This window comes from Brevibacillus sp. FIR094, from assembly GCF_050477165.1.
GTDB lineage: Bacteria > Bacillota > Bacilli > Brevibacillales > Brevibacillaceae > Brevibacillus.
In genome coordinates this window covers 1-57,671 of the sequence record NZ_JBEAES010000030.1, presented here as the reverse complement: position 1 = coordinate 57,671, position 57,671 = coordinate 1, and the positions used below count along the sequence as shown (strand labels likewise).

Annotated in this window: 47 protein-coding genes and 1 pseudogene (1 of these 48 running past the window's edge); 19 read left to right on the top strand and 29 right to left on the bottom strand. The window is 47.9% G+C overall.

Annotated features, from left to right (window positions below):
* A pseudogene (locus ACQ5DJ_RS22705) lies at positions 1 to 263 on the bottom strand (response regulator transcription factor); it reaches 438 nt to the left of the window's first position.
* A 196-nt stretch (positions 264 to 459) separates the two neighbouring features.
* Here ACQ5DJ_RS22705 and ACQ5DJ_RS22700 point away from each other — a divergent pair.
* From ACQ5DJ_RS22700 to ACQ5DJ_RS22690, 3 genes are read left to right on the top strand one after another with little or no spacing between them, the layout of a single operon-like run.
* Complete coding sequence (locus ACQ5DJ_RS22700; protein ID WP_429844429.1) at positions 460 to 1,245, top strand: transporter substrate-binding domain-containing protein; 786 nt, start codon at positions 460 to 462, stop codon at positions 1,243 to 1,245.
* Between the two features lie 50 nt (positions 1,246 to 1,295).
* On the top strand, positions 1,296 to 1,949 hold the full coding sequence (locus ACQ5DJ_RS22695; RefSeq protein ID WP_409176369.1) for an amino acid ABC transporter permease: 654 nt from the start codon (positions 1,296 to 1,298) through the stop codon (positions 1,947 to 1,949).
* A complete protein-coding gene (locus ACQ5DJ_RS22690; protein ID WP_429844428.1) occupies positions 1,946 to 2,668 on the top strand; it encodes an amino acid ABC transporter ATP-binding protein in 723 nt (240 codons plus the stop codon). Before ACQ5DJ_RS22695 ends, ACQ5DJ_RS22690 begins: the two co-directional genes overlap by 4 nt.
* Positions 2,669 to 2,731: 63 nt before the next feature.
* Here the strand turns inward: ACQ5DJ_RS22690 and ACQ5DJ_RS22685 are convergent, their stop codons facing one another.
* The 14 genes from ACQ5DJ_RS22685 to ACQ5DJ_RS22620 form a co-directional block, all read right to left on the bottom strand.
* Complete coding sequence (locus tag ACQ5DJ_RS22685) at positions 2,732 to 4,423, bottom strand: amylo-alpha-1,6-glucosidase (RefSeq protein ID WP_429844427.1); 1,692 nt, start codon at positions 4,421 to 4,423, stop codon at positions 2,732 to 2,734.
* Positions 4,413 to 5,069, bottom strand: a complete 657-nt coding sequence (locus tag ACQ5DJ_RS22680; RefSeq protein WP_429844426.1) for a YesL family protein — start codon at positions 5,067 to 5,069, stop codon at positions 4,413 to 4,415. Before ACQ5DJ_RS22680 ends, ACQ5DJ_RS22685 begins: the two co-directional genes overlap by 11 nt.
* 28 nt (positions 5,070 to 5,097) lie before the next feature.
* On the bottom strand, positions 5,098 to 5,907 hold the full coding sequence (locus ACQ5DJ_RS22675) for a carbohydrate ABC transporter permease (RefSeq protein WP_429844440.1): 810 nt from the start codon (positions 5,905 to 5,907) through the stop codon (positions 5,098 to 5,100).
* Positions 5,907 to 6,827, bottom strand: coding sequence for a carbohydrate ABC transporter permease (locus ACQ5DJ_RS22670; protein ID WP_429844439.1), 921 nt, complete (start codon positions 6,825 to 6,827; stop codon positions 5,907 to 5,909). Before ACQ5DJ_RS22670 ends, ACQ5DJ_RS22675 begins: the two co-directional genes overlap by 1 nt.
* 57 nt (positions 6,828 to 6,884) lie before the next feature.
* Complete coding sequence (locus ACQ5DJ_RS22665) at positions 6,885 to 8,183, bottom strand: ABC transporter substrate-binding protein (protein WP_429844425.1); 1,299 nt, start codon at positions 8,181 to 8,183, stop codon at positions 6,885 to 6,887.
* A gap of 118 nt (positions 8,184 to 8,301) precedes the next feature.
* The gene (locus ACQ5DJ_RS22660; RefSeq protein WP_429844424.1) at positions 8,302 to 9,498 is read right to left on the bottom strand and encodes a response regulator transcription factor; all 1,197 of its coding nucleotides are present in this window, start codon (positions 9,496 to 9,498) and stop codon (positions 8,302 to 8,304) included.
* Positions 9,470 to 11,206, bottom strand: coding sequence for a cache domain-containing sensor histidine kinase (locus ACQ5DJ_RS22655; RefSeq protein WP_429844423.1), 1,737 nt, complete (start codon positions 11,204 to 11,206; stop codon positions 9,470 to 9,472). The genes ACQ5DJ_RS22660 and ACQ5DJ_RS22655 overlap by 29 nt, the downstream gene beginning before the upstream one ends.
* Before the next feature lie 96 nt (positions 11,207 to 11,302).
* Positions 11,303 to 14,398 carry a beta-galactosidase subunit alpha gene (gene ebgA / locus ACQ5DJ_RS22650; protein WP_429844422.1) on the bottom strand — a complete coding sequence of 1,032 codons (3,096 nt, stop codon included), beginning with the start codon at positions 14,396 to 14,398 and terminating at the stop codon, positions 11,303 to 11,305.
* Positions 14,399 to 14,416: 18 nt separating this feature from the next.
* Entirely contained in the window at positions 14,417 to 15,415 is a 999-nt protein-coding gene (locus tag ACQ5DJ_RS22645) for an ROK family protein (RefSeq protein ID WP_429844421.1), read from the bottom strand.
* 28 nt (positions 15,416 to 15,443) lie between these two features.
* Complete coding sequence (locus ACQ5DJ_RS22640; protein ID WP_429844420.1) at positions 15,444 to 16,388, bottom strand: 1-phosphofructokinase family hexose kinase; 945 nt, start codon at positions 16,386 to 16,388, stop codon at positions 15,444 to 15,446.
* Between the two features lies 1 nt (position 16,389).
* On the bottom strand, positions 16,390 to 17,481 hold the full coding sequence (locus ACQ5DJ_RS22635; RefSeq protein WP_429844419.1) for a bifunctional phosphoglucose/phosphomannose isomerase: 1,092 nt from the start codon (positions 17,479 to 17,481) through the stop codon (positions 16,390 to 16,392).
* 28 nt (positions 17,482 to 17,509) lie between these two features.
* A complete protein-coding gene (fba, locus tag ACQ5DJ_RS22630; protein ID WP_429844418.1) occupies positions 17,510 to 18,373 on the bottom strand; it encodes a class II fructose-1,6-bisphosphate aldolase in 864 nt (287 codons plus the stop codon).
* A gap of 34 nt (positions 18,374 to 18,407) precedes the next feature.
* Positions 18,408 to 19,193, bottom strand: a complete 786-nt coding sequence (locus ACQ5DJ_RS22625) for a DeoR/GlpR family DNA-binding transcription regulator (protein WP_429844417.1) — start codon at positions 19,191 to 19,193, stop codon at positions 18,408 to 18,410.
* Between the two features lie 185 nt (positions 19,194 to 19,378).
* Positions 19,379 to 20,251 carry a LysR family transcriptional regulator gene (locus ACQ5DJ_RS22620; protein WP_429844416.1) on the bottom strand — a complete coding sequence of 291 codons (873 nt, stop codon included), beginning with the start codon at positions 20,249 to 20,251 and terminating at the stop codon, positions 19,379 to 19,381.
* 149 nt (positions 20,252 to 20,400) lie between these two features.
* Here ACQ5DJ_RS22620 and ACQ5DJ_RS22615 point away from each other — a divergent pair, with 149 nt between their 5' ends.
* The 11 genes from ACQ5DJ_RS22615 (at position 20,401) to ACQ5DJ_RS22565 (ending at position 29,332) form a co-directional block, all read left to right on the top strand.
* Positions 20,401 to 20,991, top strand: a complete 591-nt coding sequence (locus ACQ5DJ_RS22615) for a DJ-1/PfpI family protein (protein WP_429844415.1) — start codon at positions 20,401 to 20,403, stop codon at positions 20,989 to 20,991.
* A 62-nt stretch (positions 20,992 to 21,053) separates the two neighbouring features.
* Positions 21,054 to 21,212 carry a hypothetical protein gene (locus ACQ5DJ_RS22610; RefSeq protein WP_429844414.1) on the top strand — a complete coding sequence of 53 codons (159 nt, stop codon included), beginning with the start codon at positions 21,054 to 21,056 and terminating at the stop codon, positions 21,210 to 21,212.
* Positions 21,213 to 21,405: 193 nt separating this feature from the next.
* Positions 21,406 to 21,849, top strand: coding sequence for a MarR family winged helix-turn-helix transcriptional regulator (locus ACQ5DJ_RS22605; RefSeq protein WP_007720281.1), 444 nt, complete (start codon positions 21,406 to 21,408; stop codon positions 21,847 to 21,849).
* A 50-nt stretch (positions 21,850 to 21,899) separates the two neighbouring features.
* Positions 21,900 to 22,841 (top strand): ring-cleaving dioxygenase, encoded by a 942-nt coding sequence (locus ACQ5DJ_RS22600; protein WP_429844413.1) that lies wholly within the window; start codon positions 21,900 to 21,902, stop codon positions 22,839 to 22,841.
* Positions 22,842 to 22,856: 15 nt separating this feature from the next.
* A complete protein-coding gene (locus ACQ5DJ_RS22595; RefSeq protein WP_429844412.1) occupies positions 22,857 to 23,915 on the top strand; it encodes an LLM class flavin-dependent oxidoreductase in 1,059 nt (352 codons plus the stop codon).
* Between the two features lie 20 nt (positions 23,916 to 23,935).
* Complete coding sequence (locus ACQ5DJ_RS22590) at positions 23,936 to 24,502, top strand: NADPH-dependent FMN reductase (RefSeq protein WP_429844411.1); 567 nt, start codon at positions 23,936 to 23,938, stop codon at positions 24,500 to 24,502.
* Between the two features lie 62 nt (positions 24,503 to 24,564).
* Positions 24,565 to 25,209 (top strand): hydrolase, encoded by a 645-nt coding sequence (locus ACQ5DJ_RS22585; RefSeq protein ID WP_429844410.1) that lies wholly within the window; start codon positions 24,565 to 24,567, stop codon positions 25,207 to 25,209.
* Positions 25,210 to 25,661: 452 nt separating this feature from the next.
* Positions 25,662 to 26,549: a TIGR01777 family oxidoreductase gene (locus ACQ5DJ_RS22580; protein WP_429844409.1), complete on the top strand. Its 888-nt coding sequence runs from the start codon at positions 25,662 to 25,664 to the stop codon at positions 26,547 to 26,549.
* Positions 26,546 to 27,406, top strand: a complete 861-nt coding sequence (locus ACQ5DJ_RS22575) for a helix-turn-helix domain-containing protein (protein ID WP_429844408.1) — start codon at positions 26,546 to 26,548, stop codon at positions 27,404 to 27,406. Before ACQ5DJ_RS22580 ends, ACQ5DJ_RS22575 begins: the two co-directional genes overlap by 4 nt.
* Positions 27,407 to 27,460: 54 nt before the next feature.
* Positions 27,461 to 27,847 (top strand): VOC family protein, encoded by a 387-nt coding sequence (locus ACQ5DJ_RS22570; protein WP_429844407.1) that lies wholly within the window; start codon positions 27,461 to 27,463, stop codon positions 27,845 to 27,847.
* 309 nt (positions 27,848 to 28,156) lie between these two features.
* Positions 28,157 to 29,332, top strand: a complete 1,176-nt coding sequence (locus ACQ5DJ_RS22565) for an esterase-like activity of phytase family protein (RefSeq protein WP_429844406.1) — start codon at positions 28,157 to 28,159, stop codon at positions 29,330 to 29,332.
* Between the two features lie 77 nt (positions 29,333 to 29,409).
* On the opposite strand, the gene ACQ5DJ_RS22560 is transcribed toward ACQ5DJ_RS22565, so the two are convergent.
* Positions 29,410 to 30,885, bottom strand: a complete 1,476-nt coding sequence (locus ACQ5DJ_RS22560) for an RtcB family protein (protein ID WP_429844405.1) — start codon at positions 30,883 to 30,885, stop codon at positions 29,410 to 29,412.
* 389 nt (positions 30,886 to 31,274) lie between these two features.
* The gene (locus tag ACQ5DJ_RS22555) at positions 31,275 to 32,363 is read right to left on the bottom strand and encodes an ankyrin repeat domain-containing protein (protein ID WP_429844404.1); all 1,089 of its coding nucleotides are present in this window, start codon (positions 32,361 to 32,363) and stop codon (positions 31,275 to 31,277) included.
* Positions 32,364 to 32,595: 232 nt separating this feature from the next.
* On the opposite strand from ACQ5DJ_RS22555, the gene ACQ5DJ_RS22550 reads away from it, so the two are divergent.
* Positions 32,596 to 35,709: a S8 family serine peptidase gene (locus tag ACQ5DJ_RS22550; protein ID WP_429844403.1), complete on the top strand. Its 3,114-nt coding sequence runs from the start codon at positions 32,596 to 32,598 to the stop codon at positions 35,707 to 35,709.
* 152 nt (positions 35,710 to 35,861) lie between these two features.
* Here ACQ5DJ_RS22550 and ACQ5DJ_RS22545 read toward each other — a convergent pair whose 3' ends face one another.
* From ACQ5DJ_RS22545 to ACQ5DJ_RS22525, 5 genes are all read right to left on the bottom strand, one after another.
* Complete coding sequence (locus tag ACQ5DJ_RS22545) at positions 35,862 to 37,361, bottom strand: malate:quinone oxidoreductase (protein WP_429844402.1); 1,500 nt, start codon at positions 37,359 to 37,361, stop codon at positions 35,862 to 35,864.
* Between the two features lie 293 nt (positions 37,362 to 37,654).
* On the bottom strand, positions 37,655 to 38,296 hold the full coding sequence (locus tag ACQ5DJ_RS22540; protein WP_429844401.1) for an ABC transporter ATP-binding protein: 642 nt from the start codon (positions 38,294 to 38,296) through the stop codon (positions 37,655 to 37,657).
* A gap of 5 nt (positions 38,297 to 38,301) precedes the next feature.
* Positions 38,302 to 40,593, bottom strand: coding sequence for a DUF1430 domain-containing protein (locus tag ACQ5DJ_RS22535; protein ID WP_429844400.1), 2,292 nt, complete (start codon positions 40,591 to 40,593; stop codon positions 38,302 to 38,304).
* 97 nt (positions 40,594 to 40,690) lie between these two features.
* Positions 40,691 to 41,062: a lactococcin 972 family bacteriocin gene (locus ACQ5DJ_RS22530; protein ID WP_429844399.1), complete on the bottom strand. Its 372-nt coding sequence runs from the start codon at positions 41,060 to 41,062 to the stop codon at positions 40,691 to 40,693.
* 116 nt (positions 41,063 to 41,178) lie between these two features.
* The gene (locus ACQ5DJ_RS22525; RefSeq protein WP_429844398.1) at positions 41,179 to 41,529 is read right to left on the bottom strand and encodes a winged helix-turn-helix domain-containing protein; all 351 of its coding nucleotides are present in this window, start codon (positions 41,527 to 41,529) and stop codon (positions 41,179 to 41,181) included.
* A 314-nt stretch (positions 41,530 to 41,843) separates the two neighbouring features.
* Here ACQ5DJ_RS22525 and ACQ5DJ_RS22520 point away from each other — a divergent pair, with 314 nt between their 5' ends.
* Complete coding sequence (locus ACQ5DJ_RS22520) at positions 41,844 to 42,392, top strand: hypothetical protein (protein ID WP_429844397.1); 549 nt, start codon at positions 41,844 to 41,846, stop codon at positions 42,390 to 42,392.
* A 39-nt stretch (positions 42,393 to 42,431) separates the two neighbouring features.
* On the opposite strand, the gene ACQ5DJ_RS22515 is transcribed toward ACQ5DJ_RS22520, so the two are convergent.
* Positions 42,432 to 42,878: a DMP19 family protein gene (locus ACQ5DJ_RS22515; protein WP_429844396.1), complete on the bottom strand. Its 447-nt coding sequence runs from the start codon at positions 42,876 to 42,878 to the stop codon at positions 42,432 to 42,434.
* Positions 42,879 to 43,033: 155 nt separating this feature from the next.
* On the opposite strand from ACQ5DJ_RS22515, the gene ACQ5DJ_RS22510 reads away from it, so the two are divergent.
* Positions 43,034 to 44,413 carry an SMI1/KNR4 family protein gene (locus ACQ5DJ_RS22510; RefSeq protein ID WP_429844395.1) on the top strand — a complete coding sequence of 460 codons (1,380 nt, stop codon included), beginning with the start codon at positions 43,034 to 43,036 and terminating at the stop codon, positions 44,411 to 44,413.
* A gap of 53 nt (positions 44,414 to 44,466) precedes the next feature.
* Here ACQ5DJ_RS22510 and cysI read toward each other — a convergent pair whose 3' ends face one another.
* From cysI to ACQ5DJ_RS22485, 5 genes are all read right to left on the bottom strand, one after another.
* Positions 44,467 to 46,188: an assimilatory sulfite reductase (NADPH) hemoprotein subunit gene (cysI, locus tag ACQ5DJ_RS22505; RefSeq protein ID WP_429844394.1), complete on the bottom strand. Its 1,722-nt coding sequence runs from the start codon at positions 46,186 to 46,188 to the stop codon at positions 44,467 to 44,469.
* 33 nt (positions 46,189 to 46,221) lie between these two features.
* Positions 46,222 to 48,048, bottom strand: a complete 1,827-nt coding sequence (locus ACQ5DJ_RS22500; RefSeq protein WP_429844393.1) for an assimilatory sulfite reductase (NADPH) flavoprotein subunit — start codon at positions 48,046 to 48,048, stop codon at positions 46,222 to 46,224.
* A gap of 157 nt (positions 48,049 to 48,205) precedes the next feature.
* Entirely contained in the window at positions 48,206 to 51,331 is a 3,126-nt protein-coding gene (locus ACQ5DJ_RS22495) for an ATP-binding protein (RefSeq protein WP_429844392.1), read from the bottom strand.
* Between the two features lie 156 nt (positions 51,332 to 51,487).
* Complete coding sequence (locus tag ACQ5DJ_RS22490) at positions 51,488 to 52,345, bottom strand: class I SAM-dependent methyltransferase (protein ID WP_429844391.1); 858 nt, start codon at positions 52,343 to 52,345, stop codon at positions 51,488 to 51,490.
* A 181-nt stretch (positions 52,346 to 52,526) separates the two neighbouring features.
* On the bottom strand, positions 52,527 to 53,897 hold the full coding sequence (locus ACQ5DJ_RS22485; RefSeq protein ID WP_429844390.1) for an FAD-binding oxidoreductase: 1,371 nt from the start codon (positions 53,895 to 53,897) through the stop codon (positions 52,527 to 52,529).
* 226 nt (positions 53,898 to 54,123) lie between these two features.
* On the opposite strand from ACQ5DJ_RS22485, the gene ACQ5DJ_RS22480 reads away from it, so the two are divergent.
* Both ACQ5DJ_RS22480 and ACQ5DJ_RS22475 read left to right on the top strand, forming a co-directional pair.
* The gene (locus ACQ5DJ_RS22480; protein ID WP_429844389.1) at positions 54,124 to 54,495 is read left to right on the top strand and encodes a hypothetical protein; all 372 of its coding nucleotides are present in this window, start codon (positions 54,124 to 54,126) and stop codon (positions 54,493 to 54,495) included.
* Entirely contained in the window at positions 54,496 to 55,074 is a 579-nt protein-coding gene (locus ACQ5DJ_RS22475; protein ID WP_429844438.1) for a YndJ family transporter, read from the top strand. It abuts the gene before it with no gap.
* A 36-nt stretch (positions 55,075 to 55,110) separates the two neighbouring features.
* Here ACQ5DJ_RS22475 and ACQ5DJ_RS22470 read toward each other — a convergent pair.
* On the bottom strand, positions 55,111 to 57,671 hold a 2,561-nt coding region (locus ACQ5DJ_RS22470), incomplete at its 5' end, for an S-layer homology domain-containing protein (RefSeq protein ID WP_429844388.1).

The following is a 57,671-nucleotide window of genomic DNA, read 5'->3' as shown; positions in this document are numbered from 1 at the left end:
TCCAGATCGGACGTCTTGGCACTCAAAAAGATAATCGGCATATTGTGCTGTTCACGAATGAGCCGGGTGACCTCATAGCCATCCAGCCCAGGCATCATAATATCGAGGATTGCCAAATCAATCGAATGCGTCTGCACAGCTTGGAGTGCTTCCCTTCCATCCGCTGCGATAATTGTGTGGTAACCTTCTTTTTTCACATGCAAGGCAACGAGCTCAGCAATCTCCGCTTCATCGTCGGCGATCAATATGGTGACCTGCTTCATCGTTTTTCCCATCCCTTTTATACATTTGCTACCATTATAGCAGGTATGAAAAAACTTTTCTGTTATCGCACCATGATATGGTTCATACAATTATGTATAATAATTATTTTCAGTTTGTTTTGACTTTACCGACTCTTCTATATTACTATATTCATGTCCATATCATATCTATCATAAATATACTTGGGGGTAATTTATGAAAAAACTAATGCTTGCTGTTGTATCTGGTTTGTTGGCACTTACAGTTAGTGCGTGTGGCACTGGCACGGATAAAGCCGCCTCAACATCTGGGCAATCCGGTGCCAAGAAGTACCTGATTGGTACAGATGCAACTTACCCACCCTTTGAGTTTGTAAAAGACGGAAAATACGTGGGAATTGACATCGACCTGATCAACGCCATCGCCAAAGAAGAGGGCTTTGAGGTAGAAATTAAGCCGATGGACTTCAAAGGAATCATTCCGGCTGTTCAAGCGAAGCAATTGGACGGAGCCATTGCAGGGATCAGCATCACGGATAAGCGCAAAGAAATTTTAGATTTCTCTGAACCTTACTATCAAGCAGGTCTTTCCCTGGTCGTACGTGAGGATAACACAACGATCAATGGAGAGGCAGATTTGGCTGGCAAAACAATCGCTATCAAAAAAGGCACGACTGGCGCGACCTTTGCTGATGAGCTCGGGAAAAAGTACGGAGCGACTGTCAAATACTTCGACGATAGCCCTTCCATGTTCCAAGAGGTTCAGAACGGCAACGCTGATGTGACTATCGAGGACTATCCTGTTATCTCTTATAAAATTGCGGTAGACCCTGCATCCAAGCTAAAAATTGTAGGCGATCGTCTCAATGGTGACCACTACGGCATCGCCGTTTTAAAAGGCAATAAAGAGCTGCAAGACAAACTCAACTCCGGTCTGAAGAAGCTGAAAGAGAATGGAAAATACGATGAAATCATCAACACCTACTTGAGCACCAAAAAATAAAGGCGCGAGACGCGCCTTTTTTTCACCTTAGAAAGAATGGAGTTGTCCAAATGAGCAGTAGTTGGGATGTCATTGTCGATGCGCTTCCTGTCTTGGCCCAAGGCTCTGTGGTCACGTTAAAAATAACGGTCATTTCCCTGTTTTTCGCTCTCTTAATCGGATTGCTTTTTGGCTTGATGAGCACAAGCCGGTCCAAAGTGCTTCGCGGCATTGCAACCGCTTACGTTGACTTTCTTCGCGGCACACCGCTGTTGGTTCAAATCTTCTTTATTTATTTTGGATTACCGCCTGTCCTTGATATCAAAATTCCAGAGACAACCGCAGGTATTCTTGCGCTCAGCCTTAATGCCGGAGCGTACCTGGCTGAAATTTTCCGCGGAGGGATTCTCTCCATCGATAAAGGGCAAATGGAAGCTGCTCGCTCCCTGGGACTCACGCACGGAAAAGCCATGCGCCTGGTTATCTTGCCTCAGGCTGTTCGCCGCATGATTCCTGCTTTCGTCAACCAATTCATCGTGACGCTAAAAGACACCTCGCTCTTAACGGTCATCGGTATCCGTGAACTGATGAACAGTGGTGAGATTATCATTTCTAGCAACTTCCGCTCATTCGAAATTTGGGCTGTAGTAGCAGTCTTCTACTTCCTGATGATATACATCCTCAGTCTGCTATCCCGTTCCCTTGAGAGGAGGTTCGCGAAATGATTCATGTAGAGAATTTGAAAAAGAGCTTTGGCTCGTTGGAAGTCTTAAAAGACATCTCGACTACCATTGAAGAGCGCGAAGTCGTCTGTGTTATCGGTCCCTCCGGATCGGGAAAAAGTACGTTTCTGCGCTGTCTGAACCAGTTGGAAGAAGTGACATCTGGCAAAATCACCATTGAGGGCATGGAGGTTACCTCCCCCAAAGTGGACATTAACAAGCTGCGAGAGCGTGTCGGCATGGTGTTTCAGCGGTTCAATCTCTTCCCGCATCTCACTGTTTTGGAAAACATCATGCTCGCGCCCAAGCACGTCAAAAATTCAGAGCGCCAGCAAAATGAACAAAAGGCTCTGCAACTCCTCAAAAAAGTAGATTTGGCGGACAAGCGAGACGCGTATCCAGATCGGCTGTCAGGCGGTCAACAGCAGCGCGTAGCCATTACCCGTGCGCTCGCCATGGACCCTCATATCATGCTGTTCGACGAGCCTACCTCTGCACTCGACCCGGAAATGGTTGGAGAGGTTCTTCAGGTGATGAAGGATTTGGCCAAAGAAGGAATGACGATGATCGTGGTTACGCATGAGATGGGTTTCGCCCGTGAAGTAGCCGATCGCGTGATTTTCATGGATGGCGGATATATTGTAGAGGAAGGCAAACCTGCCGAGATTTTTGACAATCCTCAGCATGAGAGAACCAAGGCGTTTCTCAGTAAAGTGCTGTAGACAAGCCACGGGCATGATGCGATTTTTCATCCATCATGCCCACTTTTTTTCTATGAAACTACCTTACACATACTCATGCGCCAGCATCAAAAACACGCTGGACGTCCACGTAAAGGCCCGGTCCCTCAGTCCATCACCTGTCAGCGCATCGAAGTTTTCCGCCATGCCACTGCGCGCTGCCATTCGGCAAAAACGTCTGGCAATCTCCTGAGAAAATGCTACTTCGCCTGCTCGCCGCAATCCATCGACCAACAGCATCGTCACAGGTGCCCAGATCGGACCTAGCCAATAGCCATCCGCGCGGTAGAAGGAACTAGTTGGACTCTCCGTAGCCAATCCATTCTCTGTCAAAAACCGCTCCTGCAAGTCCGCAATCAGCTTGTCCCGGATGTCCTGCGGCAGCTTTTCACCAAGCACGAGAGGCATATAGCGAATCAAGCTGTCTCCTTGGGTAGGATGATCGCTGCCGGAGTGAGTCGCGTAGAAATTCTCCCCGTTCCAATGCTTCTCCAGCAGTCGTTGCAACGTCATTTCGGCCTTTTCCTGCCACCTCGCTGTCTCTTCGGGACGTCCCAGTCTCTTCGCCAAATCCGCCAGCACATCCATTTGCAGAATCAAATACGCAGGCAGGTCCGGGCTTTCGATGGGCGCCCCATCGAGGAAAATCGTGCTGTTGTCCCAGCCGCAGTCATAGCCGTGATTATACTGCGGAATCCCGTCCTGATCATCATCACGGTAACGGAACCACCAATCTGTCCAACGACAAAGCGGTTCGTACATCTCTTCTAGCATCTCGTTCGTGATCGCGTCGTTTCGATCCAGCATCCAGCGCAGCGTCCAGCCGTGAATCGGAGGCTTGCAGCAATTCCACAACGCATACCGATCATTGATAAAATCGGGGAAGACACCACTTTCGTCCTGCCTGTCGATAAAGATCATGAGCTGATCCCATGCCAACGGCAAATTTGCTCGCGTCAGTGCCATCGCATTGAAGCAATGATCCCAGCTCCAGATATTCGTCATCCAGTTTTTGGACATGTACATCGCGGATCGTGGCAGATAGCCTTCAGGTCTCACCACACAAGACCAAGTGATATACGCCGCGAGTTCTCGTGCTTCGTTCATGCTTTCGCGATGCTCCGCAGACACGGAGAGTGTCTTTTCCAGCCAATCGTCGTACTCTTTTTTCACCTGCTCCCATCCATCGGCAAAGGCAGGATAGCTGCGTTCCTTCCAGACGGTGTGGAACTCCTCTAGAACGCCTTCCAGCACACCTGTTTCCTCGTCGGGATGAAAGGTTACGCTCACTTGCTGTTCACGCGAAGCCTTCGTAGGGTTGACCACCAGCGCTCCAGCAAGCGGAGTCATTCGCAAACGAATTTCCGTGGAAAAGTGATTGATTTCCCAGCATCCGGCTCCTGCTTGAATCGCATAATCAGCTGCCGTCGATTCCAGCACCAGTCGCAATCCAACGCCTTGACCACGTACCTGCACCAGCTGCGGCTCGCTCATGCACAGCTTCACTTCGCCTTTATCCCCGTAAAGACGCAGCAAGGTTGGCGTAGCCTCCGTCTCAAACGGAATCGCCACGCCATCTGCTACCATTTCTACTCGGAAAATCGCGCCATCGTGGTTGTCACCTCCACGAATATTGCGCAAATACAGCCCTTCTGCTCGCTTGGTGTTACCCAGTCGTGAGAGTACGAGATACGACCCGTATCGGCTAAAAGGAACGATTCCTAAATCAAACTGCATATGTCTCACCTCGAGGTTGCTTCGTCGATCGTTTACGATCGCGCTTTTCCAACAGACGGCTCATTCTGGCGTTCATCCACCAGACAGGCAGACTCGCTCCCAACAAGATCGGCAAAACAGGAATCGCCAGCAAGAGAATCAAGAGAAGAAGCAAGCCGCCCATCGTGACGAACGAATGCAACGGAAAAGCCGCGACCAGCCAAAACGATTGCTTGAGCGTCCTCTTTACGTCTGCATCCTCCCGAACAAGCAGGGAAAATGCGTAGCAAGAGGTAGCCGCATGCAAGAATCCGATCCCCGCAAAAACGGCCGCGATCGAGAGCCCCCACACGGAGCCCAATCGCAGGAAGAACACCACATCGACCCACAGGATTGCCCCCGTTAGCACCATCCCTGCGCCAAGCCATTGGCTCCTCCAGAAGTAGTGGCGAAAAGCATGCCAGAAGGCGGACGGAAGCCCCCGATCGCTCCACTTTCCACTAAGCGTGTCGTGCAGAGCAGCTGTCGCTGGATAGATTCCAAAGACGATGCCTCCTATGAGCGTGCACGCCACCCACATGAGATGCGCTGCCGCCATCCGCAACAAACGCTCACCAAATTGATGAAATGACCATGCCCAGCCTTCCCACTTCGCCCGATTCCCCACGGTGGCTCCCTCCTTACTTGATAGCCTTTTACTTAATAGCAACGCCAGCTGAATTGTCTACGATATATCGTTGTGCGAGGAAAAAGAGGAGTAACGGCGGAAGCGAGATCAGGAACGTTACCGCCATCAGCCCGGTTGCCTCTACTTCATACATCCCTTTAAATTGCGCCAGTCCTAGCGTCAGCGTGTACTGACTTTGGTCATTCAAGAAAATGAGTGGTCCCAAATAATCATTCCATGTACCCAAGATGTTGAAAACACTCACCAAAATCAAAGCAGGCATCATCAACGGCATAATAATCCGGGCGTAAATCTGAAACGAACCAGCACCATCAATACGCGCCGCTTCATCCAACTCACGAGGAATGGTCATAATAAACTGTCGCATGAGGAAAATGTAAAACGCTGACCCAAAGAACGAAGGAACAATCAACGGCTTGAGCGTGTTGATCCAGCCAAGATAGTTAAACTCCATGTACAGCGGGATCATCGTCACTTCCCACGGAATCATCATCGTGGCCAGAACGACCATGAACAGAAAATCTCTTCCTTTAAACGTAAACCGGGCAAAGCCGTACGCGACCAGCGAAGACGAAATCAACTGACCAATTGTCGTCAGGATCGTCACCGTCAACGAGTTTTCCAAATAGAGATTAAATGGCTGCGACATCCACGCATTCCCGAAGTTCTCCCAATGCAGCACATCCGGAATCCATTTGGGTGGATACTGCAAAATCTCATTGTCCGACTTGAGCGCAGTAGAAATCATCCAGTAAAACGGTGCGAGAAACAGGAATGAGAAAAAGATCAAGCTCGCATAAGCGATCGTTTTGCGCATCAAGCTTCTTCCCCTCCCCTGCGGTTGTCGCCCTCGTAGTACACCCATTTGCCGGACGTTTTAAATACGATGAAGGTCAATACCAAAATGATCGCAAACATAAACCAGGAGTTCGCCGAAGCATATCCCATCTTGAAGTATTTGAAGGCGTTGTCATACGCGTACATGGCATAGAAATACGTAGATTGCAACGGTCCGCCTCCTGTGAGCAGGAGAGCTAGACTCAACTGCTGGAACGCACTAATGATCGTCATAATCAGGTTAAACAAAATCGTTGGACTCACCATCGGAAGTGTAATGCGGAAAAACTTTTGTACCGCCCCTGCCCCATCAATCGAAGCCGCCTCATACAAGCTCTCCGGGATGCTTTTGAGCCCCGCCAGGAAAATCAATACCATGGAGCCTTGCCCCCACAAACTCGCGATTACCATGGCAATGAGCGCCCACGTCGTATCGTTTAGCCAATCTGGACCTGTAATCCCAACCAGACTGAGCATATAGTTGAAAATACCGTATTCCCCGTCATATACCCATGCCCAAATCATCGCCAGCGCCACACCTGAAATCACGCTCGGCAAGTAAAATACGGTGCGGAAAAAGCCGCTGCCTTTTACCTTCTGATTCAGCATCATGGCCAAAAACAACGCGATGAACAAATTCAACGGTACAAACAACAACGCAAATTTAATCGTGATCCAGAGCGATTGCCAAAACAATGGATCGTCCGTAAACATATTGACGTAGTTGTCCAAGCCGACAAACGTAACCTCACCAACGACAGGCCAATCAAAAAAGCTCATGACGAGCGAAAACAACATCGGTCCCAGCGTAAAAGCGAGAAAGCCGAGAATCCAAGGCAAGATAAAAAGATAGGGCGTAAGAAACGCCCTTCCCCTGAGTTTTTTCGGTTGAACGGTCATGGCAGGCTGTTTATGTGTCACGACACTTTCTGTATTCAATTCCCTGACCCCCTTCCGTTATTTTAGGAACTTCTGGGAGTCTTTGACTGCCTTGTTCAGTAATTCCTCGGCATTTTGTCCCATCATGATCGCATTGACCGCTGCGGAAAGGTTCCGGTTGATTTCGTTCCAGTGTGGATTCAACAGGAAGGCTGGCGTATCAGTAGATTGCTCCAATGATTTATAGAACGGCGCGTAGAGCGCGTCCTGATCGAGCTTCTTCTCTTGTACGACACTAATACGCACAGGCAAGTCAGATGTACGCATCTTGATCGCATCACTGGAAACGAAGAACTTCAAAAACTCCCAAGCCAGTTCTTTGTTTTTGGAATCCTTGGCGATCGATACAGAGGAGGTTCCAATGACACCCTTACCAGGCTTACCAGGGAATTGCGGCATCACGACCGTACCAAAATCGACATTCGCCTTCTTATATGACTCGAGCGACCATACGCCGTTATCATACATTGCGAGCTTGCCCGCTTTGAACAAGTCGTTCCCGCTCTGCTGGTTTTTACCACCGACGAGCAAAGCGCTCTTATCTTTCGTCAAATCACTGAAGATTTGCAGGGCTTCTGCCGTTTCCTTACTGTTCATGTAGCCTTCGATGGTTTTTCCGTCTGGACTAATGAAGCTGCTGCCGTTGCTCCACACGAACTGCTGCAAATCATACGTATCCGGCTCCGAACGAACAGCGAAGCCGTACTGCTTCTTGTCACGAACGGTCAGCTGTTTGGCAGCCGATTTGAAATCATCCCACGTCCAGTCGTCTGTCGGAAGTGGTACATTTGCTTCGTTAAACAGCTTTTTGTTGTAGAAGACGACCCGCGTCGAGAAGCCCGCTGGGAGACCGAACAATTTTCCATCGAATCGATTATAGTTTAAGAGGCCTTGGTAAAAGTCGTCGATTGCCACTGATGGGTCCTTCTTTACATACTCATCCAATGGCTCGAGCGAGGCGTGGTACGTTGGGAAATCCCACATGTACATGACATCCGGCGGGTTTTTCGCTCCGAATGCCGCTACCAGCTTCTGATCAAAACCATCTGCATATGCCTCGACTTGTACCTTCACACCCGGGTTTTTCTGTTCGAATTGTTTCGCGATATCTTGTTGGATCTTCAGCATTTGGTCCGTATCCCATGTCGCGAAACGCAATGTAACCGTTTCCTTTTTATCAGACGATGCTGGCGTTGTCGTACCTGTGTTACTAGACGTGCCGTCTGATCCTGCTGGCTGGGCTTGTGAACAACCAGCTACGACGGCCAAAAGTAGTGCCATACCAGCTGCCATCCATTTTGACGCAACCTTTTTCATCTGTGATCCCCCCTAGATTTGCCCCTCATTTTTCTTTATTTTAATGAAGGGAAAAAAACGGTGAAACCGCTAACTGTTCGCAATAGTGCGTCAATTTGTTTCCTCTTTTTCTCTTTGGTCAGGTTTGTGCCGTGGAGTGGACGATTGTTCGACTGGACCCCTCCTTTTGTTTGAAACGGTAGTGGCTCGGGGTCATCCCTGTACATTTTTTAAACCATTTGCTAAAGTATTTCGCGTCAGGAAGACCGACTCGCTCCGCTACCTCCTGAATGGACAGAGCTGTTTCATCCAGCATCGCTCGGGCCATTTTTACCCGGCGCTTGTCGACAAACTCGCCGAAGCTCTCGCCCACTCCTTTTTTAAACATCACGCTAAAATGACTGCGGCTTAGTCCCACCTGTGAAGCTACCTCACTGACGGTCAATGGTGTATCCAGACGATCGAGTGCGTAATGAACAGCCTGCTTGATCGGTTCCTGCCACGGGTCTTGAATGACGCCGTACTTGCGCGCCCGCTCCGTGCGCTGATAGAGCATCCGTACCGTCTGAATCCACGGTTCGAGTCCAGCAAACGGGCTTGTTGTCTCCCAGCTCGTCACCTTTCCTGCCAGCTTCCATTCCACGAGCAGGGATTCTACCTGCCTACCAGTACTTGCGGGAGTCAGTAAAAAACGGATATCGCCACATGCAATCCACTCCCATTGGCTGTCCAGCTCCCGTGTAATCCATGCCCGCTCCTGCTCCTCGCAATTTGCACTGCTGCCCATCCCTTCCAAAATCCATACACGCATAGAATCGTTCATCCACGACCAGTGTGATTGCAGGAGGGAGGACAAGCTTTGCTCGAAATCCCGGCTCAAACCAGTCAACCATGCACCGAATTCCCGCTTCCATTCGTCAGGGCGTTCCCTACTTTTATCGTGTCGCGCGCTCTCGCCTGCCAGCTCAGACCGCAGCTTTTCCAACAACGTACCCCATTCCTCATCCTGAAACTCGGTCTTCAACAAATATCCGGACACCCCGAGAGAGATTCCCTGCTGAGCAAAAGCAAAATCGCGGTGACAGCTGAGCAGAAGCATCTTTGTTTGGGGAGCATGCTCCTTCACTCGCCTGCACAGCTCCAACCCATCCATTTCCGGCATGACGATGTCCGTAATCACCAACTCGGGCTGTACTTGCAGGAAAGCCTCCCAGCCTTTCCGACCATTCGGTGCATCCGCTACCACTTCCATCCCGTAGCGACTCCACGGCACCATTGCCTTCAGTCCTCTTCGCACCAGCACTTCGTCATCCACAATCATTACCTTGATGTTCATCAGGAATTTCCTCCCTTTTCGGCCATGTGATTTGAATTGTGGTTCCTTCTCCTCTGACAGATGAAATTTTCATGCCGTGCTCCATACGGAAATGAAGCTTGAACTTCTGATCGACGTTGTACACGCCAAGTCCTCGTTTGCTAGAACGCTCCAGATCAGGATCGAGAAGTTTGGCCAATCGCTCCGGCACAATTCCTGCACCGTCATCTTGCAACAGCAACGTCACAAGCCCTTCTTTTTCACTGACACTGATCCGGATCGTTCCGTGTCCGTCTTCGAATGCGTGGAAAAAGATATTTTCCAAAAGCGGCTGGAGAGTCATTCGCGGGATCAAATATCGACGGCAAGCATTTACTCCCGTCTGTTCAAATTGAAAAACAGGACCGTACCGCAGCTCTTGGATTTGCAGAAAATGCTCGACGGTTTGCAGTTCCTTTTCCAACGGGACAAGCTCCTGCGTAATGTCGAGATTGCCCTCTAGCACTTTGATAAGATGATAGAGCATATTGCCGATTTCATTGGCGCCAGATAATCTTGCCTTCCACTGGATGGAATTGAGTGTATTAAACAACAGATGCGGGTTGATCTGATAGTGAACCGCTCGCAGCTCTGCTTCCTTTTTCAACTGCTCGGTGCGACTCACCTCGGCGATTAGCGTTTGAATACGCCTCACCATTTGGTTGAAGCTCACCCCTAACCGCCCCAACTCGTCTTCCGTGTCTACCTCTGCGCGTGTCTGCAATTCGCCTGTTCCTACCAGCCGCATCGTTTCTTGAAGTCGTTTGATTTTGCCTGTAATCCGTTTGGAAAATAAATACGCCAGAAGAAGTGCCAGCACGGCCGAAAGAATCAGCGCCGCAATAAAAAAGGATTGAATCACTTCCGCAGAGCGGTTCATTTGCTCGTAAGGCAAGCGCACCTGAATCATCCAGTTGTTGGACTCCAGTGGCTTGTTCCAGACGATATCGCTCTCTTGCTGGACGAACGTACCCGCAGTCTGGTAAATCAGCTCGCCATTTTTGGCTGTAATCGTCACATACGCACTCATGTCCTCTTCCAGCTGTTCAAACAACTGAAACAGCTTGCCTGCTTTCATCTCGATCAATATCCGGCTATCCTTCAATACGCCATAACCGCTGAGAACGGGAACGACCAGACCGAGTACCTTTTCTTGATTTCGCAGCTCCGCCTCATCCTGAAATCCGACATAATGCCGTGGTGTGTAAAAACCGATCCATCGCTCCTCATCCAGCTTGGCGGGCAGCCCCTTCCACCACAATTCCCGCATCAGATCCTTTCCATTGATCACATTTTCCCCAAAAAAGTAACCGGAGGGCGTCACGATAAAAATGCCTTTTGTATCAAGGTTGCGGTGCGCCCCCAGGTATCGCTCGAAGTTTTTTTGTTCCAGGAAGCCTGTGTACGTCTTCGGCTGTTCCTCCCGCATGACGACCAATGTCGGGTCTGACACGTACGTATTGATGTCATAAGCCATGTATCTCATTTGACTCAGGTAGTTGTCGATCTGGATTTGCAGCTGCGTAGCGATATACTCGCCTGACTTGCTAAATTGCTCGCGAACGACCATCGATGATTTCCAATACGCCATACTCCCTAGCGTAATCAGCGGAATAATGGCTGCAATCAGCATAAAAGCGAGCAGCTTGGCATGAATGCTTCTGCGCGGAAAGAGCGACCATGACTTCATGTGACAGAACCACCACCGGATTTTGATTAGTTGCACTATTCAATCTTTAAGTAGATTGTACAACGTTTCGGCGATGTCTTCGAGAACAATCAGCGGTTAGTCCCACAAATTCCGCTTAGACAGCTGAACCGGAGAAATCGTATCCTTCGAAAAAGGAGTTAGCCTCATCTGGAAGGAAAACTCCTCTGGACGCAAGGCATGCTGCTCCGATTGCTTAGGTCCGCAGCTATTGCTACCCAGCCCGTTTTGGCGATAATCGAGATGCAGTGTGACATACTCTCTTTTTACGAGATCTGTCGTGTGCTTCGCTTGCTCCAGATCGTCCGTATCATAGCGAAGTGCGCTAAACTCCAAGGTCGGTTGACCCATCGCGAAAAGTCCAATGCCTCGCTGATCCGTGATCGACATCCATTTGACGTCCGTACGATTGCCATTTTCCTGCGGGAACACATATGGCGTGTACAGCTCATCCACGCTCGCGTGATACACCCCGATACGATTGGCTTCCTTGCTGTCGATGTACGCCTCTCCCGGGCCACGACCATACCACGAGACACGCTCCATGTCTTTGGCGACCAATAGCTTCAAGCCGATTCGTGGCAGCATTGCTGGCGGGGTGCCTTTGGGTGTGCCTTGAACATCTACTTGCACTTCGCCATTTCCGAACAAGGTATACGTGTAGCGGCATGCAAATCCCCAGTCGTATACAGGCGGTGCAATCCGTACATCGCAGGTAATGACCACCCGATCTTCTCGCTCCTGCTGGATGTTTACTTGCTCCACCCGATTTTGCAAACGATCCAGGTACACCTTGCGCCACTCTTCCACTACGTACATGTCATTGTCAATCGGAGCACGCCAAAACGTGAGTCGAGGTCCTGCCACCAACAGCTCTTTGCCTGCAAACACCCAACTCGTCGGCACACCGCTCACTTTGTCAAAAACGAACTGAAAATCTGTTCCTGTAAGGGTGATGTCCGTTTTCGTTTCTTTCGTATCTACTCTGCCTAGCACAGGCTGATAGGGAGCCTGTTGGGCAGCGATCACTGGCAAGGCAAATTGTGCCCACGACAGCTCATGTCCTGCCTGTATCCAGCTCTCATCTTGAGCCAGTACAAAGGAGAGCGTCAGCCAGTAGTCGGTTCGATCCTGTACCTGCGCAGGTAAGGTATATGGAACAGCTACAATGGTGCAAGTTCCTGCTACTGTATGTGGCAACGACAGTGTTCCGCTCTGCACCACTTGTCCGTCTGCTGTCACACTCCAAACCATTCTCACGTGCGCAAGCGTGCGGAAATCATAGCGGTTCGTAATAGTGACGAGCCCGCTTTCCAAATCAGTCGCTTCTACGACGATCGGCTCAATCACTTTTTTGTATTCGAGTAATCCAGGGGATGGGGTGCGATCCGGGCGAATCAGGCCGTCGATGACGAAGTTGCCATTCGTCGGGTAGTCCCCGAAGTCTCCCCCGTAGGCATAATACTCTCGCCCATCTGGTGTATATTGGCGCAAGCCGTGATCAATCCATTCCCACACAAAACCACCCTGCAAGCGTTGATATTTGTCAAACACATTGGCGTAGTCGCGCAAGCCACCGGGTCCATTTCCCATGGCATGAGCATACTCGCACATGATATGCGGCTTTTGCAGATGCTCATTTTCACCGTGCTGGATCATTTTTTCAACCGAGGAGTACATGGTGGAAAACACGTCGCATACTTCTGCTTCACGATCCTCCTCGTAATGAATGAGGCGAGTCGGGTCCGCTTGTCGGCACCAAGCAGCCATTGCCCGGAAATTGCAGCCAAAACCGGATTCGTTGCCAAGCGACCACATGATGATCGACGGATGGTTTTTGTCCCGCTCCACCATGCGCTCCATGCGCTCCACGTATGTCTGCTCCCATTCTGGATCATCGCTGAGCTGACTAATGTTGCCCGTTAACTGGAAACCATGTGTCTCCAAATCGGTTTCGTCCATGACATACAATCCGTACTGATCGCACAAATCGTAAAAACGCGGATCGTTCGGGTAATGGGCGGTACGAACGGCGTTGATGTTGAAACGCTTCATCATGAGCACATCTTCACGCATCGTTTCATACGGGACAGCACGCCCCAGATCGGGATGATGATCATGGCGATTCACACCGTTTAGGCGAATCGCTACACCGTTCACGAAGAAGTTGTTTCCTTTTACTTCGACCCGTCGGAAGCCTACGCGAATCGAGATAACTTCTGTCTTTTCGCCCGACTCCTGCTCAATCGCAAGCAGCAGGTGATACAGGTTCGGCTCCTCCGCCGACCATTTTTTCGGCTCCTGCACCGGAAGCTCCAAGGTCACGACCTTTTCTTGTCCGTCTGCCAGCTCGCCTGCTCCGGTGTCGGTCAGCGAAGCGACAAGCGTGTAGGATGGATCCAGTAGCTTTGCGGTCACGCTTACTCCGTCATAGGAAGCTGCGGAACTGTTTTCTACATGGACACGTACCCGCAGCACACCATGGCGGAATTCATCATCCAGATCAGTCACGACTGCCAGATCTCTCACATGCAGCTTCGGTCTGGCAATCAGGGAAACATCCCGGAAAATCCCGCTCAAGTACCACATATCCTGATCCTCAACATACGTACCGTCCGACCATTGGTACACTTGAACAGCCAAGCGATTACTGCCTTCCTGCAACAGCTCTGTTACATCAAACTCAGATGGCAAGCGGCTTCCTTGGCTGTAGCCGACTTCCTTCCCGTTCAACCACACATGAAAAGCGCTGTCGACCCCTTCAAACCGCAGGATCACCTGATGATTTTGCCATGCAGACGCTACGGTAAACTCTCGTAAATAGCAGCCTGTCGGGTTATCTGACGGGACATGCGGCGGATTGACCGGAAACGGATAGTACAAGTCCGTGTAATGCGGTTTTCCGTACCCTTGCAGCTGCCAATGCCCCGGCACCTGAATCCGTGCCCACTCCGTCGCATCATAATCGGCGGCAAAAAAGTTTTCCGGTACACGCAGTGGTGACTCTGCGTAAGCAAACTGCCAATGCCCATTCAACAATTGAAACCACGGTGTTGCGCCTCTTTCATATGTCAGTGCTCCCGATTCTTCCGGGTAAGACAAAAAGTAAGCCCGCGCCGCCAAACGATTTCGCTCTAGCAGCTGATGATTCGCCCAGTCATACCGTTGATGCATCGATGTACACTCCTCTTTTTACAATTTCACGGTTCCTTGCTCCCTGTTCATTGCTTGCAGGGCCAAGGCACCAGCACCGAGCATTCCTGCATCTGCACCCAGCTCGGCCAAAACGATCTTTGTCTGTTGATGAACGACTTCCATGGCGTACCGTTGTACACTCGCTTGTACCGGGGCCAACAATAGCTCCCCAGCACGACAAACGCCACCACCGATCACTACGAGCTGCGGGTTGCACACGTTCACCAGCACAGACAAAGCCCAGCCCGTTACTTCACAAGCTTCGTTCCATGCCCCGATCGCCACCGCATCACCTTGTTCCACTGCCGTAGCCACCTGCTCAGCCGTAATCCGCTCAATCTGTCCATCGCACAGAGTAAACAGAGGAGAGGCTTTTGCTTGCCGCGGATTGGCATCGAGCTCCTTGTCCAAGCGTTCACGGGCCAGTCTCGCAATACCTGTGGCAGATGCGACCGTCTCAACACAACCGAGTTTGCCGCAATTGCATGGAGCAGTAAGCCCTGGGTAACGCACATGACCAATCTCTCCCGCGAATCCGTGACTACCCCGAACGAGCTTGCCTTCGCTTACAATTCCTGCTCCCACCCCCGTACCAAGCGGCACAAAAACGAGGTGACTTACCTCCCGACCCGCACCGAATATGGCTTCTCCGAGCGCAGCTGTCCGTAAATCGTTCTCAAAAAAAAGCTGCAGCTCCACCAGCTTCGCGAGTGGTGTCCGCAAGTCTGCCTGGTGCAATTGAAAGTTGGGTGAGTGAACCGATATCCCATTTTCCGCATCAAAAGGACCAGGAAATCCGATCCCTACTGCCTCTATTTGAACGGGGGATTGATCCCGCAGTTCGTTAATCAGGGCAGCCATTCGCTCGATCAAGATGGGCAAGTTGTTATGAACTTTTGTCTCCTTGGCAGCCCGAAGGAGTATTCGCCCATTCTCGTCCATGACCGCCCCTTTCATTGTCGTACCACCGACATCGAGGCCAATTACATGGCGCATGCTACTCCTCCCTTCTGAACCAGTTATTCTACTCGACTCGCTCCACATGCATCGGTTGACTTCTCAACCTCTGCACATCATCGGGCGCGATCATGCCCGCTCCAAACGACCGTGTATTCGCGGCGCCGCATGCCATCCCCAGCCAAATCGCATCAGGCCAAGCCAAGCCTCGCAGCCTGCCGACTAGGACACCCGCAAGCATGGAATCACCGCAGCCCACTGTATTTTTCACTTCGGTATCCGCTAACGGGATCGCGGAAATACGCCACGTCTCCTTGCCATCGCCAAACCACGCGCCCTCCTCCCCTAACGAGAGAAGGACTCGCTGGGCACCGCGCTCACGCAATTCGCGTATCGCTCTGCAACGTGCATCCTCGCTATCCAGCGAAAATCCGAGAATCGCTTCCGCTTCCGGTCGATTGGGCTTGATGAGCGAGGGTGTTGCTTTCATTCCTTCCAGCAGGGCCTGGCCGCTCGTATCGAGCACGCATGCGGTTCCTTTCCCGGCGATGCCTCGGATGAGCGCAGCGTATGTTTCCGCTGGAACGCCACCTGGCAAGCTTCCGGAAAAAACCATGTACTGTGCCTGATCCGCCAGCTCGATCAAACGCGTTTGCAAGCGAATGATCTCTTCTTCACTGGGTGCAGGTCCTTGCTCAAGAACTTCTGTCACCGTTTTTTCCTGTTCGTCTAGAAAAGCGAGACATAGGCGGGATTCTCCGCTCGTTTCGATAAACGAGGACGTAATCCCCTCACGCTCGCAGCCTTCCGCGATGAACCTCCCGTTGTGACCAGCGACAAAACCGCTTGCGACTACATCCTGCCCCAATGCTTTCGCTACACGCGCTACATTTAGCCCTTTTCCGCCGGGTAAGCTCAGTACATCAGCCGTGCGGTGCAGCTCTCCAGAACGAAAATGCGAGAGACGATACGTCTTATCGATGGCCGCGTTTAGTGTTACCGTTACGAGCATGCTATCTCACCTGCACAGTAACGAGCGGCTGCCCCATTTTTTGTTTGAACAAATTGATCACTTCTACAGGGGTTGGATCGACGCCGCGAATCAGAGCAGCGTACAGCGACACGAAGTCAGCCAAGTACACGATAGAAAACAAACGAGCCATTCGGGACACGCCGTGGGAATGAACCACCCTTACCCCACCAGCGCGCTCACGCAAAATGTCAGCGCTGATCTCTACACGTTGGGTCGTCTTCTCGCTGTCCTCCTGATCGCGGATGAGTGTAAAATGAACGCCCTTTAGCAGTGCAGAAGGCGAATCCCACCCCACAGCTTCGTCGTGGTGAAGGCTCGGAATGGCGTTCCAAAATGCCATCAGCTTGCTGTTTTCCCCGAGCTGATTTTTCCAACGCCATGCAGGAGCATCGAAAAACGGTAGCGTTCCGTACACGACAGGTATCAGTCCATCCATCTCGATGGCGATTTGTTTGGCTTCATTTTTCTCGATCGGAGAGTCCGTTCCGTAGATGTGCTTCCACTTTTCGAACAGGGCAATCGTTTCCTCGACCTCCGCACGCTTGTCGGAAATCAGCCCGAGCTTCGTCAAGATGGCGAGAATCGGCAAGAAAATGTAGCCGAGTACGATCCGCGGCATCATTCCGCCAGGCACAATCAAGCACGCATGATTGTGTTCACGCGCCAGCTCCAATACTTTTCCGCCCGCCGTAATGACAGCGATCTGTGCTCCTTTATCGATGGCCGCTTCGTAGCCGCTGACGACCTCTTCTGTATTTCCAGAGTGGCTAACGACGATGACGAGCGTCTTCGCATCTACAAACGCCGGGATGGTGTAGCCTTGATTTAACTGAAGCGGCACTTGCAGCTCGTCAAACAAATACGACTTGATCAAATTGACGCTCGCTGCTGAACCGCCACCAGTGCCAAGCACCACAATATTTTCAATTTTAACAGAAATATTCGACAAATCTAAAGAATCGGATAATTGTAAACCTGTTTTAAACTGCTCATCATAGCTTTCCGTATCTTGCAGTGCCCGAATCGTATCCAGTTCACGCAGTGCTTTTGTATCATCGAGATTCATACGCATGTAAAATCGTCCCTCTCCCATTTTTTGATTAGCGTCCACTAGCTTTCCCGATACAACCGCACATCTCCATCTTGGCGAGAGCCACTTCTTTGACCGCCTGCTTGGCCTGCTTCATATAGGTGCGTGGGTCATTTTCCTGCGGGTTGTTGTCAAATACGCCCTTGATCGCTTGTGAAAACGCGATACGCAGCTCTGTTGCTACGTTCATTTTTGCCATGCCGAGCTGAACCGCCCGCTTCACCTGCTCCTCGGGAATTCCTGAGCCGCCGTGCAATACAAGCGGGACAGAGACACGACGGGCAATCTCTTCGATGCGAGCAAAATCAATACGCGGCTCCCCCTTGTATATCCCGTGCGCCGTACCAATAGCCGGAGCCAACGTATCCACGCCAGTCAACTCGATAAATCTCTCGCACTCAATCGGATCAGCCAATGCAGCATCTGCATCGTCGACGACGAGATCGTCCTCCACGCCCCCGACCTTACCGAGCTCTGCCTCCACATTGACACCGCGCTCCCTAGCCAGTTCCACCACACGTCGCGTCATCGACGCATTTTCTGCAAAAGGATGCATCGACGCATCGATCATGACCGATGTATAACCCGCCTCAATACATCGCATGATCAGCTCCTCTTCATGACAATGATCCAAATGCAGGGCAATCGGCACCCGGGCCTCTTCAGAGGCTACCCGGGCGATTGCTGCTACGTACTCCGGTCCGAGATGACGGACCGTTCCGACTGTAGTCTGTAAAATGAGCGGTGCGTTTGCTTCGCAAGCCGCCTCCACTACTGCTTGGAGCATTTCCATCGTGTGTACGTTGAATGCCCCCACACAATATCCTTGCTCTCTTGCTGTGCGCAGCATCTGTGTCGATGATACCAACGCCATATCGATCGCCCCATTTCCTTTTTGATCTGGTAGTTTACCTGGTCACGCCCTGCAAGCTCGAGCTCGCTAGCTCCAGGTTGATGCCCAGCTCCGCATACTTACTAACAAGATGCTGCGCCGCCGCATCCGTAATAATCCGATCGACATCGGACACCCCGGCGAACTTCGCCAAATGCGTCTCTCCGAACTTGCTGTGGTCCGCCAGCACATAGACTTTTCTGGCGCGTTCTATCATGACTTGGTTGATTTGCGCTTCTGCCAGATTGAGCGTCGTCAGCCCATTTTCCGGATGAACCCCATCTGCCCCGATAAAGCATTTGAAGACAGAAAGACCTCGCAGATTGTCCGCTGCGACAGAACCAACGAGCGCAAAGGATTTGTGGCGCATCTCTCCACCGATCAAAATGACGTGATGCTTACCTTGACTGTTCAGCTCCATGGCGATGTTGACCGCATTCGTCACGACCGTCAGATCATTCAAGCCGCGCAGCAGCTTGGCGAGCTCCATCATCGTTGTCCCTGCCCCGAGAATAACCGTGTCCCCCGGTTGGATGTGCGACAGCGCCTGATGAGCAATCGCTTGTTTCTCTTGGCTTCTCTCTTCCAGCTTTTCCGTGAAACTGCGCTCCAATGGCAAGAAATTCGTAATCGTCGCGCCCCCGTGAATGCGCGTCAAGAGACCATCGTTTTCGAGCTTAATCAAATCTTTTCGGATTGTTACTTCAGACACATCCAGCGCCAGACTCAATTGGCTGACGGTTACGCTCTGTTCTGCTTTCAATTGTTCGAGGATCTTGCTGTGCCGTTCGGCTGCCAGCATATGACTTCACTTCCTTACGATCATAAATAATATTGTTTCGTTTTGTTTTTGATTCCCTTTCGTTTACTTTCATTTCGATCTTAGCATTGCAGAAAAACGAATGTCAAACAAAGTTATGTAATTTTCCGAAAATAAAAACCAGCCTGCTCTGGTTCTAGACCAAAACAGACTGGTTGGTTGCCTCTTTACCCGATATCCCGACTTTCCAGCATGAAATCAATAAACTTCTTATGCGCCCGTGAAAGCCACTTGTTTTTATGGTAGGCAATTTGCGCATAGAACAGCAGCTCTTCTTCGCACGCTATCATTTTCACCTTTTTCTCCTTCAACAAGGCTTCGACGCTAATATAGGGCATTAAGCTCACGCCTAGCCCGTTCGCCACACTCTGCTTGATCGCTTCCATACTGGAGAATTCCAGGTGGTGCTTCGGCTTGATCTCCCTTTTTTCCAAGAATCGTTGGAAAAACCGCCGCAGAGCACAATCCTCTCCACTGAAAATCATGCATTCCTCGCCAACATCCTCTATTTTTTCAAACGAATGATCACGCCCCCCGATAAAAACCAGCCGTTCGGTAGAGAACTGCTCCACGACCAGATTCGGATCATCGAGCCTTGGCTCCAGCGTGATCACGATATCCAATAGACCTTCATGCAGCTTTTCCCGCAAGCGAATGCAGTCGTCCATCACGAATGAAATATTTACGCCCGGGTAGCTCGCTCTGTACTTGGACAAAATGTCACCCAGCCGATAGATCGTAAGCGTCTCCGAGGCTCCGATGCGCAGCTCGCCTTGCAGTGATTGCTCATTCACCGATATATCCTTGATCTTCGCATACGAAACCAGCAGCTCCTCGACATACGTGTACAGCTCGCGGCCATAGGCGGTCAACTGAATTTTCTTTCCCAGTCGATCAAACAGTGGGACACCCATTCCTTCTTCCAGCTGCTGAATATGGGATGTTATCGTCGCCTGTGAATATTGCAGAGCTTGCGCAGCCTTCGTAAAGCTGTTGAAATCCACGACTGCCTTAAAGGTTTGAAACTGACGAATCTCCATGCCCGCTCCCCCTTGCCCGCATTTTTATTATTAGAAACTCTGAAGATCATCTTCAGAACTTTCATTTTTACTAATAACTAATGATAGCATATGATTCTTGGTAAGTACCGGTACGGCTTGAACGATTCGATCACAGGAGCTGATTTTCGATGAAAAAAGTGTGCTTGTTATTACCGAATGGTTTTGAAGCAGTAGAGGCCAGCGTATTTACAGATGTAATCGGCTGGAACAAGGAAGAGGGCGACGGAACAACGGAGCTGGTAACAGTGGGGACGCGCAAAGAGTTGAAATGCACGTGGAATTTTACCGTAATCCCCGAAATGGTGATAGACGATGCGGATGTAAATGACTTCGATGCACTGGCGCTGCCTGGCGGTTTTGAGCAGGCGGGGTTTTATGAAGATGCCTATCGCGAGGACGTCCTTGCCTTCATTCGCGAATTTGAAAAGCAAGGCAAAGTGATCGCCTCCATCTGTGTCGGCGCACTGCCCCTCGGGAAAAGCGGGATTTTGCAAGGACGAAAAGCAACGACCTACAACCTGAACAACCAGTTGCGACAAAAGCAACTAGCTGCGATGGGTGCCAATGTCATCCCTGACCAATCCATCGTCATCGACAACAATATTATCACCTCGTACAACCCTTCGACCGCTTTTGATGTGGCATTCACCTTGCTGGAGTCGCTGACATCCCGCGAAAACACCGACCATGTGAAACGCTTGATGGGGTTTCTTGTATAACCGAGCGTGAGAATAAGAACGCTTTATCCATCACACCCTACTGGCAAAAGGAGTGGTGAATCATGGAGAAAAAGCGAGGTTCTGCCGAGCACGAGCCTACAGTAGCGCCAAGCATGTACGGTCATGATCCTTTGGAAGAAAAGGCGACGGAAGAAGAAGTGGAAAAAGGGGATTACACAAAGGTAACGCGGCTGTTCCTCGATCGAACGCCGGAAGAGTAAAGACGGGATTTCTCCCGTCTTTTTTTGCTGACTCACCTCACAGTGTAAGGGTGGGGGCTTTATCGATAACTCGACCTTAGAATAGCAACTATACCCCCAATCAAAAGTACAGGAGGCAAATGGATAACAGCTTGCTTTTTTATCAATTGAGTAGTAAAGTGATAATAAGCTCAGCGAAGGGAGGCAAACTAACATGCGTAATAACACCATAGGCTCATTAATCTGGTTACGCTTGATGCGGTTTACCACCCAAAGCAACCAGCTGTCAAATGAGTTCCTCAAACGCTTTGATTTAACAACAGCTCAATTCGATGTCCTGATGCAAATTAGCGTCTACCAGCCTCTCACCCAGTCGGAGTTAGCTGAGAAGGTAACCGTTACACAAGGTGGTATTTCTCGGATGCTCGTAAGACTTGAAAAAGAGGGCTACATTGTACGCAAGCAGGATTGGAAAACGAAAACGATCAGCCTAACCGAAAAAGGGGAGGCCGTTCTGGAACAAGCCTTTCCGGAACAACTAGCGTTTCAGTCGTCATTCTTCGATGAGGTACTGAGTGAAGAAGAACAAAAAACGCTTTACACCCTAATGACTCGCATTCATAAGAATAGCCAAAAAAAAGAATTACCGCCTGTGTAATTTTTTTTACACCATCACTTGATTAGTCAAGTTAAATAAGGAGGACTACCATGTACACGATTCCAGGCCATCACCATGTATCTATGTTAACCAAACACGCTCCATCGAATAATCACTTTTATCAAAACGTATTGGGACTGCGCAGAGTGAAAAAAACCGTCAACCAAGACGATCCGTCGATGTATCACCTGTTTTACGGAGATTTGACAGGTAGTGCCGGAACAGAGTTGTCCTTTTTTGAAATGCCGATGGTAGGAAAAACGGTACGCGGCACGAACGCCATCACTCGAATCGGACTGCTCGTTCCGTCACTGGAGAGCTTGACCCTTTGGAAAAAACGTTTTGAACAACTGAATGTTCACCATAGCGACATTACCAAGTACGCTGGCCGCGATGCCTTACATTTTGAAGACCCGGAAGGCCTGCGAATGATCCTGATCAATAACAACGGCGAAGCAGTTCCAACGAATTGGGCTCCATGGGACGAATCCGTGGTCGAAGAAAAGCATCGCATCTTGGGAATCGGCACGGTTGAGATTACCGTCCGCTTCTTGGACAAATTAGCCGGCCTGTTAACAGACACATTCGGTTACAGCGAAGTATCACGCTCAGAACAAGAAGCCATTTATCAATCCATCCCTGGGAAATCCTTCGGAGAAATTGTCATTAAACAGGAAGAAGGAACCCCCGAAAAGCCGGGGCGAGGAAGTGTTCATCACTTGGCAATTCGCGTGAACAGCGATGAGGAGCTGCAATACTGGGATGACGCCGTTCGAAAACGCGGCTTCCGTTCAACAGGCGTGATCGATCGATTCTACTTCAAGAGCTTGTATTTCCGTGAATCAAACGGCATTTTGTTCGAAATCGCAACAGACGGTCCTGGCTTCACAGCAGATTCAACCGTCGAGGAGCTCGGAAAAGCATTGGACTTACCTCCATTCCTCGAAGAACGCCGTGCAGAAATTGAAGCGAAATTGACACCTATTGACTAAAAGGAGTGAATCAACATGGAACAATATCGTATCGACACCAAGAAGGGACTTGAATTCGGCTTATATTCGATTGGAGACCATGTTCCGAATCCACACATCGGCTCCAAAATTTCTTCTGAACAGCGCATCAAGGAATTAATCGAAGCAAGCAAGCTGGCAGATGAAGCAGGACTTGATGTATTCGCGGTCGGCGAAAGCCACCAAACGCATTTTACGACGCAGGCGCATACCGTCATTCTGGGTGCGATCGCACAAGCTACGAAAAACATTAAAATAGCCAGCTCCGCCACTGTATTGAGCACATCTGATCCGGTCCGCGTGTACGAGGATTTCGCTACCTTGGATCTGATCTCCAATGGTCGGGCAGAAATTGTTGCCGGACGTGGTTCCCGAGTAGGAGCATATAGCCTCCTCGGCTACGATGTGCGCGACTATGAGGAATTGTTTGAAGAAAAAATGGACCTTCTTCTCAAGCTAAATAACGAGGATCGCATTACGTGGGAAGGGCAATTCCGTGCACCGCTACAAAATGCTACGATCTTGCCGCAGCCTTTACAAGGACGTCTTCCGATCTGGCGTGCAGTAGGGGGACCACCTGCAAGCGCAATTAAAGCCGGTCAAGCTGGCGTGCCTATGATGCTGACCACACTCGGAGGTCCTGCCATCAACTTCAAAGGTTCCGTCAATGCTTACCGGGAGGCTGCGAAGCAAAATGGTTTTGACCCAGCGACCTTGCCAGTAGCAACAACGAGTTTGTTTTATACAGCCGACAAAACTTCGGATGCGCTTCGCGAGTTCTATCCGCATCTAAATGGTGGGTTTATCGCATTGCGTGGCGGTGGTTATCCGAAGCAACAGTTTGCACAGTCTGTCGATTATCGTGATGCGTTAATGATTGGAAGCCCTGACGTCATCATCGAAAAAATGCTTTATCAATACGAAATGTACGGACAACAACGCTTCATGGCGCAAATTGACTTTGGCGGCGTGCCTTTCGATAAAATTGCGAAAAACATTGAACTGATCGCAACGAAAATCTTGCCAGAAGTGAAGAAGCATACAACCAAATCCTAACAATAAAAGGAGTGGCACCTATGAAAATCGTCGGAATTGCAGGCTCTAACGTAGGCTCGAAAACAAGAACAGCGATGGATTTGACACTCAAAAAAGCACGGGAAAAATACCCGGATGCAGAAATTACGCTGCTTGACCTGGCCGAGTACAATCTCGTCTTCAGTGACGGCCGGAATTACACGGATTACGAAGGCGACACCAAGTTCGTAACCGAAACTATCATGGGAGCCGACGCGCTTATCATTGGAACACCCACATTCCAAGCATCCATCCCAGCCACATTGAAGAACATTTTTGACCTGTTGCCCGTCAACGCATTCCGGGATAAAGTGGTCAGCGTATTGGTCACGGCAGGCACATCCAAGCACTATCTCATGGCAGAACAACAGTTGAAGCCGATCCTCTCTTATATGAAGGCACATATCGTACCCACTTATGTCTTTATCGAAGAGAAGGACTTCAATCGCAAAGAAATCATCAATGATGATATTCACTTCCGTCTGGAGCGTCTCGTCGAGGATACGGTACTACTCGTCGATGCCTATACACGGATTCGGGAGCAAAAAGATGCGGAGTACGATTTTTAATCGAATTGAATTTATCTCAAATTAAAGAAATTCAACACAAAGACATTTAGGAGGAATTATCCATGACAACGAAAAATCACAATGTAATTAATGTAAACGATGCGGCTCTTTTGTTGATCGACCACCAAAGCGGTTTGTTCCAAACAGTAGGGGATATGGATGTACCAACACTCCGCCGAAACGTAATTGCTCTTGCAAAAGTGGCAAAGCTGCTGAATATCCCGACACTCACAACGGACTCTGTGCCAACTGGCCCGAATGGACCATTGATTCCAGAAATCGCCGAAATCCTGCCAAATAACGTGTATGTACCGCGTAACGGTGAGATCAATACTTGGGATAACCCTAATTTTGTAAAAGCGGTTGAAGCCACTGGCAAGAAGACCCTGATAATTGCAGGCACACTCACCAGCGTTTGCATGGCGTTCCCTACCTTGTCTGCACTGGCAGAAGGCTACAAAGTCTTTACAGTGATTGACGCATCGGGTAACTGGAGCAAAATGGCGACAGATATTACACTGGCTCGCGTCGTGCAAGCAGGAGCCGTTCCTATTGATACACTCGCTGTCATGTCTGAATTGCAAAAAACGTGGAACCGCCCAGATGCCCAAGCGTTCGCAGAAATTTATGCGGAAGTAATGCCAAACTACGGTCTGCTCATCGAAAGCTTCCAAAGAGCGTTTAAAGAAGGCCAGGCAACTAAGTAAAAGCCTATGAAAGAAAAGCTCTCCCCATTTTGGGTGCAGAGCTTTTTTACTTTCGTGCACCCATTGCTCCATACTCAACGTTACTCGCTCACGATTCGATGCTTCCCAATGCCGTCCCAGCTCATTTTTGTACATCGAGAAGTACATCATCATCATTTCTTCTGTCAGATCACGCTGAATATTACCTTCTTGCTTTCCAAGCGCGACAAACTTCCTAAAAAAACGCCTGATTTTTTGCTCATATTCGCTTTCTATTCGTTGCAGCAAACCACTTAGTTCAAAAAAGGGGGGCTCCTGTTAATCGGTAGGCTAATTCCTTTAGTATTTCAACTGTCTGGAAAAACGCTGATGCTCCTTAATTGTTATATGCGCATTACACGTTCTGCCGCCACTTCGCATTATGTTACAATTATTGTAAGAAATACGCATACCGAAGGAAGCGAGTTGATCTTATGAAAAAGAAAGTCATCCTAGCCGGCGGTACTGGCTTTATCGGCAAGTATCTGGCAGACAAATTCAATCAACTTGGCTACGAAGTAATGATCATCGCAAGAACTTCCTCTCATATAGAGTGGGATAATCATGCAAAGATCGTGGAAGCTTTGGAAGATTCCGAGCTGCTCATCAATCTGGCGGGCAAATCCGTCAACTGTCGTTACCATGATAAGAACAAAGAAGAAATCTTGAAATCTCGGACAGAGACCACTCACATACTCGGCAATGCTGTTTTGGCTTGCAAAAACCCGCCTTTGCTCTGGCTCAATTCCAGCACAGCCACCATCTATAGGCATGCGGAGGATCGCCCCATGACAGAAACAAGTGGGGAGATCGGAACTGGCTTTTCCGTTGATGTCGCCAAGGAATGGGAATCTGCCTTCTTTTCCTTTGATTTGCCGCATACGAGACAAGTAGCCTTACGCATGGCGATCGTGTTGGGAGAAAACGGTGGTGTGATCGATCCATATAAAAATCTCGTTCGCTTTGGACTCGGGGGTGTACAAGGGTCTGGCAATCAGCGTTTTAGCTGGATTCATGTCGAAGATATCTTCCAGATCATTCTCTTTTTGAAAGAGCGAACTGACTTAAGCGGCGTATTCAATTGTTCTTCTCCACATCCCGTCACAAATCGTGAGTTCATGCAGCATTTTCGAAACGTCATGAATCGAAGCTTCGGACTACCTTCTCCCAAATGGATGCTGGAAATGGGAGCGATCATGATCGGAACAGAAACAGAGCTGGTGCTGAAAAGTCGCTGGGTCATTCCAGAAAGGCTTGAGCGTGAAGGGTACGCGTTTCGCTTTGCCCATATCGCTAAGACGTTGCAGGATATCTTGAAATGACCGACAAACCTTCCACGAACTATGTTCTCCACGCAAAAAGCAAGCAATTTTACTGGGAAGGGGACGGGCAGCTTTCCATTAAAACATTTCGTAATGGAAGGGCACATTACAAGACGAATAAAGGCTTTTTTGCTGTGGAAGAGGGCAGGTATCTCTTGCTAAACGAAGGGGAGTATACCATTTCTATCGAGGAAGATGAGGAAGTGGAATCGTTTTGCATTTTCTTCAAGCATGGTTTTGGCGAGGAGATTTTACGTACACTCTTGGATGCAACGGACCGCCTTCTCAGTGATCCTTATAAGGAAGCGGCTTCGGTCGGTTTCTTTGAAAAAACCTACCATACGAGCCATTTACTCGCTTCCCAGTTAACGACTTTGAAAGATGGTCTCACTTTCCTTGAGCGGGACTCCATCGGTTATGAAGAACAATTTCACCAGATTATGCGGACCATATTGCTCAGACACATCGATGTAAGAAAAGAAATAGACGCTTTACACGCGCTTCGGCAATCGACGCGCGAAGAGCTATATCGAAGAATCAGTACCGCCCACGATTATATACGGGCTTTTTATGATCAACCAATTAGGCTCGATGAGATCGCACAGATTGCTTGTCTATCTCCCAACCATTTATTGCGAGCGTACGCCCAAGTGTATGGAAAAACGCCCCACCAGCATATTTCGGAATACCGGATACAACGTGCCAAGCAGCTGTTAGCTAAGCTGGACTTTAGTATGACAGACATTGCCTTTGAGCTTGGATTCAGTAGCCCCGTTTCCTTTAGCAAAATGTTTAAACAGCATGTCGGCATTTCTCCTCTGTCATTCAGAAAAAAAGTGATTTTGGATAAGAAATAATCATCGGATTCGTTTATGCTGATAAGGAAACGCGAACAAAAGGGGGACTTTATCATGCAAACGAACCTGATTCAAAAAGTAGGGCAAATCGGCATCCCTGTCAAAAACCTGGAAAAAGCCGTCCATTTTTACAAAGAGCAGCTCGGGCTCCCTCTTTTGTTTCAGACAGGCAATATGGCGTTCTTTGAATGTAACGGACTTCGCCTCATGCTGAGCCTACCGGAAAAAGAGCAATTTGCACACGCCAGCTCCGTCCTTTACTTTCAAGTGGAGGACATTCAAACCGCTTTTGAAGATTTTAAAAAAAGGGACGTCACGTTTATCGACGAGCCACATCTCGTAGCCAAAATGGGGCAAACAGAAACGTGGATGACCTTCTTCAAAGACACCGAAGAGAATACACATGCCTTCGTGAGTGAAGTACAAGGAGAGACCGTTTAAGTTTGAACGGTCTCTTTTTTTATTTTCCCAAAAAACCCGCGACCTTTTTCCCGTTTCTTACGACTAATAGGTGAGCAGTATATTTCGGGGTTTAGGGGAGCCTTTTTGCATGATATAGAGCAACAGATATTGTCCATCCATAAGCAGTACCATTTGGATATTTATCAGTTTCGCAGCATGAATTAATGAATGCGATCAATTCCACTGTACATTCCCTTACACTTCCTTAACATGGAAAGAGTCATTTCTCAATATAAGCATGATAGGATCGTACATGAAACAAGCAGCAGCTTTAAAAGGAGACTTCGTATGAAAAAATTGATGTATACACTAACAGCGTCACTCGTACTTTCGACCCTTTTCGGTTACGCTCAAACTCATGCTTCCGGCATGAATTCAGCTAGTGTCCATAATGATAAAGCACGTTCTGTCGGCAGCCTTTCTTTTATAGGAGAACAAACCATTCCATTTGGCCAGCAGTTTGAAGGAACGACTGTTGGTGGCCTTTCAGGTATTCATTATGATCCCAAGCAAGGACAATGGCTCATCATCAGTGATGATAAGTCTGAGAAAGGACCAGCGAGATTCTACCAGGCAAAGCTAGCCTACGACCATAAGCAATTTCAATCGGTTCAGCTATCAGGGGTAACAATATTAAAGCAACCGGATGGAAGCCCTTATCCAAATCAAAAGCAATTCGCTACGCAAGGGGGAGAAATCCCGGATTTAGAGGACATTGCCGTAGACCCGAGAGACGGAAGCATCTGGTATACCACGGAAGGCAGCCGACCACATGGCATGAATCCATCTGTTAAGCATGCGGCTAGAGATGGGAAGTACCTGTCCTCTTTCCCAGCTTCCAACCTATTCACAATGTCACCTAAAATCGAAATCGGACCTCGCCAAAACCAAACCTTTGAAGGACTGAGCTTTTCTCCGGACGGCTCCTCGCTTTGGGTTGCCATGGAAAACGCTGTCTATCAAGATGGGGGACTCCCTACGGTAAACGCTGGATCGCTCTCGCGTATAACGCAATATGATCGCAATGGAAATAGGAGAGCTCAATATGCCTATCCGGTTGATGCCATCCCCGCAAAGCCGGGTCCCGGTAAGTATGCGGACAATGGCGTAACCAGTATTCTCGCTATCAATGATCATCAACTCTTGCTGACAGAACGTGCAGGTGTTGAAGGAGCAGATGGAACCTTCACCTTCCATGTTCGTGTGTATGAGATTGATACCACTGGTGCTACTGACATTGCCAATCTAGATTTATTGCTCGGAAAGAATATCACTCCGGTAAAAAAGCGTCTGGTCCTGAATTTATCCGAAGCAGGTCTACGCCATATCGATAACATCGAAGGTATCACCTGGGGACCCAAGCTTCCGAACGGACATGACAGTCTCGTTCTGGTTTCAGATGACAACTTCGCCAACACACAAACCACTCAGTTTCTTGCTTTCGAAGTACTGCCTAAGAAGTGAGTAAAGAGCTATAGGAAAAGGGGCTTCCCCGAAAAAGTCATGAAAATGACGGAGGGAAAGCCCCTGCTTCTATTTCCTTATCCTTTCACTGTAGCAATCGGCGCCACCTCAGCCACAATCTCAGCCATCCCATGATCAACATGCGACTGAATCACCGGAGTAATATCTTTATAGGCAAACGGCGCCTCTTTTTTCAGCTCTTCTTCCCATTTCTTCAAAATATCGCTCCGTCCGCGTAAGTCCGCCCGCTTCGGGTCAATTGGATTGATCACACGGAAGTTGGCAAGAAACTCGCGAAACCTGTCATCATCCACTTTCACAGCATCGCCGCGAGAAAGTGCACGACCTGCGCCATGACTTGCGCTATACAAGCTATCCCGATTGCCGAGTCCCGCCAAAATAAAGCTGTGCGAGCCCATGGAACCGGGAATAAACACAGGTTCGCCCGTATACTGAAACGGCGTGCCCATCATTTGTTCGGCCGATTTCGCCGTACACGACCCTTTTCGATGCAAAAATCCGCCCACCTGCTCCAGCTGCTCTTCCCACAAATAATTATGAGGCGCATCGTACAACAGCCTGTGTTCAAAATCGCCCAACACATCGGAAATCGATTTGTACATCATCAGGCCCAGCATCAATCGATTGGCAAATGCAAAGTTCGCCGCATTGTGCAAGAGACTCCAAAACATTTTCCACTGCGGCAGGAAACGCTCCGAAAGAGGCAGTGGATACATGCCGTTATCTGGATGCTTCAAGGAAGTCGGGTACATTTTTTTCAGCATCTCTTTGATCCATGCCCCGCTGTTATATCCAATAGAAACGGAGCCCGTATGAATCATGAGGACGACTTGCCCTTCCTTCAGCCCCCACTGACTGGCGATAGCCCCCTGATGTACTTTTTTGACCACCTGAATCTCAAAAAAATGATTCCCGCCGCCAAGTGAGCCGATTTGTGCATCCCGGGAAAGCTCGGCAGGACCGAGAAAGTCATCGAGACCAATCGTCGATTCTGCGATAAACGACCCCATTTTATTAACATGGCTCAAATCGAGCTCCTGCTGCTTCTCGTTGTAGTAACGCCAAATTCCCTCGCCATTCGCTTCCTTGTGGCTGTCCAGTATGCCGATCAGACCTTCCTTGAACATTTTCTCGCGCATCTGCCTCGTCATGGGAATATTGCGACCCCCTTCGAAAAAAACATGGCGCACATTCCGTTCAATGGCATCCAGATTTGTGCGAATCTGCTCCTCGCACAAATCCGTGACATACAGACGCATCCCGCAGTTAATATCGTTGCCAATCGCTTGCGGCAGCACAAACCCGCGTGTAAACAGCGTCGTGCCTACAGGAATGCCGCTCCCTTTGTGAAAATCGGGTGTAATGGCTACTTCCAAAACCCCACTATTGGGATCGTCAAAATAATCGGGTGAATGCTTTTGCAGCGTCGCAATCGTTTCATTCACCTCTAAAAGTCGATGAAGCTCCTCTACCGCATTGTTTTCCACTTTTACTTCTGGATTGATGAAATATTTAATCGGCGTGTTGCTCAATAGAAGACCACCTTTATTTGTTTGTTTTATAGGAACGTACGTTCTTTGTTTTCCAATAGAAAAAGCTGCTTTCATGCTCATTTCTTCATTCCTGGATGAAAAAATGCGGCACGGAATCGCAGCCTTTACGCTTAGAGCTGTTGTGTTATCACAAGGGCGTTATCCGCAATCTATGGGAAACGGAATTGGCTCACCCTTAAACAACGCGATTGCGTAAAAGGCATACCTATGGAGTTGGATTTTATCGCTGCATGGTTTTGTTTCATGCTTAGTTACGTATGCGAACATGTTTCAATCCTCCTCCTTTCGTTTCTTGCTCACGATCTTACCATTGGATAATTTTTACTGTCAAGCCCTCGAATTATCGAGGGCCCGTGTGATCTTTCCCTTTACATCGAGTCTAATTCGCCTTCCATAAACTTGATCAGATATACTTCCGGCTGCGCGTGGAACTCCGCAAAACTGCACAAATCCGCATACTCCTTATGCTCCTCATCATAGCAGCCTATGCTACCTTTTTTCTTCGGATTCCAAACAATATGCAGATGGGAGTAGTTGTCGATTTCGGCAGACAAACGCAGCAGCTTTTGCCGACCGATTTTCATCTCAATGGCATCAGTCAATGCGAAAAAGTCGATGTACCGGATGTCATACTCATTTTCCGTCAGCTCAAGACGCAGCTCTTCTCCGGTAAGGAAGCCAATCAGTTCTTCGGTCAGTTTATATTTTTGCAGCTCGTACTTCCTGTTCTCCACATCATGCAGCTCGGCAGGTTCCAGCGATTTCAAATACGCAGCTAACACCGCATCTTTATTGCTGACCGCGATGGTATAAGGTCGCTCTCCACCCTTTTCCGCTACCATAACGTCTGCACCGCGTTCAACCAAATACTTGACCATGGCGACATTCCCCAAGCGCGTGGCAACTGTTAATGGGGTCGCTTGATACGGATACACCATATCCGGTTTGTTGTAATTGATGTCCACCCCATGATCGAGCAAGTAGGCCGTGGTCGTAAGGTCATGATCTGACACGGCTTCACGCAATACATCGCCGCCATGCAGTCTTATATCCAGTCCCAGCTCTTGAATGAGCGGGATGTTCTTTTTGTTGCCAAAGTAAGCCTGCGAATAAGCGCCTGAGCGCACCTGATTGAACATATCCAGCTTGGCGCCTTGCGCTGCAACATAACGCACGATCTCTTCTTTGCAATAGCGTACTGCCTTCAAAAAAGCTGGATTATTTTTCACATTTAAATTGACGCCGTGCTCTACCAACAGCTTAACAACTTCTAGCTTCTCCGATATAAGTGCCAGATCCAACGGGCTTATCGTCGTATATTTACTAAGCACGATGCCCTTTTCTATATCCCAGCCTGCCGCAATAGCATTTTGCAAAGCCGGAACATTTTCTTGATAAATATGCATCGCGATTTCTGGCAGCTCTTCGAACCTCCCGATATCTTTCAACTTGATCATCGATTACCCTCTCCTAGCCTATGTCTTATGAAAAATATAAAAAATGATTTGGCAAAAAACAACAAATTATTACATTATCCCTCTTGATTCGATTGAAAACACAGTCAATTTTGTCTATTTTTGACGAATTTGCTCGATAAAAAGTTTTTTCCCAATAAAAGGAGTAGTCTTACGGGAAGAGAAATACTTATGCAAATCGTCTTATACATAATTTTTTAAGGAGAGTGGACCGATGAAGAAGATGCGTACTCTCGCTTCTCTTACGCTTGCAGCATCACTCATGCTGAGTGGCCTTCCTTACAATGCACTGGCAGCGGCGGAGTTTAGCGAACAGGATTGGGAGAAAGTAAACGAATACACCAACGCGGAAGTAGAGCTTGGTTCCGAAATCTCGAAAATATCCCCCCTGCTGAACACCAGTTCCAGCAAAAACGTCAGTGTCATTATTGAGCTGAACAGCGAGCCTTCAATCACAGCTAAACACGAGGAAGGTTCAGAATCTTCCGTTAGATCATTGCGAGCAAAAGTAGAGGAGGAGCAAGAATCTTTCCTCGATGAGGCAAAAGACAACAAGGTCAAACTGAAGGTAAAGCGCAAGTTTGAGCATGTATTCAACGGTATGGAAGTAACAGTATCAGCCGACGAATTAGAAGAGCTGGCTGGATTGCCACAGGTGAAACGCATTTATCAAAATACGTATTATGAGCTTCCCGAAATTGATGCCGTCAGCGAGAAAGCATCGTCCACCAAATGGGATCAGGCCCCGCTCCAACAAATCGGCGTTCTCGATATGTGGAAGGAAGGTCTGACAGGGAAAGGATTGAAGGTCGGCGTCATCGATACGGGTGTCGATTACAAGCACCCTGATCTCAAGGATGCTTATAAAGGCGGATATGACTCCTTCGACAATGACAAAGACCCTTACGAACAAGCGCCAATCCCTGTGGAAGAGGACCGCGATGGAAAAGGATATGAAGGCTCCAGCCATGGAACTCACGTCTCCGGCACCATCGTAGGGCGCGCCAAAAACAGGACCTCAGATGTACAGGTAAAAGGGGTTGCCTACGGTGCAGACCTCTACGTCTACCGCGTATTGGGCCGAGGCGGCGGTAGCTCTGCTCAGGTCATCGACGGTATCGAAAAAGCGGTAAAAGACGGCATGGACGTCATTAACCTGTCGCTTGGCTCCGCTATGGAGAAGGACTCTGACTCCCCAGATGCCATCGCTGTAAATAACGCAGTGCTGTCTGGTGTAATCACTGTCGTATCGGGTGGGAATTCAGCCGACGATGAACGCGGCAGACATTTCTACACGGCGGGATCACCTTCTGGAGCGAGACTGCCGATCACAGTTGCGGCGGTAGACTCCCCTACCGTGCAATATGACGGCTCAGCAACCTCATCCTTCGGAGCCAATTACGAGTTCCCTGTGATGGCATGGCAGGTCAGAAAGGATAACTTCTCCTCCATTATCGGAACCAAAGCGCTGCCAGTCGTCTATGCCAACCTTGGCTCTCGCAGCGATTTTGAAAAGGCAAATGTAAAAGGCAAAGTCGCTCTCGTTTCCCGTGGTTCTCTCGGCTTCACGGAAAAAATCGATAACGCCCGAAAAGCTGGTGCTGTCGCGATCGTGGTCTTTAACGGTAACGACGTCGACGGGGATGGCCAAGCTGACCTGGATATCCGTGATCGCGAGGGCTATGTCAACACGATCCTGGGTGACCAGATCGAAGCAATCCCTACCTTTGACATGAAGGGTCTGGAAGGCCGGACACTGGCAAAAGAGCTGTTGGCTGACCCTGCAAAAGCGAAAACACTGACGTTTACGTTCTCAGGAAACTACCCAAGCACAAATGATCCGGGCGACCGCATCGCCGGATTTAGCTCACGTGGTCCAATCATGGGCGACGATTACAGCATCAAGCCGAATCTGGCTGCGCCAGGTGTAGCCGTACTGTCCAGCTATCCATCTTGGAGCAAGCTCATCCCTAACGCCAAGTACGACAAGGCATACGCCCGTCTAAACGGTACAAGCATGGCGGCTCCACACGTTTCCGGTCTTGCCCTACTGTTGAAACAGGCACATCCGGACTGGACACCTTCCGATATCAAGGCAGCGCTCGCGAACACTTCAAAACCGCTGTATAGCCCAGACGGCTTACTGTACGATGTCTACTCCCAAGGTGCTGGCCGCGTAAACGGCCATGCCGCGTCGAAAACACCTGCTGTTCTGACAACAGTAGAGCAGCTCACCATTTTGGGCGAAGATTTTGAACCGAAGACCATTCCGTATTATGCGGATAACGTTTCCTTTGGCTTGCTGAAGGCTGGTAGCAATACGGTCACGAAAACGCTCCAGCTGAAAAACCTGTCCAAGAAAGAAGTTTCTTACGAAGCAAAAGTGATCATGCATCCGTCCGTCACGACAGATCCGTACAAGCCAGGCTCCAAAACGCCAGATGTCGATGACATCGATGTGGAAATCTCCGATGATTCCATCTCCGCTAAAAAAGGAGATGCGACCACATTTGAGCTCAACCTGTCCGTTGACTCCGATGCAAAAGACGGCGTTTATGAAGGGGAAGTCCTGCTGACAGCGAAAGGCAACCCTGACCTGCGCCTGCCGTTTGCTGTACACGTGGGAGACAAGCGTGAGGAGACCAACTTCGGTTTCGACAATCTGAAGCTGTCCGATACGACGATCACACCTGATGGCGATGGCAATGAGGATTCGTTCACACTCGAAGCCGAGCTGCAAGCCAAAGACGTGAACCAGATCTCTGTTGAAGCATGGAGCATGGATGATAAATACATCGGTACCCTCGCATCCGTGTTCAATAACTACGTGCTGATTGCGCCAGGTCCTATCACCTTCTCTAATCTCGATGGTACCTACTACGATGGTACTCAAGTAGCGAAGAAACTCGATCCAGGCAAATACAAGCTGAAGCTCGTCGGTCGAAGCGTTGACCAAAGCAAGCCGAAGGGTGAGCAGATTGTAAAAGAATACGAGGCTTGGAAATCCTTCATGATTAAGGTATCTGGTAAAAACGCAGTCTTGTCCAAGGTAGTTGAGGAAGCCGAGGAGCAATTCGAGTTTGAGATTGCGAATACCACAGAGCTGGATCAACCAGTGCTTGCCCTGCCGGAAGAGAGCGATGATGTGACTTATCAGGTGACAAAGAGCTCTGATGAGGCGTTTATCGACGAAGAGGGGATTTTGAAGGAGCTGCCTGCCGAAGGTGAAGAGACCGTTACGTTGTACGTGACGATTACTTCTAAGGAAGATGAGTCGGTTACGCGGACTGTAAAGGTGGAAGTGACGTTGGAGGCAGTAGTAGAGTAGTTTGGTATGACGCTTAATAGTTAAAGGAAGGCTCCGCCATGATGTATGGCGGGGCCTTCTTCCTTCATCTCCCCCACTCCTACTCTACGAATTCAAAAAGAACCTTCGATCCAAAAACGGATCAAAGGTTCCAAAAGATTGCTATTAACTAATTAACTAAAAACCAGTTCTTTTTCGCTAAGACCAAGCGCCTCGTCTGTCGAACGTTGAATCTCTTGAAGAAGCTCTTGGTTTTGCAAGAGTGACACGCCATAAGAAGGAATCATTTCTTTGATTTTCGGTTCCCACTCTGCCATACGTTGTGGGAAACATTTTTCTAATACCTCAAGCATAACCTGAACAGCTGTAGAAGCACCTGGAGATGCGCCGAGCAATGCAGCTACGGAGCCATCAGCGGCACTAACCACTTCTGTACCAAATTGAAGGGTACCTTTTCCAGCTGGTGTATCCTTGATAACTTGCACACGTTGACCAGCTACCACGATACCCCAATCCTCGCTTTTCGCGTTCGGAATGAACTCCCGTAGTTCTTCCATGCGCTTTTCATGCGATAACATCACTTGCTCGATCAGGTATTTGGTCAATGCCATTTCTTTTACGCCTGCCGCCAACATCGTGATGACGTTGTTCGGTTTTACAGAAGTGATCAAATCCATATTGGAACCTGTTTTTAAGAACTTTGGCGAGAATCCCGCAAAAGGTCCAAACAGCAAGGATTTTTTGTTGTCGATGTATCTGGTATCCAGATGCGGTACCGACATTGGAGGAGCGCCAACCTTTGCTTTACCGTACACTTTTGCATGGTGCTGCTCTACCACTTCCTGATTTTTACAAACCATGAACAATCCGCTTACCGGGAAACCGCCGATATGTTTGGACTCTGGAATACCGGTTTTTTGGAGCAGATGCAAGCTTCCGCCACCACCGCCGATGAAGACGAATTTGGCAATATGGTCGTCGATGTTACCGGTAGCCATATTGTAGATTTTCAATTTCCACATGCCGTCGCTCGTACGTTTGATATCCTCAACAGCATGGTTGTAGTTAATCTCGACGTCTTTCGTCTTCAGGTAATCAAACAACATACGTGTCAAAGCACCAAAATTGACATCCGTACCAGAGTCGATTTTGGTTGCAGCTATTGGTTCATTCGATGCGCGGCCTTCCATGATGAGTGGAATCCATTCCTTCAGTTTTTCAGGGTCATCGGAGTACTCCATCCCTTGAAATAGAGGATTGTTTGCCAGCGCTTCAAAACGTTTTTTCAAAAAGCTTACATTCGTTTCGCCTTGTACCATACTCATATGAGGTATTGGCATGATAAAGTCTTGCGGATTTTGGATGAGATTGTTTTTTACAAGGTAAGCCCAGAATTGTCTGGACAGCTGAAAATGTTCATTGATTTTAATCGCTTTGCTAATATCTATAGACCCGTCAGCTTTCTCGGATGTATAGTTCAGCTCACAGAGTGCCGCGTGGCCAGTACCCGCATTATTCCATTCGTTAGAGCTTTCTTCGCCTGCTTTTGCGAGTTTCTCAAAAACTTTGATTTCCAACTCCGGTGCCAATTCTTTCAGTAATGCTCCCAGAGTTGCGCTCATGACCCCTGCACCAATCAAAATAACGTCTGTTTTTTGCTGTATGGAGCTCATATTACCCTTCCTTATCTACTGTTTTTGTAAAAAAGAAGTAGTAGCTCCTTGCCCCGTTGCAAGACGCTACGAAAACATCTTACCTTTCACAACTATAACTATATCATAGAAATTATTTATTGATTCAATTATCTATTATAATTAGAGGATTAATAACTATTTAATGTTGGTAAAAATGTAAGAATGCTGTCCACAAAGCCTTAACTCAGCTTTTTGCAAGGGTCCCATTTAGATGAAAAAACCTGAGCCCGGTAGAGGACCGAGCTCAGGTGCGTGGATGAGGCTTATGACATTTACGACAGTTTTATGGTTCTGTCACACGCGTCTGCAACGTATTGATCATGAGTAACGATGATAATCGTTTTGCCATCATCATTGAGTACCTTTAGAAGCTTAACAATTTCGTTTCTATTGTCCATATCCAATGAGCCCGTAGGTTCATCAGCAAGGATGAGGTCGCATGGTTTTAATAAAGTTCTCGCAATCGCTACCCGCTGCTGCTCTCCGCCTGACAAGCCGTATGTTTTTTGCTTAAGCGGTATATTCAAACCCACTTTTTCCAGCGCATGAATTTTTAGCTTTTGCTTGTCCTTTCGCGAGTTTCTTGAATACAGTAACGGAATTTCAAGATTATAGTCCACTGTTGCATCGTCAATTAATGCGTAATTTTGGAACAAGTAACCGATCTTTGTCCGAAGAAGCCTGTTTGCTTGAGCTGAACCAATCCGAGGACTATTTTTTTCAAACAGTTTGACAGTGCCAGCACTCGGTTTTTCTAGCAATCCCATGATATTTAAAACGGTTGTCTTTCCGGAACCGCTTTTCCCGGTAATGGCGAGCATTTCACCCTCATAGACCTTCAAATTAATCTGTTCTAGTACCAAATGGCCTTCATAGCGCTTGCTGACATCCACCAGCTCACATATTGTTTTCATACTGCTCAAACCCCTCCTTTCAGGACTTTCACTTTGTTTTTCCGTTCGATAACGAAGAGTGCAATCACAGATGCCATCAATTCAATTACGAGCACTCCAGCCCCTACTGCAAACACGTTGATGTCAGATGACCCGATTGTCTGATAGATGGATGTCGCCACTGCAAATACACTTGCCGCCTTCTCCAACACACTAGTTGCCAGCCCGTTGTTAATAAAGAAGCAGATGCCGATTTGAATCACCCATGTCGTTAGTAAAAGCCACAAATACTCCTTGTACGTTTTTATAAAACCGGCACCAAATAATCTGCGAACGATAAATCTCCGTTGATATTTGCTGAAGAATACGCTCAAATTCTGGACAACCAGCACTACTAATCCCGCAATCAAACCGATGCTAAGGAACAAAAGCTGGTTCCTCTGCTTTTGCAGATCGTATATTTGCTCGATAGCGTACTGGTCTACGGATATCAGGGTTGTCAGATTGTCATCGAGTTCTAGTCTTTTCATCTCAGGCTCCAGCGCCTTTATCGTCTGCTGACTGTCTCTATTGATCAGCTTCACTTTTAACGGATCACGCCCCCCGCCACCGGTCATCATGTTTGCTTTATCTGCAACAAGACTGTTTTTCTCGGTGATCACTTGGATGATCGGATCTACAATCATGTTGTTTTCTAAGCGAAATACATCGGGGTTGAAGCTGAAAATTTTCTGGTCGTTCGCAATCCAGATGATGGTAAGCTGTTGATTCCTTACGCTGTTGGGAATCCCTACTTTAAACAGGTTTTCATCCGCCTCTATACGATTCTTTCTGATTTTCTTAAAGTAATCTAAAATATCTTTTTCTTTATTACGATATTTTTCAGGTGCAAGTAAAATGAAATCGCTCGTCTCTTCAAAAATTCTCACAGGATTATTTTGAATATCATATACGGGAAATTCTTGCAGATAATTAAGGTTTACGGAAATAGAACGTATTCCGCCAGACTCCCTGTTAAGAATAAGTGATTGTTGCTCATATGCTATCGCGTTGATGTACAAGGCTCCCTTTCGATTGAGTAAAGGGTAAAGGCCTGTCACTTCAGCTACAGTCGTTTTGGGTGAACCTTTCTCTAAATCCTCTGAATCATTCCCAACCTTAACGGGATAGAACACACCATAATCCTTGCTGCGCTCCCAACTCTTCAGATTTTCCTGCTTGATGCGCAATTCATGATACTGACCCCAAATAGATAGGATAACTAAGACCAGAAAGATGGAACAACCGATCTTGAGCAGGGTATTCAACGCAAAAATGACATTCGTTTCTTTGCGGTTTTTAATTACATCGACTACTTTCATTCTAGAAATATAAATGTAGGCAAAGAGTGAAATGGAAGTGACAATGACATAACTAATCAATTGGGAAATAACCACACTTCCGATAAATGGAACAGTTGTGTCCTTAATTAGCAAGGCCGCAAGTACAGAGGCTGTTGCTGCAAGAAGAAAAATAACGGTGATGAATCTCCCTACGACCAGGTACCAGAGATACAAGTTAGACAAGCCATGCATCTTCATAACGCCAATTCGCTTGGATTCGTTAAAAATGTAGTAGATGAGCATGATGATCACGATGATCATTATTACGTACTTGATGTATGTAAAGAAATCTTCCTCGATTTCCATTTCTCCAGAATTGTAAGATTGACCCTTGAAATCTTCGGGAGTAAGCACAGCCTCATGGCCAACCAGTTTTTTGGCAAATATTTTGTTGATGACACGATCAATAAACTCATTGTATTGGTCTTCAGATGCCTCGATAAAGTACTCGCCTGCTACGGGAAGATGTGCATAAACAACCTTAAGAGGCTTTATTTCAAAGAGGGAATTACCACCAAAACTCTTGATGATACCCACCTGATCCTGACTACCGGTATCTATCGTAGATAGAAAGGAGTTACTCTTCTGCGTGTCTTCCGCGGTCAAAAACTTGCCCGTTTTTAAATGAAAGGAATCAAATAACTGGGTGTTGTTTGTCAGCAGCACGTATTTGTGAATTTGAGCCTCGTCATCTATACCGTAATCGATCTGTGTTCGGAAGATATTGACCTTGCTTTCGACAGCTGCTTCTAGTAGGATCGGGTACATTTCATCTGGTGCAGCAAAATTCGCATAGTTGGGAATCTCAAACTGCCTTGATATCCCCTCTCCTGCCTTTTCCATTCGATCAAGTTCATTTCGATAGGTTTCATTGTAAGCCAATAGAAATGACACCGCGAAAACAAGAACTAGCAAACAGGATAATGTCTTTTTCAATTCACCCGCTCCTCACCCGTTGAAGAATTCCATATATTCACAAACATACCATACGATACTCAGAAGAGTAACGTATGGTAGTTGATTTGAAATTATTCTATTTATTAGGAGATTTCGCCTCGTTGTCCCAGTATGCATACCCGGTTTTATCTTTTGGTCCGTAAGCATCCGCCAATGACCACTCGCCAGCGTCCGCATATTTCTTATCGGTACTGGTTCCTACCTTAGCTGTCGAAGAATGATAGTTATCCGGGTGATTGTAATGGGACCAGCAATGCTTTTGCGAACCATTGATCTGTGTACCGTAATCCCAAGTACCGCCACCAACGTTTTCTATCGCGAACGGAGACACCTTAGAGTTGACTAGTTCAACCTTGCCTTTTGTCTGAATTTCTTCTGCCGCCAGCGCCTGAGAACCCATTGCCAAAGTAAGTGCTGCAATTACGCCTACCATACTTTTCTTCAACACAATTTCCATCTCCTTCAATTATTTGTATTTTTTGCCTTGCATAAATTATATTATCACAATAATTTTTCCAAAAAACTTACAGTTTATATAGTTTTCGGAAAATTATAATCTTGATATTATTTCGAGAGCGCCTTCTTCTTTTTTCTTAAGTACAAGACATATCCTTTTCCATAGTTGGAAACTAGACATTGAGGTTTCGAAGGATCATCTTCAAGACGCTCACGAATCCGTTTTATCACTACATATAGAGCATCCTTTTGAATGGTGCTGTTTTTTCCCCAGCCACGCCGGATTAATTCAGTTGGTGTCCTTTCTTCTCCTATCTTTTCTGCTAAGTAACGCAAGACTTTAAACATCGTTCGAGAAAGAGCGCTCTCCATTCCATCTTTTACAATGACCTCTTGTTCTATATCTAGATAACAATCCTCTCCAAGAGAAATTGTCATGTTGTCGACAGTCGAATTCATAGTTTACGGCTCCCCTCTAATAGAACTTGTCACTATAAGCTAGCAGATACCTCAGATGATTACATATAATTTAACATAATTACCAAAATTATCCTATATTAGTTTTCGATTATTATTCATCTATTTAAAGTAAGTTGCATCGTTAACCGACAACTTTGTAAAAGAGGGCTTTTCGTCTAAAAGGGAGAACATAGGTGACTAGAAAATACTTTGTCTGCTTTGAGGGATATCTTTTGGCGGAATGAACTATTATACAAAGCCGCTTCCCTTGCTGAGTAGCTGTAAAGTAGCTAGAAATAAGTATAGAGATGGAGATGAACTCTTTGACCCACCTGACAAACAACATTCCGTGGCAGCGTTTGACGACAGCCTATGGCAGAGGGACGGACATTCCGCGGCTTATAGAGACCCGGCAATATGAGGAATTGGCCAATCTAATCGAGCACCAAAGCACCTTGTGGCAGACGACGCCGTGGGCGCTACTGATACTCCTACAGGAGCTTGCCAAACAAAAACCAGAGCAGGTCTCTTCGCTGGAAATTCAGTTGTACTTGGCTGTAGCTTCTGCTATAAACGTGGACGAAATGGATTCACAAAATGCGGTTGAGACCATGAACGAACTATTGGATGAAAAGTACTTGTGGCCAGAGGACGAGGAAGACGATGAATTATCGTGGGAAGAGGAGGAGCCGCAGGGCTATGAGCAGGAGGCATTTTTCAGCTATTTTTCTTTCAGTTATTCGCTGCTAAAAGATTCCATTCCCGTTTTCACCGCGATTATGGAAGGGAATGATGAGCTCGCTCCTGCTATTCAAGAGCTGCTACTTATGCTTCAGTCAAAGGGAGTTAGCACGATTGAATAGTTGTCGGTTTCTCCCTTGATAGTACCCACCCCCGTCACCTTATGATGGGGTGGGTACTCCTAGCTGCTGTACATAATATCGATGGGCAACTTCTGCAATGCGATCCTGGTCTTCCCAGAAGCTCTGATCAAGCTTATCCAGCCGTTCTTCCTCATCCTCGGTAAGGAACCGTGGAATATCCCAGAGTTGGGTGAGGCGGTTGTCTTCCGATAAATGCTCGATGCAGGCATATCCCGACTGGACGATTTCGAGAGCATGGACTGCCCCGATGGCTTGTAATGCCCGTACCGCGTAGATATACGCCTCTTCTCCCCAGTTGCAAAAAAACTGCAAAAACCCGCCGTTATATACATCAGCTTCCAACAACCATAAGGCGGCAATCTCTTGTTCCTGTGAGGTCAGTATGTTCCAGCCCAAAGCATTCTTTTTCTGCACAAAGGCTGCTGCAAAATCGAACCATACGTCATGGATATCCAACTTACTCAACTTGTACGCCCCCTAAATCTTTAATCTCTTCAAGATCAGATGTGCACAAACAACACGAAATAAATTAATCTTATATGAATACATAATTGTTTGGTAGATGGTGGCAGCTTCGCTTGGCTGGCATCTAAGAAAAAGAATCGTTTGGGAGGTTTGCTATGGACCAGGCACTGATCGAACAATTAAATCGCTGGCATGAAGAAGACGAACACCAGCAAATTGTGGATTTGCTGTTAGCCGTTCCCGAGAAGGAACGAGACTATGAGGCAATCAGCCGACTGGGCAGAGCTTATAACAACTTGGGTCTTTATGAAGAAGCGCTCAACCAATTGGAGAATATTGCTGAAGCAGGTCAACGAGATTCAGTCTGGCACTTTCGGGTAGGTTTTGCCCTCTATCATTTGAAAAGATATGAAGAGGCGGCACAGTCATTCCGTACCTCTGACAAGTTAGAAACCGGTAATCAGAATACCGAATCATGGTTAAAGTGGAGCTTGCAAAAAGCGGAAAAGCAGCAAAGACAGGAGCGTCGGATAGCAGCCAAAAAGGCAGCGGCTGTTGAGGGTTCAGGATTGAAAGAAGTTCCTTTTTCGAACATGTCACTTGAAGATTTCTGGGACGACAGCGAGTACGCGAAAAAGGAATATCTATCCGAGCCACCCACGGATGAACTGATCGCATCGATCGAGGAAGAGTTGGGATACAAGCTCCCTGCCTCCTATCTTGCACTAATGAAGCAGCAGAATGGCGGCATTCCGAAAAACACGTGCTTTCCAACAGAAGACCCTACCTCCTGGGCTGAGGATCACATTGCCATTACGGGCATTCTAGGCATTGGCCGTGAGAAAAGTTATTCGCTCTGCGGGGATCTCGGCAGTCAATTTATGATTGAAGACTGGGGATATCCCGACATTGGAGTCGTGATCTGCGATTGTCCTTCAGCAGGTCACGACGTAGTCATGCTGGATTACCGGGCATGCGGGGAAGATGGTGAACCCGAAGTCATTCACGTTGATCAGGAAAGCGATTATGAGATTACTTTCTTGGCTGAAAATTTCGAGGCGTTTATCAGGGGCTTGGTGAGCGAAGAAGAATACGATACCTCCGAGGAGGATAAGGAAGCGGCTCTCTATAAAGTTGCCCACGGGAAGTTTTCTTCCTTGCTGGAGGAGCTGTGCACGCCAGTATCGGAAGTAGAACAAATCGATCAGAAAATACGTAGCATTTGTACACGGATTGTAGAGGAAAAAGGCTATTTTTCTTTTCATGCGGATGAACTCTCGTATCTGATGTACGATGTGCAGTTTTGGCTATACACAAAGTCATATCCGGATACCAGTCGCGAGCAGTACCTGGCTGTCTATGAGAAAATGATCGCCTTTGGCGGAGAATTCGGTCAAGGCGGCTACGCTCCGGGATGGATTAGCGAATGGCTGGATCGTCGCAAGAAGGAAGGGCGGATCGTACAGGAAAATGGGCACATCCGGTTTACAGATCAGTTCGCAGCGGAAGTGATTCAACAGCTACGAGAAGCCTAAAAGACAAAGGTAAAGACCATCCTTAACGGGATGGTCTTCTCTTCGCAACTACACTACTCATGAAAATCGAGTCCCGATCTGACTTCTTTCACATACCCTGCCCGAATAACAAAATCTCCGAAGTGCTCGCCTTCCCCACGTTCCTTCGCATACCGATTTAAAATTGGCCGCAGTTCATTCAGTATTTCTGTTTCCCCGATGTTTTCACGGTACAGCTTGTTCAATCGATTGCCCGAGAAACCACCGCCCAAATACATGTTGTATTTACCGACAGCCTTCCCAATAAAAGAGATTTCCGCCAGTGCAGGTCTTGCGCATCCATTTGGGCATCCTGTCATACGAATGACGATCTCCTCTTCGCGCAAACCCGCCTCATCCAAGATCAGCTCGACCTCATCTAGCAGTGTAGGCAAATAACGCTCCGCCTCGGCCATCGCGAGTCCGCAAGTCGGCAACGAAACACAAGCCATGGAGTTTCTCCGCAGCGCAGAATAGGAAGTTCCATCGGTGAGCCCGTATGCTTGAATGATCTGTTCAATTTCTGGCTTCTTTTCACTGGTGATATTTCCAATAAGGAGGTTCTGATTCGGCGTCAGGCGGAAATCACCTGTATGCACTTTGGCAATCAATCGCAGGCCAGACTTCAGGAGGTAGTTGTCCTCGTCTTTTACACGTCCATTCTGAATGAAAAGGGTAAAATGCCAGTTATCGTCACTCCCTTTCACCCAGCCATAGCGATCGCCATTATGCTCGAAGTGATAGGAGCGTGCCTTCTCCAACTCCCAGCCCAGTCGTTGCTCCAGTTCATGGATAAACCATTCGATACCGCGATCGTCGATGGTATATTTGAACCGAGCATGCTTCCGCACCGCGCGATCTCCGTAGTCTCTCTGGATCATGACCGTTTTCTCGGCGACATCCAAGACTTGTTCCGGTGTGACGAAGCCGATCACTCGCGCCACCTGCGGATACGTTTGTGGATCGCCGTGGGTCATTCCCATTCCGCCTCCGACCGCAACGTTGAAGCCCAGCAGTCGACCGTCCTCATGAATGGCGATAAAGCCCAAATCCTGAGAAAAAACGTCAACATCGTTGGCAGGCGGTACGGCGATGCCGATCTTAAACTTGCGAGGCAAATAGACAGGCCCATAGATCGGTTCTTGCTCTACCCCATCCCGACTGTCGACAACCTTTTCTTCATCCAGCCAGATTTCATGATAGGCGCGGGTACGAGGATCGAGATGATTGCTTATTTTCTTGGCCCATTCGTAAACCTCTTGATGAACTTCCGATTGGTACGGATTCGGGTTGCACATGACGTTGCGGTTGACGTCCCCACAAGCAGCCAGTGTACTAAGCAAGGCTTCGTTTACTTCTTGAATCACCTGCTTCATATTCCACTTGATCACGCCATGCAATTGGAAAGACTGACGAGTCGTCAGGCGAATCGTTCCATTCGCAAACTGCTGGGCGATATCGTCCATCATGAGCCATTGCTCTGGTGTGACAACGCCACCAGCGGCACGAACACGCACCATGAATTGATAGGCCGGCTCTAGCTTCTGTTTGCTCCGTTGGTTGCGAAGATCCCTGTCATCCTGCATGTAGCTGCCATGAAATTTCATCAGGCGGTTATCATCCTCAGGGATGGACCCAGAAATCCTGTCTTCCAGTGTTTCCGCCAGACTCCCTCGCAAGTATTCACTCTTGCGTTTAATGTCCTCTACATCACTGTGAGGAGCACTGTTTGGCGAAAGCAAATGATTTTCTGACATGGTTTCATCTCCCCTCTCATTCTTTCTCAAAAATCAGTAGACATCTCGCTGATATCGTTTTTCCTGCTGCATCCGTTTCAAATACGTAACGGCTTCCTCTGAATCGAGTCCGCCCTCTTGTTGAAGAATGGTGACCATCGCTGCGTGAACATCGTGCGCCATCTTCTTCTCATCTCCGCATACGTATACATGCGCCCCAGCCTGCAGCCATTGATAGAACTCCTTGCTCTTCTCAATCATCCGGTGCTGAACATACACTTTTTCGCTTGTATCTCGAGAGAATGCAACATCCATATGCGTCAGTACGCCCTGTTTGAGCCAACGTTGCCATTCGAGCTGATAGAGAAAATCTGTGGAGAAATGCTGGTCACCAAAGAAAAGCCATGTCTTCCCCGTCGCCCCAAGCTCCTCCCGTTCTCCCAGGAAGGCACGGAATGGAGCGACACCTGTGCCGGGACCAATCATGATCAGCGGGGCGTCCGGGTTAGCTGGGAGCTTAAAGTTGGGGTTATGCTGTACAAATACTGGCAGCGTATCACCCGTCTCCAAACGATCCGCGATATAGCTCGAACAAACGCCGTACCGCTCACGGCCATGAGCCTGATAGTGAACATTGCGAATTGTCAGATGAACTTCGTCCGGATAGGACTTTAAGCTGCTGGAGATCGAATAGAGACGCGGCGGCAGCTTTCTAAGGATGGAGACAAATTCTTTGGCAGAAACGCCCTTAAAATCGTAGTCCTCCACCAGGTCTAGCAAATCCCGATTTCGCACATAATCGCGAAGCTCTTGCTCTCGCCCTTTCGCAAGCAGTTCCAGCAACCCGTTTCCTGATGATAGCTTTACTGCTTGTTCCAAGAGAGGCTTGGTGAGAACCGTGATTTCAAAATGACTGGACAAGGCCTCTTCCAACGTGAACTCTTCCCCGTTTTTATGAATAGGTATGAGCTCTTCCGGCTTCCAACCCATCGCGTCAATCAGCTCGCGGACAAGGTCAGGATGATTATTGGGATAGATCCCCAAACAGTCACCCGGTTCATACTCGAGATTGGAACCCTCAAGGGAGATTTCCAAGTGGCGGGTTTCCTTATCTGATCCGCGTCCGTTCAGATTCAAGTTTTCCAAGACCACAGCCTGAAACGGATTCGACCGTGAATATTCAATCTGTGACCCTGACCCGATCACTGCACCGCCCACGATTGTGCTTGCAGCAGCAACTCGGATTGCCGAGGCTTCACTGAGAGAAGCCAGGACCTGATTCATCCATTCAGAGGCTTGCTCGTCGTAATCCACATCGCAATCGACTCGGGGAGTAAGACGCTTGCCGCCGAGCTCATCCAGCCGCGTATCGAACTCTTTGCCCGTTTGGCAGAACAATTCATAGGAAGTGTCGCCCAATGCCAACACAGAAAAGCGCAGACCCTCCAATTTAGGCGCTCTTTTGCTGTGCAGGAATTCATGGAAGGAGATGGCGTTGTCCGGTGGTTCACCATCCCCGTGTGTGCTTACCACAACAAGCAGGTTTTCAACCTTTTTCAACGCATTCGTCTTGAAGTCGCTCATGGAGGAGAGAGTTACGTGGAAGCCGTGCTCCTGAAGCTTTCCGGTCAGAGCCTTGGCCAACTTTTGGCTGTTCCCGGACTGAGACCCGAAAAGCACTGTCACCTCTTTGGAAATGACTGCCCCATTCGCAGCTGAAGTGGCTTGAAACCCAGCGGCCATCGGTGCCTCCACTTTGTGAAGAGCTGCAAGATACCCGCTCAGCCAAACCTTTTGCACCTCCGAAAGCGTAGGCAGCAACCGATTTAGGAGCTCTACTTGTTCCTGACTGAAAGGACTATCTGTCACCTTAAGTACCAACGATATGCACCTCACACGAGAAAAAGTTAATTCCGAGTAATCTTATATGATTATTTACTTTAAGCTACCACAGTGAGTAGAACCCGGGCAATTGGAATTCGTTATTGTGATCATAAGTTTTACTAATCATTGGAAAACAGCATAAAAAAGCCCGGTCCTAAGATAAGGAACCGGGGTGATCTTCACTCAAATTCTTGCTATTCAACTTGTTACGTACATGAAAAGTTACCTTTGTCCCTGTACCTAACGTACTTTCGATATGCAGTCCTTTTCCGAAGCGCCGTTTTAATCGCTGATCCGTATTAATCAATCCGACTCCTGAACTGCTATCTGCTTTTCTTTCTAAAAGTCGTTGTACTTGATCCTCATCCATTCCTATCCCATCGTCTTCAACGGCTATTTCTGCATACGTTTCCTGGACAGAAATCCGAATCTTAATTTTCCCCCCACGAATGCGGTTCATCACACCATGAATGATCGCATTTTCAACGAGAGGCTGGATCGTAAGAAAGGGAATTTTTAAATTCTCACAGTCATCTATCTCCCAAACAACCTGCAACCTTTCTTCAAACCGAACTTTTTCAATATACAGATACGAACGTACCAGGCTTAGCTCTGTTTCGATCGGAACAAGCCCGTCCATATCTTCAAATTTAAATTTATGCCTCAAAAAATTGCTGAACTCATACAGCAAATCACGCATCTTATCCAAATTAATGTCACTTAAAGCTGTTACAGCGCTCAACGCATTAAATAAAAAATGAGGCTGGATTTGCGCTTGCAGCCATGCCGCTTCTAATCGCAGTTGTTCCCGAAAAGATTGTTTAATCGTAGTTAGCGCCTCAATCCGCGATTTTATTTCCATTCCTTCTACTGGTTTGGTCACATAATCGTTTGCTCCCGCTAAAAAACCACTTTGAATATCTTTTGGTTGGCTTCTTGCGGTCAGGAGCAAAACAGGGAGCTCCGTGAATGTAAACCGCTCGCGAATCATTCGTGTCAGCTCATAGCCCGACATCTGCGGCATCATTATATCGGAGATGACGAGATCCCATTCCCTTGTATCCAGGATAGCCAACGCTTCTTTCCCACTCGTCACCATGGTTACATCATATTCGTCTGGAGGTAGTATGGCTTCCAGCACCTGAAGGTTAACAGGGTCATCATCCACAATCAATAGGCGCGGACGATCGCGATTCACTTCTAATAAAGTTGTTGGTTTCGTAGCCGAAGGGAGCTCCACTTTTTCCTGAATCGGCATAGATTGTACGACTACCGGTTCGAATGAACGAGAAACAGCTACCTCTTCCTCCGCTTCCCTATGTGCCAGCTTTAACGAAAAGGTAAATGTTGAGCCTTCCCCTAAGACTGAGGACACATCCAACGTACCTCCATGGAGCTCAACTAGCTGCTTGCTTATGCTTAAACCTAACCCAAAGCCACCTTCAATCATGGTCTCGCTCGTGCTGGCTTGCTCGTACGGACGGAATAGGCGCTTTTGCATGTCCTCATCCATCCCAATCCCTGTATCATGAATCACAATAAAAGCTCTTCCGTCCTTGGCAAAAGCTTGGATGGAAATGATCCCTTCGTTCGTATATTTCACTGCATTGTGAAGTAAATTGAAAACGATTTGAATCACCCGGTTCTCATCCGCGTGTACGGGAGGAAAATCTTCAGGGATTTGATTTTCGATTTTTACTGACTTTACTTCTGGGTTAAATTGCAGCATATCAAGGACTCCAGTTACGATGGGCTGAATCCATATGGCTTTTTTCTGTAGGCGTGGATTGCCTTCCTGTAAACTCATCACATCAATCAAATCATTTAATATCAATGTCAGCCGTCGTCCTACAGATATAACCGTTTCAAGCTCTTTAATACTCCTTTCCTGTAACAAATGTCGTTCCCTATTTAAAACGGATTGTGACATGTTCAAAATGCTATGTAGTGGATTTTTAAATTCATGTGAAGTGTTGGCCAGAAATTGATCCTTATGGTCATTCATTCTTTGCAAGGTTGCGGCAATCTCTTTTGTGTTGGCATGCATGTTAAAGTAATCCTTAAACCATACAGAGGCTAAGCACCCCATCGAAATAATCATATCAAACGGGTAGTAAACCAGACTCAAACCGCTTTCCCGCCAGATTAACGACCAAATAAAATGATGGGTCAACGCAAGAATAGAAAAAAGCAGTAAAAGATTGCTCTTGATATCCTTGATGACTTTTTTAAAGAAGGCAATCATCGTAATTCCTGCTGCAATCCCACCTAATAGAAAATAAACGGGGAAGAGCATAATCACCTGATGAGGGGCTAAAAACATCGTAATCCCAACAGTCCCAATATTCATTACCTTATATACAGGATACACCCTGCTCCAATAAGGGAGTTCGCGATGATTCGTACACTCCAACAACGCATAGGCGCCAATAACGAGAGCAACGTTAGCTAGCCGAAAATCCCAATCAATCCCGATGTAGAATAATTGGTGGAACAACTTCTCATCATTACTGAACACGCTAGTAAGTGCGATACATAATGTCACCAAAGAAAAATAAAGTAGCTTCTTTTCCTTATTTCCTAGCAAAAACAAAATAAGCGAATAAATAGAGTGCATAAGAAAGATTACAGCTGCCAGAAGCTGTGTAGAAATGGAGATTTTCATTTCCCTTGTAATGGCTTCTTCTGATCCAAATTTAATGGATCGAACAATGCCGCTGCCTCGACTATCCACATAATTTGCCGCCTGAATCACTAGATCGATTACGCCGTTTTCGTCTGCCGTAAAGGTTGTCGTATAAGGCAGGTTCTTCGCAAGATATGCATCCTCCGATTCCGCCACCCGTCCCGATTTAGCAAGCAATCGGCCATTTACATATAATTCTGATGCCGTGCGCACGCTGGGTACACGAATACTATAATTCAGGTCCTTTTCCGGATTTACATACAGACGCAATCGATACGAAGCAAATCCGTATGGAGTTGACTTGTCAGCATGCAGAGCTTCATTCCATTTTCCCGGGACCTGAATAAGCGATGGCTTCTTCTCGTCTACTCCTTGTTGCCGTCCGTCGTCTATCAACCATTGCGAGGGATAAAACTCCCACTCCCCATTGAGTAAGAGAATGTCACCATCTTCTGCATTCCACCCACGTAAATCGAATTGCCCATTCTTAATCGACGCTTGTTGATCACGAAATGATTCCATCCACAAAATACGCGCACCGGATAAGATGATTACTACTAAGCCTAGTAATAGTAGGACATGGCCCTTTCTCATTTGACTCTCCTAGTCATTTTCTTCTTCGACTTCGAAATAGAATCTGTCCATAATTTATCACATAGAATATGGCAGAGAAATACCGTTGTCATGGAAAAAGCTACGGTTATCTGAGGAATACCGTAGCTTATCAAATGGAGTTGTATGCCGTTTTCTCTATGTAGTGGCTACCAGGAATTCCTCGCCGCTTGGCAGCCGAAGATCATCGGTGCGGTCGGTAAAGTAGCGCTGGTTAAGTTCTGCCGAGGATACATGACGGGCTTCTCGGAAACCAGCCTCGCGGGCAAGTGCCAACATCTCCGGCGGTGTGAAGAAGCTGATAAAAGGCGTACCGCTTGCTCGCGCTCCCTTCTCCGCCTCGTCAACCTCAGGACGCTTCTCGGTTTCTGTGACGTGAAAGGGGAGCAAGAACGTCATGGCCAGCGTGGAGCCTGGAGCAAGCGTCGCTACTTGGCGCAACGTAGCCACAATCGCATCCTTGGTGAGGTATTGGGTAACGCCAGTGGATGCCACCACAGTTGGTTGGCTAGCGTCAAAGCCAGCGACCTTCAGCTGCTCCCACCAAGACCCGCCTGCTTCGAAATCAACAGGCACAAGTCGATGCCATTCGGGGATGCCAAAGCCAAGCTCGTGCAGACGCTGCCTCTTCCAGTTCTGCGTGTCTGGTTGGTCAACCTCGAAAATTCGCATCTGGGAAGCGATCTCCGGTCGGCGCTGAGCAAAGGTGTCGAGTCCAGCTCCAAGGATGACGTATTGCGTGACGCCGTGGCCGAGCTGCTCCGTGACCAAATCCTCAATAAAACGAGCACGGGCCACGATAGATGCTCGGAATCCACTCGTGCTCTCTGGGTCCATGTCAGGGCGTTGGCGCCATTCGTCTTCCGGGGCCGCCAGTCGCTGACCGATCTCGTCTTCTAGCACATGCGGTGGTGAATCGATCTGTACGTGCAATGCCCGCCACAACGCTACCCGCACCGCCGTGTGGTCTGGCACCGTAATTTTCTTATCATGCATGGCTGTTCTCTCCTATTCGATTCGATACAAAACGTCCGATTTTAATATGCTCCAATTTAATAGAACAATCCTGTCAAATAGCAATTCAATACCTCTAGTCCACCCTCCTCCAAAAACTTACCGCCTATCAGCGAAAAAATGAAAAAGGAGTACGCCGCGGCATGCTCCCTTGTTGATTTGCTTACCTGCTACCCACCGGAATACTCTGGGCAAAACGAAACACATTATGCGGATCGTACTTTCGTTTCACTCGCTTCAATCTGGCAAAGTTCACACCATAATACGCCTCTGGCCAGTTCTTGATCTGTAAATCGGGAAAGTTCACATAGTCCCCAACAACGAAGGGACGTAGCGCTCTGCGGAATCTTTTCACCCACTGGATATTCCGTTGTTGCTCGCTGTCATTCCTCCATCGCGCCGACAGCTCATAGATCGTCTCTGCCTTCCGATGAGGATAGGCCGTTGCAGTTGGTGAGACCCGGCTCACCGCGCTTCCTGCACCACCCAAACTTTGACACCATACGGTAGAATGCCTGTTGGGCGCTTTGGACAGGAAATTGCGGATGATCCGCACTCCTTCACGAGGCAAAGGCTGAAATCCGAAAGCCCCGGTTATTTTAAACTTCGGCTCCAGATTCAAGTCCGCTTCGGCAAAAAACCTGGTTGCTTCGATAAAAGGCACTGTCCGCACCATCACCTTCACCGGAGTTCCTGCTCTCAGCAAAGGTCTGATCAATCGCCGCAGCTCTTTTGCACTGCCTAGCAATTGCCCGGTAGACACGATAGTACCCACTTGCTTGGAAGCCACCTCGATGGTTGAAGTTAAGCGGTTCGTGACAGACGCTGCCCAGCGCTGCCAAGTCGGGAATACCTTCTCCAGATCGCGCCATTTCCAGGTAATGCTGTAGATGGAGACATCCTGGATAGGCCGTACCCGAAACGAAAAGTCTGTAGCAATGCCAAAGTTCCCTCCGCCACCACCTCGTGATGCCCAAAGCAGATCGGAATGCTTCTTCTTATTTGCCACGATTGTCTTCGCCCCACGCCGCCCCGATGCTACGACCATCTTCACCTGTTTCAGGTTATCGCAAGTAAGGCCATATTTCCGCGACAAAAGGCCAATCCCGCCGCCTAAGGTAAGCCCCCCAACGCCCACGTCGGGCGCAGTCCCAGCCGGGAGTGCCACGCGCTCATTCCATAGCTTCCTGTACACGCGGGCAAGAGGATTGCCTGTCTGTACATGAGCCACCATATTCTTGCGATCTACCTTAATCTTATCCATCTCGCTCACATCGATGATAATCCCACCATTTACAGCAGAAAAGCCTTCATAGCTGTGCCGCCCACTACGCGCTCGCAGCCGTACGCCCCGCTCACGAGCCCATTTTATTGCGTTGATCACATCCTGCGTTCGTCTGCAAAAAACGATGACCCGTGGAAACTTGGAAAAGCGCCTGTTGAACTCCATTCTGGCCGCATTGTATGACGAGTTGCCCGGTAACACGACCCTACCGGTCAAACGGGTACCTTCTTTTTTCCGTTTTTGTGCCATCGTATGTTCACCCACCTCGTTCATGAAGTAAGCTTTTTCATCTGCTTATTCCTATGTGTGGACACTAGACCTGGTAACGGCACATGTCTTGTAGGTAGACGTGGCAATTCTTCTTTTTTCTGATTTACCTTCGATTCATGAACAGAATAGCCCTCCCAAAATGTGTTACACTACTATAAGCAATCAATTATATGAATATCCATGAATGGCTTCTTGGGGGCAAGTGATGAAACCATTGATAGTACAGACGATTCCCGGTGGAATCATATCCATCCTGATCTTTTATCTGGATTACTTCCCATTTAACCTTGTCGAAAAATTTCTCATGTTTGCGGCTTTCGTCATTGTACCTCTAGTGATTTTACTTTTGCGCTATGACGAAAAGAATAAACAGCAAAGGGTTATTTATACTGCTATCAAGCTGCTTCACTTTCCCGCAGCGCTTCTCGCCTTAGCCTCTGTAATGGGCAACAAGACGTGGGGAATGGGAAGTTCGGCAATACCAGGGACCCTCTCGCTCGGGTGGCTACTGTTCACCTTTCTGCTCGGCATCTATGGCCTGACCATTATTGTGAATCGCAAGGGAAGAACAGAGTAAATAGCGATTGGCGCGGGGCTCGTTTACTTTTTTATCGGGGGCATTTGGTTCACTCTCTATCAATATCAATTTGACCTCTTCCAGGCTAAGCCTGCAACGCACGCACTGAGTTCACTCCACTTTCATTTCTCATCTGCCATTGTTCCGATTTTTATCGGTCTATTGGGACGGATCATGACGAAGAAAAGCTGGTATCCTTGGGTCGTTGCTGTCGATATCATTGGACCCATTCTGATCGCAGTCGGGATTATTTTCTCGAAGCCGATTGAGTACATTGGTGTCACCTTGTTCGCCTGTAATATTGCGATTTACACGACTTATCTACTTGCTTACTTGAGGAAAAGCACTTTACAGAAGAAGTCGAGCTTCTTTTTAGTCCTTTCCTGCATTGCCTTTTACACGATTGTCGTAGTTTCCATTTGCTATCCGTTATTGAAAAACATGTTTTCTTTAACCATACACGATTTCATTCCGATTTACGGATCGCTGCATGCGTTTGGTTTTGTTTTATGTGGTCTGATGGGATGGGTGTACATGATAGATTCTCTTAAGAAACTAACAAAAAGGGGTGTCTCCTAATTTGAGAGACAACCCTTTTTATGTTCTTCTTTACTTCTATTTACTCTCGGGCTTTTCGGACATTGGGAAAGTAGTTGCTTCCGCAATATCTTCAAAAGCCCAGTGGCTCTTCGGTACATCTACATAAATGGCTTCCTTATTTGCCTTGAGTGGCGTTCTTCCCGTCAAACGGTTGAACAAGGTTACTGCTTCCGCTCGAGTGAGTATTTGATTCGGGCGAAACGTACCATCCTCATAGCCTTTCATGAATCCTTGCCCTGTTACGGTGGCTATGATTGATTCTGCGATATTTCCTTTTGTGTCGGAATAGACAGCTGCTTGTCCATTTTCAGCAAGGCTTTTCCACCTGTAAATAATCGCTGCCATTTCTGCTCGACTTACCTTGGCATCTGGGTGGAAACGATCACCATATCCAACCATTAGACCTGCATAAGTCACCTGTTGAATGGAGTCTGCTGCCCAATGGGCTTTCACGTCAGTGTACTGCACCTCGGCGGTAAGCTGCGCTCCCTCTTCCAGTAGGAAATGAGCGAGCATCGTTGCTACCTCTGCACGTGTAAGCTCTCGATTTGGCTGGAACGTATTATCCGGGTATCCTTTCATATAAGGCAAATGCTGATTGCCTTGTAGGGACAGGATTGTAAATGTGCCGAACTGATTCGTGCTGATCTGGATACCGACAGGCTTTCCTGCCTCATAGCTAATAGTACCTTTCTTCAGCTCATAATTCCCATCGGTATGTTCTACATAAATCAGTAAGGAGTCGAGGAAAGCTTGCTGTTCGCTCGAGTTCGTTGGCAACGTGATTGTTTTCAATGGAAGCACCACGTTTGTAAGACGATCTCGATAGCTGGTTTCAATTATTACAGGTTTTCCTACCATCAAAACATCCTGACCGCCTGCCATCTGCTTTACCTGATCCGCTTGAACAGTACGATTGATCATGATTTGCTGTTCATTTTGATCACGGATCGGTATTACACGGAAGTATAGCTCCTCGTCTGCCATGCTTGCCATTGTCTCTTTTGGAATCGTGATGAAGACTTCCTCTGCTTTGATCTCCAGCGAAACCTTCTGCTCCTTCACCAATGCAAGTGCTTTTCCAGGAATGGTGACCCGCACTTCGTCGGCTGGATCATTCGACAAGCTGTCAATTAAAATCCGAATGATATCCTTATTGTTCTCGGTTGCTTTTTCTAGTATTTTTCTTGCATCCTTCGTGTCGAGAGTCAATTCGTCTACCTTTTTACCACTCATCGTGTTTTTTCGGGTAATATCGATCTTCTCCAGTACAGAGTTGTCTTTACCGGCTTCTACAATGATGGAGCGTGTAAATTCTTTTTCTCTAGATGAATCCGACTTGTCGCGACCGCCACCACTATTGTGATCGTCGTCATCATCGTCATCTCGGGAAGCTGCCTCGACCGTGACGCGAATGCTTACCGTAAAATCTTGACTGTTCTCTACCCCTTCAGGAAGATCGATCAATGTCCCTTCTACTTCAAAACGCTGTCTCTTACTGTCTTCCGGATCATAATCAGCATCTCTAACATTCCATTTGACGGATACTTCGATCGTACTGTCGTCATCTAGCTTTACTTTTACCTCATCCGGTAGATCAAGGGCTTTCGCTGTTTTTGCTGTGCCATTGTCTAGTCCATGAATGGCACGAGGATTGATGACTTCGATGATCTCTCTCTTCTCTCCAGTATCTTCTTCGGCCCTTACTTTTACCTGGATAGAGGCTTTCTTATCCTTCGAGTTCGTGATGCTATTCGGCAAAATAAAATGGCCGGTCACACGGAATTTCTGTGCTTCTTTGTTCGAAGGATCATAATCCGTTCCTCCCACATCCCAGTCGACTTCCAAGTAAGTGGTACGATCATTATCCAACGTAACTTGTACCTCGTCTGGTAAACCAAGTGCTTTTGCATTTTTAGGTGTAGCGTTGGCAACTGTAATGGTGGCTAGATCGTCGACCGATACGATGTCTCCAGTAATCTCGTCTTCTGCAGCATCCACTGTTACCTTCACCTTCGCTGTCAGATTCTGTGGATTACGGACACCACTTGGCAGTTGATCTATGGTACCTTTCACGGTAAATGTTTGCTCTTTCTTTTCATGAGGGTCATAGCTCGTATCATTTACCTGCCAATTTACTTCTGTTTGGATCGTACTCCCGTTACTGAGTGTAGCTTCCACCTTATTTGGCAAGCCGAGGGCTGTAGCTGTTTTGGCTGTTCCATTCTTTACTCTAGTAATGGAAGTTGGATGCGTAATGGAGGTTATTTCGAAAGTCACGGGTGGCTTAGGTGATGTTGCTTCTGCGTCGACTGTTACGCTGATGCTGGCTTTTTTGTCGGTGGTATTGGTGACGTTGGCTGGTAGAGGCGTTAAGATGCCTTCTACCGTAAAGGATTGTTTTGTCTTCTTCGTTGGATCATAGGTTACGCTGGCGAGATCCCAGATGATATCTGCATTAGTTGTGCTGTTATCGTCTAAGGTGACATCCACTTCTACAGGTAAACCTAGTGCCGCTACTGTTTTCTCGGTCCCATTCGCTAGACCTGTTTTCGCTGGCAAAGTCGCCACCGAAA

What these genes read in the sequence shown, in the direction of transcription:
- ACQ5DJ_RS22700 (WP_429844429.1), top strand. Translation starts at nt 460, where the DNA reads ATGAAAAAACTAATGCTTGCTGTTGTATCTGGTTTGTTGGCACTTACA.
- ACQ5DJ_RS22695 (WP_409176369.1), top strand. Translation starts at nt 1,296, where the DNA reads ATGAGCAGTAGTTGGGATGTCATTGTCGATGCGCTTCCTGTCTTGGCC.
- ACQ5DJ_RS22690 (WP_429844428.1), top strand. Translation starts at nt 1,946, where the DNA reads ATGATTCATGTAGAGAATTTGAAAAAGAGCTTTGGCTCGTTGGAAGTC.
- ACQ5DJ_RS22685 (WP_429844427.1), bottom strand. Translation starts at nt 4,423, where the DNA reads ATGCAGTTTGATTTAGGAATCGTTCCTTTTAGCCGATACGGGTCGTAT.
- ACQ5DJ_RS22675 (WP_429844440.1), bottom strand. Translation starts at nt 5,907, where the DNA reads ATGCGCAAAACGATCGCTTATGCGAGCTTGATCTTTTTCTCATTCCTG.
- ACQ5DJ_RS22670 (WP_429844439.1), bottom strand. Translation starts at nt 6,827, where the DNA reads ATGACCGTTCAACCGAAAAAACTCAGGGGAAGGGCGTTTCTTACGCCC.
- ACQ5DJ_RS22665 (WP_429844425.1), bottom strand. Translation starts at nt 8,183, where the DNA reads ATGAAAAAGGTTGCGTCAAAATGGATGGCAGCTGGTATGGCACTACTT.
- ACQ5DJ_RS22660 (WP_429844424.1), bottom strand. Translation starts at nt 9,498, where the DNA reads ATGAACATCAAGGTAATGATTGTGGATGACGAAGTGCTGGTGCGAAGA.
- ACQ5DJ_RS22655 (WP_429844423.1), bottom strand. Translation starts at nt 11,206, where the DNA reads ATGAAGTCATGGTCGCTCTTTCCGCGCAGAAGCATTCATGCCAAGCTG.
- ebgA (WP_429844422.1), bottom strand. Translation starts at nt 14,398, where the DNA reads ATGCATCAACGGTATGACTGGGCGAATCATCAGCTGCTAGAGCGAAAT.
- ACQ5DJ_RS22645 (WP_429844421.1), bottom strand. Translation starts at nt 15,415, where the DNA reads ATGCGCCATGTAATTGGCCTCGATGTCGGTGGTACGACAATGAAAGGG.
- ACQ5DJ_RS22640 (WP_429844420.1), bottom strand. Translation starts at nt 16,388, where the DNA reads ATGCTCGTAACGGTAACACTAAACGCGGCCATCGATAAGACGTATCGT.
- ACQ5DJ_RS22635 (WP_429844419.1), bottom strand. Translation starts at nt 17,481, where the DNA reads ATGCGTATGAATCTCGATGATACAAAAGCACTGCGTGAACTGGATACG.
- fba (WP_429844418.1), bottom strand. Translation starts at nt 18,373, where the DNA reads ATGGCGTTGGTATCATCGACACAGATGCTGCGCACAGCAAGAGAGCAA.
- ACQ5DJ_RS22625 (WP_429844417.1), bottom strand. Translation starts at nt 19,193, where the DNA reads ATGCTGGCAGCCGAACGGCACAGCAAGATCCTCGAACAATTGAAAGCA.
- ACQ5DJ_RS22620 (WP_429844416.1), bottom strand. Translation starts at nt 20,251, where the DNA reads ATGGAGATTCGTCAGTTTCAAACCTTTAAGGCAGTCGTGGATTTCAAC.
- ACQ5DJ_RS22615 (WP_429844415.1), top strand. Translation starts at nt 20,401, where the DNA reads ATGAAAAAAGTGTGCTTGTTATTACCGAATGGTTTTGAAGCAGTAGAG.
- ACQ5DJ_RS22610 (WP_429844414.1), top strand. Translation starts at nt 21,054, where the DNA reads ATGGAGAAAAAGCGAGGTTCTGCCGAGCACGAGCCTACAGTAGCGCCA.
- ACQ5DJ_RS22605 (WP_007720281.1), top strand. Translation starts at nt 21,406, where the DNA reads ATGCGTAATAACACCATAGGCTCATTAATCTGGTTACGCTTGATGCGG.
- ACQ5DJ_RS22600 (WP_429844413.1), top strand. Translation starts at nt 21,900, where the DNA reads ATGTACACGATTCCAGGCCATCACCATGTATCTATGTTAACCAAACAC.
- ACQ5DJ_RS22595 (WP_429844412.1), top strand. Translation starts at nt 22,857, where the DNA reads ATGGAACAATATCGTATCGACACCAAGAAGGGACTTGAATTCGGCTTA.
- ACQ5DJ_RS22590 (WP_429844411.1), top strand. Translation starts at nt 23,936, where the DNA reads ATGAAAATCGTCGGAATTGCAGGCTCTAACGTAGGCTCGAAAACAAGA.
- ACQ5DJ_RS22585 (WP_429844410.1), top strand. Translation starts at nt 24,565, where the DNA reads ATGACAACGAAAAATCACAATGTAATTAATGTAAACGATGCGGCTCTT.
- ACQ5DJ_RS22580 (WP_429844409.1), top strand. Translation starts at nt 25,662, where the DNA reads ATGAAAAAGAAAGTCATCCTAGCCGGCGGTACTGGCTTTATCGGCAAG.
- ACQ5DJ_RS22575 (WP_429844408.1), top strand. Translation starts at nt 26,546, where the DNA reads ATGACCGACAAACCTTCCACGAACTATGTTCTCCACGCAAAAAGCAAG.
- ACQ5DJ_RS22570 (WP_429844407.1), top strand. Translation starts at nt 27,461, where the DNA reads ATGCAAACGAACCTGATTCAAAAAGTAGGGCAAATCGGCATCCCTGTC.
- ACQ5DJ_RS22565 (WP_429844406.1), top strand. Translation starts at nt 28,157, where the DNA reads ATGAAAAAATTGATGTATACACTAACAGCGTCACTCGTACTTTCGACC.
- ACQ5DJ_RS22555 (WP_429844404.1), bottom strand. Translation starts at nt 32,363, where the DNA reads ATGATCAAGTTGAAAGATATCGGGAGGTTCGAAGAGCTGCCAGAAATC.
- ACQ5DJ_RS22550 (WP_429844403.1), top strand. Translation starts at nt 32,596, where the DNA reads ATGAAGAAGATGCGTACTCTCGCTTCTCTTACGCTTGCAGCATCACTC.
- ACQ5DJ_RS22545 (WP_429844402.1), bottom strand. Translation starts at nt 37,361, where the DNA reads ATGAGCTCCATACAGCAAAAAACAGACGTTATTTTGATTGGTGCAGGG.
- ACQ5DJ_RS22540 (WP_429844401.1), bottom strand. Translation starts at nt 38,296, where the DNA reads ATGAAAACAATATGTGAGCTGGTGGATGTCAGCAAGCGCTATGAAGGC.
- ACQ5DJ_RS22525 (WP_429844398.1), bottom strand. Translation starts at nt 41,529, where the DNA reads ATGAATTCGACTGTCGACAACATGACAATTTCTCTTGGAGAGGATTGT.
- ACQ5DJ_RS22520 (WP_429844397.1), top strand. Translation starts at nt 41,844, where the DNA reads ATGAACTCTTTGACCCACCTGACAAACAACATTCCGTGGCAGCGTTTG.
- ACQ5DJ_RS22510 (WP_429844395.1), top strand. Translation starts at nt 43,034, where the DNA reads ATGGACCAGGCACTGATCGAACAATTAAATCGCTGGCATGAAGAAGAC.
- cysI (WP_429844394.1), bottom strand. Translation starts at nt 46,188, where the DNA reads ATGTCAGAAAATCATTTGCTTTCGCCAAACAGTGCTCCTCACAGTGAT.
- ACQ5DJ_RS22495 (WP_429844392.1), bottom strand. Translation starts at nt 51,331, where the DNA reads ATGAGAAAGGGCCATGTCCTACTATTACTAGGCTTAGTAGTAATCATC.
- ACQ5DJ_RS22490 (WP_429844391.1), bottom strand. Translation starts at nt 52,345, where the DNA reads ATGCATGATAAGAAAATTACGGTGCCAGACCACACGGCGGTGCGGGTA.
- ACQ5DJ_RS22485 (WP_429844390.1), bottom strand. Translation starts at nt 53,897, where the DNA reads ATGGCACAAAAACGGAAAAAAGAAGGTACCCGTTTGACCGGTAGGGTC.
- ACQ5DJ_RS22480 (WP_429844389.1), top strand. Translation starts at nt 54,124, where the DNA reads ATGAAACCATTGATAGTACAGACGATTCCCGGTGGAATCATATCCATC.